Annotated in this window: 44 protein-coding genes, 1 tRNA gene, 1 other RNA gene and 1 pseudogene (1 of these 47 running past the window's edge); 20 read left to right on the top strand and 27 right to left on the bottom strand. The window is 70.6% G+C overall.

What is annotated here, in order from left to right; genetic code table 11:
* The 6 genes from AB0K00_RS41215 to pdxH form a co-directional block, all read right to left on the bottom strand.
* On the bottom strand, positions 1–94 hold the 5' portion of the coding sequence (locus tag AB0K00_RS41215) for an acyl-CoA dehydrogenase family protein (protein ID WP_363532820.1). It extends 1,076 nt beyond the left edge of the window; only the first 94 of its 1,170 coding nucleotides appear in the window; it begins with the start codon at positions 92–94; its stop codon lies off the left edge, out of view.
* 26 nt (positions 95–120) lie between these two features.
* The gene (locus AB0K00_RS41220; protein ID WP_033364898.1) at positions 121–411 is read right to left on the bottom strand and encodes a type II toxin-antitoxin system VapB family antitoxin; all 291 of its coding nucleotides are present in this window, start codon (positions 409–411) and stop codon (positions 121–123) included.
* A 65-nt stretch (positions 412–476) separates the two neighbouring features.
* Entirely contained in the window at positions 477–1,094 is a 618-nt protein-coding gene (locus AB0K00_RS41225) for a nitroreductase family protein (RefSeq protein WP_363532822.1), read from the bottom strand.
* Positions 1,081–2,019, bottom strand: coding sequence for an aldose 1-epimerase family protein (locus AB0K00_RS41230; protein ID WP_363532825.1), 939 nt, complete (start codon positions 2,017–2,019; stop codon positions 1,081–1,083). Before AB0K00_RS41230 ends, AB0K00_RS41225 begins: the two co-directional genes overlap by 14 nt.
* A 16-nt stretch (positions 2,020–2,035) precedes the next feature.
* On the bottom strand, positions 2,036–3,280 hold the full coding sequence (locus tag AB0K00_RS41235) for an MFS transporter (protein ID WP_363532937.1): 1,245 nt from the start codon (positions 3,278–3,280) through the stop codon (positions 2,036–2,038).
* Complete coding sequence (pdxH, locus tag AB0K00_RS41240) at positions 3,268–3,867, bottom strand: pyridoxamine 5'-phosphate oxidase (protein WP_363532828.1); 600 nt, start codon at positions 3,865–3,867, stop codon at positions 3,268–3,270. The genes AB0K00_RS41235 and pdxH overlap by 13 nt, the downstream gene beginning before the upstream one ends.
* Before the next feature lie 204 nt (positions 3,868–4,071).
* Here pdxH and AB0K00_RS41245 point away from each other — a divergent pair, with 204 nt between their 5' ends.
* From AB0K00_RS41245 to AB0K00_RS41260, 4 genes are all read left to right on the top strand, one after another.
* Positions 4,072–5,169 (top strand): citrate synthase 2, encoded by a 1,098-nt coding sequence (locus AB0K00_RS41245; RefSeq protein ID WP_363532831.1) that lies wholly within the window; start codon positions 4,072–4,074, stop codon positions 5,167–5,169.
* 131 nt (positions 5,170–5,300) lie between these two features.
* Positions 5,301–6,419 carry a phosphoserine transaminase gene (gene serC / locus AB0K00_RS41250; protein ID WP_363532834.1) on the top strand — a complete coding sequence of 373 codons (1,119 nt, stop codon included), beginning with the start codon at positions 5,301–5,303 and terminating at the stop codon, positions 6,417–6,419.
* Between the two features lie 160 nt (positions 6,420–6,579).
* Entirely contained in the window at positions 6,580–7,722 is a 1,143-nt protein-coding gene (sepH, locus tag AB0K00_RS41255) for a septation protein SepH (protein ID WP_363532837.1), read from the top strand.
* A 27-nt stretch (positions 7,723–7,749) separates the two neighbouring features.
* Entirely contained in the window at positions 7,750–8,736 is a 987-nt protein-coding gene (locus tag AB0K00_RS41260) for an aldo/keto reductase (protein ID WP_363532840.1), read from the top strand.
* 4 nt (positions 8,737–8,740) lie between these two features.
* Here AB0K00_RS41260 and thpR read toward each other — a convergent pair whose 3' ends face one another.
* The 5 genes from thpR to AB0K00_RS41285 all read right to left on the bottom strand — a co-directional run bounded on the left by thpR (position 8,741) and on the right by AB0K00_RS41285 (position 13,830).
* Positions 8,741–9,295 (bottom strand): RNA 2',3'-cyclic phosphodiesterase, encoded by a 555-nt coding sequence (gene thpR, locus AB0K00_RS41265; protein WP_363532843.1) that lies wholly within the window; start codon positions 9,293–9,295, stop codon positions 8,741–8,743.
* Entirely contained in the window at positions 9,292–9,819 is a 528-nt protein-coding gene (locus tag AB0K00_RS41270) for a hypothetical protein (protein WP_363532846.1), read from the bottom strand. Before AB0K00_RS41270 ends, thpR begins: the two co-directional genes overlap by 4 nt.
* Positions 9,820–11,256: 1,437 nt before the next feature.
* Positions 11,257–12,033, bottom strand: coding sequence for a maleylpyruvate isomerase family mycothiol-dependent enzyme (locus AB0K00_RS41275; RefSeq protein WP_363532849.1), 777 nt, complete (start codon positions 12,031–12,033; stop codon positions 11,257–11,259).
* Positions 12,034–12,067: 34 nt separating this feature from the next.
* Entirely contained in the window at positions 12,068–13,393 is a 1,326-nt protein-coding gene (locus tag AB0K00_RS41280; RefSeq protein ID WP_363532852.1) for an MFS transporter, read from the bottom strand.
* The gene (locus tag AB0K00_RS41285) at positions 13,390–13,830 is read right to left on the bottom strand and encodes a MarR family transcriptional regulator (protein WP_363532855.1); all 441 of its coding nucleotides are present in this window, start codon (positions 13,828–13,830) and stop codon (positions 13,390–13,392) included. The genes AB0K00_RS41280 and AB0K00_RS41285 overlap by 4 nt, the downstream gene beginning before the upstream one ends.
* 109 nt (positions 13,831–13,939) lie before the next feature.
* Between AB0K00_RS41285 and AB0K00_RS41290 the strand changes: the two genes are divergently transcribed.
* Positions 13,940–14,173, top strand: a complete 234-nt coding sequence (locus tag AB0K00_RS41290) for a DUF2530 domain-containing protein (protein ID WP_363532940.1) — start codon at positions 13,940–13,942, stop codon at positions 14,171–14,173.
* Positions 14,174–14,183: 10 nt separating this feature from the next.
* Positions 14,184–14,576 carry a VOC family protein gene (locus AB0K00_RS41295; protein ID WP_363532858.1) on the top strand — a complete coding sequence of 131 codons (393 nt, stop codon included), beginning with the start codon at positions 14,184–14,186 and terminating at the stop codon, positions 14,574–14,576.
* Here the strand turns inward: AB0K00_RS41295 and AB0K00_RS41300 are convergent.
* Both AB0K00_RS41300 and AB0K00_RS41305 read right to left on the bottom strand, forming a co-directional pair.
* Positions 14,566–15,258: a helix-turn-helix domain-containing protein gene (locus AB0K00_RS41300; RefSeq protein ID WP_363532861.1), complete on the bottom strand. Its 693-nt coding sequence runs from the start codon at positions 15,256–15,258 to the stop codon at positions 14,566–14,568. The genes AB0K00_RS41295 and AB0K00_RS41300 overlap by 11 nt on opposite strands.
* Positions 15,245–16,096, bottom strand: coding sequence for a DUF3027 domain-containing protein (locus AB0K00_RS41305; protein ID WP_363532864.1), 852 nt, complete (start codon positions 16,094–16,096; stop codon positions 15,245–15,247). The genes AB0K00_RS41300 and AB0K00_RS41305 overlap by 14 nt, the downstream gene beginning before the upstream one ends.
* A gap of 63 nt (positions 16,097–16,159) precedes the next feature.
* Between AB0K00_RS41305 and AB0K00_RS41310 the strand changes: the two are divergent.
* The 3 genes and pseudogenes from AB0K00_RS41310 to AB0K00_RS41320 form a co-directional block, all read left to right on the top strand.
* Positions 16,160–17,620: pseudogene (locus AB0K00_RS41310) on the top strand (MFS transporter); the annotation flags it as partial.
* A 422-nt stretch (positions 17,621–18,042) separates the two neighbouring features.
* Complete coding sequence (locus tag AB0K00_RS41315) at positions 18,043–18,735, top strand: futalosine hydrolase (protein WP_363532867.1); 693 nt, start codon at positions 18,043–18,045, stop codon at positions 18,733–18,735.
* 815 nt (positions 18,736–19,550) lie between these two features.
* Positions 19,551–20,369 carry a 1,4-dihydroxy-6-naphthoate synthase gene (locus tag AB0K00_RS41320; protein ID WP_363532870.1) on the top strand — a complete coding sequence of 273 codons (819 nt, stop codon included), beginning with the start codon at positions 19,551–19,553 and terminating at the stop codon, positions 20,367–20,369.
* Positions 20,370–20,425: 56 nt separating this feature from the next.
* On the opposite strand, the gene AB0K00_RS41325 is transcribed toward AB0K00_RS41320, so the two are convergent.
* Together AB0K00_RS41325 and AB0K00_RS41330 are read right to left on the bottom strand one after the other, a co-directional pair.
* Entirely contained in the window at positions 20,426–20,824 is a 399-nt protein-coding gene (locus tag AB0K00_RS41325) for a cold-shock protein (RefSeq protein ID WP_033364916.1), read from the bottom strand.
* Between the two features lie 52 nt (positions 20,825–20,876).
* On the bottom strand, positions 20,877–21,569 hold the full coding sequence (locus AB0K00_RS41330) for a haloacid dehalogenase-like hydrolase (RefSeq protein WP_363532873.1): 693 nt from the start codon (positions 21,567–21,569) through the stop codon (positions 20,877–20,879).
* An 81-nt stretch (positions 21,570–21,650) separates the two neighbouring features.
* Here AB0K00_RS41330 and AB0K00_RS41335 point away from each other — a divergent pair, with 81 nt between their 5' ends.
* Both AB0K00_RS41335 and AB0K00_RS41340 read left to right on the top strand, forming a co-directional pair.
* Complete coding sequence (locus AB0K00_RS41335) at positions 21,651–23,291, top strand: glycosyl hydrolase family 18 protein (RefSeq protein WP_363532875.1); 1,641 nt, start codon at positions 21,651–21,653, stop codon at positions 23,289–23,291.
* Between the two features lie 77 nt (positions 23,292–23,368).
* Complete coding sequence (locus AB0K00_RS41340) at positions 23,369–25,738, top strand: helicase-associated domain-containing protein (protein ID WP_363532878.1); 2,370 nt, start codon at positions 23,369–23,371, stop codon at positions 25,736–25,738.
* 307 nt (positions 25,739–26,045) lie between these two features.
* Here the strand turns inward: AB0K00_RS41340 and AB0K00_RS41345 are convergent, their stop codons facing one another.
* Together AB0K00_RS41345 and AB0K00_RS41350 are read right to left on the bottom strand one after the other, a co-directional pair.
* Positions 26,046–26,279, bottom strand: a complete 234-nt coding sequence (locus AB0K00_RS41345) for a hypothetical protein (RefSeq protein WP_363532881.1) — start codon at positions 26,277–26,279, stop codon at positions 26,046–26,048.
* A gap of 44 nt (positions 26,280–26,323) precedes the next feature.
* Positions 26,324–26,518, bottom strand: a complete 195-nt coding sequence (locus tag AB0K00_RS41350; protein WP_363532883.1) for a hypothetical protein — start codon at positions 26,516–26,518, stop codon at positions 26,324–26,326.
* A gap of 299 nt (positions 26,519–26,817) precedes the next feature.
* On the opposite strand from AB0K00_RS41350, the gene AB0K00_RS41355 reads away from it, so the two are divergent.
* Positions 26,818–28,461 (top strand): DNA repair helicase XPB, encoded by a 1,644-nt coding sequence (locus tag AB0K00_RS41355; RefSeq protein ID WP_363532886.1) that lies wholly within the window; start codon positions 26,818–26,820, stop codon positions 28,459–28,461.
* A 1,000-nt stretch (positions 28,462–29,461) separates the two neighbouring features.
* Here AB0K00_RS41355 and AB0K00_RS41360 read toward each other — a convergent pair.
* The 4 genes from AB0K00_RS41360 to AB0K00_RS41375 form a co-directional block, all read right to left on the bottom strand.
* Entirely contained in the window at positions 29,462–30,043 is a 582-nt protein-coding gene (locus AB0K00_RS41360; protein WP_363532888.1) for a TetR family transcriptional regulator, read from the bottom strand.
* A complete protein-coding gene (locus AB0K00_RS41365; protein ID WP_363532891.1) occupies positions 30,021–31,544 on the bottom strand; it encodes a DHA2 family efflux MFS transporter permease subunit in 1,524 nt (507 codons plus the stop codon). Before AB0K00_RS41365 ends, AB0K00_RS41360 begins: the two co-directional genes overlap by 23 nt.
* An 81-nt stretch (positions 31,545–31,625) precedes the next feature.
* The gene (locus AB0K00_RS41370) at positions 31,626–32,687 is read right to left on the bottom strand and encodes an aspartate-semialdehyde dehydrogenase (protein WP_363532894.1); all 1,062 of its coding nucleotides are present in this window, start codon (positions 32,685–32,687) and stop codon (positions 31,626–31,628) included.
* An 11-nt stretch (positions 32,688–32,698) separates the two neighbouring features.
* On the bottom strand, positions 32,699–33,964 hold the full coding sequence (locus tag AB0K00_RS41375) for an aspartate kinase (RefSeq protein ID WP_363532897.1): 1,266 nt from the start codon (positions 33,962–33,964) through the stop codon (positions 32,699–32,701).
* A 156-nt stretch (positions 33,965–34,120) separates the two neighbouring features.
* On the opposite strand from AB0K00_RS41375, the gene AB0K00_RS41380 reads away from it, so the two are divergent.
* The 4 genes from AB0K00_RS41380 (at position 34,121) to AB0K00_RS41395 (ending at position 38,279) form a co-directional block, all read left to right on the top strand.
* Positions 34,121–34,897: a hypothetical protein gene (locus tag AB0K00_RS41380; protein WP_363532900.1), complete on the top strand. Its 777-nt coding sequence runs from the start codon at positions 34,121–34,123 to the stop codon at positions 34,895–34,897.
* A gap of 158 nt (positions 34,898–35,055) precedes the next feature.
* A complete protein-coding gene (gene leuA / locus AB0K00_RS41385; protein ID WP_363532903.1) occupies positions 35,056–36,762 on the top strand; it encodes a 2-isopropylmalate synthase in 1,707 nt (568 codons plus the stop codon).
* Positions 36,763–36,980: 218 nt separating this feature from the next.
* On the top strand, positions 36,981–37,685 hold the full coding sequence (locus AB0K00_RS41390; RefSeq protein WP_363532906.1) for an HNH endonuclease family protein: 705 nt from the start codon (positions 36,981–36,983) through the stop codon (positions 37,683–37,685).
* 168 nt (positions 37,686–37,853) lie between these two features.
* Positions 37,854–38,279: a hypothetical protein gene (locus AB0K00_RS41395; RefSeq protein WP_363532908.1), complete on the top strand. Its 426-nt coding sequence runs from the start codon at positions 37,854–37,856 to the stop codon at positions 38,277–38,279.
* On the opposite strand, the gene recR is transcribed toward AB0K00_RS41395, so the two are convergent.
* The 4 genes from recR to ffs form a co-directional block, all read right to left on the bottom strand.
* Complete coding sequence (gene recR, locus AB0K00_RS41400; RefSeq protein ID WP_363532911.1) at positions 38,276–38,869, bottom strand: recombination mediator RecR; 594 nt, start codon at positions 38,867–38,869, stop codon at positions 38,276–38,278. The two genes, AB0K00_RS41395 and recR, sit on opposite strands and share 4 nt — an antisense overlap.
* Positions 38,870–38,878: 9 nt before the next feature.
* Positions 38,879–39,199: a YbaB/EbfC family nucleoid-associated protein gene (locus AB0K00_RS41405; RefSeq protein ID WP_363532943.1), complete on the bottom strand. Its 321-nt coding sequence runs from the start codon at positions 39,197–39,199 to the stop codon at positions 38,879–38,881.
* Between the two features lie 245 nt (positions 39,200–39,444).
* Positions 39,445–42,561 carry a DNA polymerase III subunit gamma and tau gene (locus AB0K00_RS41410; protein ID WP_363532914.1) on the bottom strand — a complete coding sequence of 1,039 codons (3,117 nt, stop codon included), beginning with the start codon at positions 42,559–42,561 and terminating at the stop codon, positions 39,445–39,447.
* 95 nt (positions 42,562–42,656) lie between these two features.
* An RNA gene (gene ffs / locus AB0K00_RS41415) (signal recognition particle sRNA small type) lies at positions 42,657–42,750 on the bottom strand.
* Between the two features lie 55 nt (positions 42,751–42,805).
* Here ffs and AB0K00_RS41420 point away from each other — a divergent pair.
* Positions 42,806–42,893 (top strand) — tRNA-Ser (locus tag AB0K00_RS41420).
* 56 nt (positions 42,894–42,949) lie between these two features.
* Here AB0K00_RS41420 and AB0K00_RS41425 read toward each other — a convergent pair.
* A complete protein-coding gene (locus AB0K00_RS41425; protein ID WP_363532916.1) occupies positions 42,950–43,459 on the bottom strand; it encodes a hypothetical protein in 510 nt (169 codons plus the stop codon).
* Positions 43,460–43,828: 369 nt separating this feature from the next.
* Between AB0K00_RS41425 and AB0K00_RS41430 the strand changes: the two genes are divergently transcribed.
* From AB0K00_RS41430 to AB0K00_RS41440, 3 genes are all read left to right on the top strand, one after another.
* A complete protein-coding gene (locus AB0K00_RS41430) occupies positions 43,829–44,017 on the top strand; it encodes a DUF6232 family protein (protein WP_363532919.1) in 189 nt (62 codons plus the stop codon).
* Between the two features lie 266 nt (positions 44,018–44,283).
* Entirely contained in the window at positions 44,284–45,216 is a 933-nt protein-coding gene (locus AB0K00_RS41435) for a Scr1 family TA system antitoxin-like transcriptional regulator (RefSeq protein ID WP_363532922.1), read from the top strand.
* A gap of 74 nt (positions 45,217–45,290) precedes the next feature.
* Positions 45,291–45,491 (top strand): DUF397 domain-containing protein, encoded by a 201-nt coding sequence (locus AB0K00_RS41440; protein WP_363532925.1) that lies wholly within the window; start codon positions 45,291–45,293, stop codon positions 45,489–45,491.
* Positions 45,492–45,534: 43 nt separating this feature from the next.
* On the opposite strand, the gene AB0K00_RS41445 is transcribed toward AB0K00_RS41440, so the two are convergent.
* Positions 45,535–45,747 carry a DUF397 domain-containing protein gene (locus AB0K00_RS41445; RefSeq protein ID WP_363532928.1) on the bottom strand — a complete coding sequence of 71 codons (213 nt, stop codon included), beginning with the start codon at positions 45,745–45,747 and terminating at the stop codon, positions 45,535–45,537.
* Positions 45,748–46,011: the final 264 nt, after the last annotated feature.

Below are 46,011 nucleotides of genomic sequence, written 5' to 3' on the forward strand. Positions count from 1 at the left end.
CGACGATGCGCCGGACTACAGCGCGGATCGCCAGCTCCTCCTCGGAGTGCAGCGCGTCGACATCGAGCAGGTCCAGGGGCCGGGTCGTCGTCACAACTAACACTGTAAGTCAAACGGTGCTTAAGCCTGAAGGACTCTCGCGTGGATCGAGGTGCGTTGCTGCAGGGCCGCGCGCAGGGCGCGGTGCAGCCCGTCCTCCAGATACAGCCCGTTCTCCCACTGGACCACGTGCGGGAACAGGTCGCCGTAGAACGTGGAGTCCTCGGCGAGCAGCTTGTCCAGCGCCAGCTCCCGCTTGGTGGTGATGAGCTGGTCGAGCCGCACCGGGCGTGGCGGGATCTCGGACCACTGTTTCAACGTCAGCCCATGCTCCGGATAAGGCCGACCGTCGCGGACCGCCTTGAAGATCATGAACGTTTCACCCCCTGACGCGCCAGGGTACCGACCCGGTGCGACAGAACCGACGCCGAGCGTTGTCACAAATCGGCGCTGGCGCCCCAGTGTCCGCGGTGGGTGACGGTGTGCGACTCGCGGCGTCCCCGTTTGAGTGACGGTGACTTGACGTCGGTCGCTCGATAACCGATCGTCATCGCGCCGATCGGCGTGTACTCCGCCGGCACCCCGAACGCCTCCCGGTATGCGGCGTCGGACGCCGGCGGGATGCCGAAGAAGCACGCGCCCAGACCCTCGTCGACCGCGCCCAGCAGCACCAGCAGGCTCGCCATCCCGGTGTCGATGTGCCAGTAGGGCACCGGCCAGCGGGCCTCGTCCCGGTCGGACCAGCCCTTGTCGGGCTCGGCATACCGGTCCAGGTACGCGTCGCGGTGGCTGTGCGGCACGACGATCACCGGCGCCCGGCTCATGCCCTCCAGCCACGCCGTCAGGCCGGAGTCCGGCGGCGTGGTCGCCGCCCAGAACTTCGCCCGGTCCTCCTCGGAGGTCAGGACCAGGAACTCCCAGCCCTGCGAGAACCCCGCCGAGGGGGCGTGCACCGCATACCCCAGGAGCTTGTCGACGAGTTCGGCGTCCACCGGACGCGACGCGTCGTAGTTGCGCACCATCCGCCGCCGGCGGATCGCCTCAGACAGTTCCACGAATCCCCCACACCCCGTGCCAGGACGTTCCCGGCTCCAGGGTCACCACATCACGCCCGGACCGGAACGCGTCGGGCGGGCAGGTCATCGGCTCGATCGCCAGAGCCTTGCGCAGCCGATCGGCAGGAAGCGTGTCGGAGGAGTACACCTGCCACCAGCCGAACGACGAGTCGGCCCAGACCGTGACGCCCCGGCCGTCGGGGGCCGTGACGGTCACCTTCGAGCCGCCGTCCGCGTCGGTCTCCACCTCGCCGAACGCCGTGTCGAGGACGGTGGTGCCGAGCCGCCGGCCCTCCACGAAGTCATATTCGCTGCCGGCGACCCGGGCCGCGCCGATCGGCAGCAGGCGCGCGTCGACGAGCAGCCGGCTGCGGGCCGGGACCTTCAGCGTCAGGTCGTCCACCGCGACGCCGGGCACCACCACATACGGGTGGGTGGCCAGGCCGAACGGTGCGGCCTGCGAGCCGATGTTGGTCACCTCGTGCTCGGCGCGCAGCCCGCCCTCGCCGACGGACCAGGTCGTGCGCAGGCGCAGCGGCCACGGGTAGCCCGGCACCGGCACCAGGTCGTGCTCGACGGTCACGCTGTCCGGCGCGGCGTCGACGAGCCGCCAGCGGGTCCAGTTGACCAGGCCGTGGATGGCGTTGTGCCGCTCGGGTTCGGTCAGGGGCAGTTGCAGGTGCTCGCCGCCGAACGCGTACTGCCCGTCGCGGATGCGGTTGGGCCACGGGGCGAGGACCTGCCCGGCGCTGCCGACCGCGCGCTCCTCCTCGGTGAAGCCGGCGAGGACGTCGGCGCCGTTGACGGTGTAACTGCGCACGCCACCGCCGACCTCGACGATGACGGCCTCGTGGCCGCCCGACGTGATCGTCCACTGTGTACCCGAAGGGGCGTGCGAGAGCTGCGCGGCGGCGGCGGTGTCCATGGCCGCGACAATATCCTCAGTCCGACCGGTCGGTGTACCGAAGCAGGACGGGAAATGTCAGGCCGATCAGGACGGCCACCACGGCGGCGGCGATCCCGCCGCTGACCCAGGAGAAGGTGGCGCTCGTCGCGTCGGCCACCGAACCGGCCCGAAGGTCACCTAGACGTGGACCTCCGGCAACCACGGCGAAGAACACGCCCTGCAGCCTTCCGCGCATCTCGTCTGGCGCGCTGAGGAGCACGGTCTGCCGGTACACCCCACTGATCATGTCGGCGGCGCCGGCCACGGCCATGAAAGCTACACACGCCCACAGCCACGGCACCGCACCGGCGACCGCGACGGCGAGCCCCCAGCCGACGACGGCGAGCACGAGCGCCACGCCCTGCCGGTGGACGCGGCCGATCCAGCCCGACGTGAGCCCCGCCACGGTCGAGCCGATGGCGATCGAGGCGTACAGCCAGCCCAGCGACGCCGCGCCGTACCGCTGGTCGGCGACGACCGGGAACAGCGCCTTCGGCATCGCGAGGACCATCGCGGCGATGTCGATCGCGAACGTCAGCAGGATCAGCTTCGACCCGGCGAGGAACCGCAGGCCGTCGCGGATGTCACGGAGCCCGCCGGTCGTCTGCGCCACCGCCGCCGGCGGCAGCGACGGCAGCCGCAGCGCCGCCCACAGGACGATCGTGAAGAGAACGGCGTCGATGGCGTACGCGACGGAGAAGTCGGCGGACGCGATCACCAGACCCGCGCCGACCGGCCCGAAGATCGAGGAGACGCTGGAGGCGGTGAAGCTCAGCGTGTTCGCCGCCGCGACCTCCCCCTCCGCGATCAGCGCCGGGATGATCGCCTGCCGGACCGGGCTGTTGACGCCGAACGCCGCCGACTGCGCCGCGATCAGCGCGAGCATCAGGTGGGGGTTGTTCACGTGCAGGACCGCCTGCGCGAGCAGGCCGAGCGTCGTCAGCCACATCAGCGTCGAGCTGGTGAGCAGCACCTTGCGCCGGTCGAACGCGTCGGCGATCGCGCCGCCCCAGATCGAGAACACGATCAGCGGCACCAGGCCGACGAAACTGGCGATGCCGACCCACAGCGCCGACCTGGTGATGTCGTAGACCTGCACCGGCACGGCGACCGCGGTGAACTGCACCCCGAAGAAGGACACCGCATTGCCGACGAAGAGCCGCCGGTACGCCACGTGCCGCAGCGGCCGGACGTCGATCACGTGCTTGCGCAGCGACTCCTGCAGCGTCACGGAGCCAATCTTTCGACACCGTTCGCCGTGTACCTGAGGCGGTCGTGCAGCCTGCTCGGCCGTCCCTGCCAGAACTCGACCTCGTCGGGGCCGACCCGGAACCCGCCCCAGTGCGGGGGCGCGGTCAGCGGCCCCGGCCGCGACTCGACCGCCTCCACGAGCGCCTGCAGCTCGTCGCGGGAGCCGATGACCCGCGACTGCGGGCTCGCCCACGCGCCGACCTGCGCGCCGTGCGGGCGGACCGCGAAGTACGCCTCGGTCTCCTCGCGGGACACCTTCACGACCGGGCCGTTGACGATCACCTGGCGGTGCAGCGCGTACCACGGGAACACGAGACTCGCCCGCGGGTTCGCCGCGAGATCCTGGCCCTTGCGCGACTCGTAGTTGGTGAAGAACGTGAAGCCGCGCTGGTCATACCCCTTGAGCAGCACCGTGCGGGCACTGGGCCGGCCGGTGCCGTCGGCGGTCGCGAGGAGCATGGCGTTGGGCTCGGGCAGGTCCGCCTCGACGGCGTCGGCGAACCAGGTGGCGAACTGCTCCAGCCACGTCCCGGCGAGCCCTTGCTCGGTCAGCTCTCCCGTGTACTCATTGCGCATCCGCGATAAATCTTGCGGTGATGTGCTAGGTCTCACGCTCACATCCTTCCTCCGGCGATCACAGATGCGTGAAGATGTGTCACGTAGGACACATTTGAGCCCCCGTTCAGTCGGCACCGGCACCCCACCGGGGCGAAGATGTCAAAGGGAACACCGACGGGTAACAAACCTAGTCAGACACCCCCGAAACAGCAGGAGTGCGAGATGTCCGATTTCAAGCCGGGACTCGAGGGTGTCATCGCCTTCGAATCCGAGATTGCGGAGCCCGACAAGGAAGGCGGCGCCCTGCGCTATCGCGGCGTCGACATCGAGGATCTCATCGGCCAGGTGTCGTTCGGCAACGTTTGGGCGCTCCTGGTCGACGGCAAGTTCGGCCCTGGCCTGCCGCCGGCCGAGCCGTTCCCGGTGCCCGTGCACTCCGGCGACATCCGGGTCGACGTGCAGTCGGCGGTAGCCATGCTGGCCCCCTACTGGGGCCTCGGCCAGCTGCTGGACATCGAGACCACCCAGGCCCGCGAGGACCTTGCCCGGGTCAGCGTCACCGCCCTGTCGTTCGTCGCGCAGGCCGCCCGCGGCCTGGGCCTGCCGGCTGTGCCGCAGAAGGAGATCGACAAGGCCGACACGATCGTCGAGCGGTTCATGCGCCGCTGGCGGGGCGACCCGGACCCGCGGCACGTCAAGGCCGTCGACGCCTACTTCATCTCCGCCGCCGAGCACGGCATGAACGCCTCCACGTTCACCACCCGGGTGGTCGCCTCCACCGGCGCCGACGCCGCGGCCTGCATCTCCTCGGGCATCGGCGCGCTGTCCGGCCCGCTGCACGGCGGCGCGCCGTCACGCGTCCTGGGCATGATCGAGGCCGTCGAGCGCAGCGGCGACGCCGAGGGCTACGTCAAGAGCGTCCTGGACCGCGGCGAGCGCCTCATGGGCTTCGGCCACCGCGTCTACCGGGCCGAGGACCCGCGCGCCCGCGTGCTGCGCCGCACCGCCAAGGAGCTCGGCGCGCCGCGCTTCGAGATCGCCGAGGCCCTCGAGAAGGCGGCCCTCGCCGAGCTGCACGCCCGCCGCCCCGACCGGGTCCTCGCCACCAACGTCGAGTTCTGGTCCGCGGTCGTGCTCGACTTCGCCGAGGTCCCGGCGCACATGTTCACGTCGATGTTCACCTGCGCCCGGGTTGCCGGGTGGAGCGCGCACATCCTCGAGCAGAAGGAGCTGGGCCGCCTGGTCCGGCCATCCGCCACCTACGTCGGGCCGGCGCCGCGCAAGCCGCAGGACGTCGAGGGCTGGACCGCATTGATGTGATGCCTGGTTTTTTGGTGTGATGCGCGTCGCCCTCGGGACGTAATCGCCCGGAAACGCGGTGGTGGGAGTGGCAGGATTCGCGGGGTACCCGTACCTGCCCGCCCGCCGCCGCATCCCGGAGTACCCACACCATGGTCGACATCCGCATTCCCGATGAGCTGAAGCCCGCCGACGGCCGCTTCGGCTCAGGCCCGAGCAAGGTCCGGCCCGAGGCCGTGCAGGCCCTCGCCGGTGTCGCGACCTCCTACCTCGGCACCAGCCACCGGCAGAAAACCGTCCGCGACGAGGTCGCCCGACTGCGCCGCGGCTTCGCCGAGCTGTTCAGCATCCCCGACGGCTACGAGGTCGTCCTGGGCAACGGCGGCAGCACCGCGTTCTGGGAGATCGCGGTCTTCGGCCTGATCCGCGACCGCGCGCAGTTCGCCAGCTTCGGCGAGTTCGGCGCGAAGTTCGGCAGCGCCGCCAAGAAGGCACCGTTCATCGGCGACCCGACGATCATCAAGGCCGACCCGGGCACCGCCGCGTTCCTGCGGGCCGAGGCCGGCGTCGACACGTACTGCTCCCCGCAGAACGAGACCTCGACCGGCGTCTCGGTGCCGGTCCAGCGGGTCGACGGCGCCGACGAGGGCGCACTGGTGCTCACCGACGCCACCTCGGGCGCCGGCGGCCTCGACGTCGACGTGTCGCAGACCGACGTCTACTACTTCGCCCCGCAGAAGTGCTTCGGCTCCGACGGCGGCCTGTGGATCGCGATCATGTCGCCCGCCGCGATCGCCCGCGCCGCGGAGATCAAGGAGTCCGGCCGCTACATTCCCGACTTCTTCGACCTGCAGACCGCGATCGACAACTCGCGCCTCGAACAGACCTACAACACCCCGGCGCTGTCGACGATCTTCCTGACCGCCGAGCAGGTCGACTGGATGCTCGCCGGCGGCGGCCTGTCGTTCGCGACCAAGCGCAGCGCGGAGTCGGCGTCCATCCTGTACGGCTGGGCCGAGCGCTCGCCCGTCGCGACCCCGTTCGTCACCGACGCCACGGTGCGCTCCAACGTGGTCGGCACGATCGACTTCGCCGACTCCGTGGACGCGACGAGGCTGGCCAAGGTCCTGCGCGCCAACGGGATCGTGGACACCGACCCGTATCGCAAGCTCGGCCGCAACCAGCTGCGGATCGCGATGTTCCCGACCGTCGACCCGGCCGACGTCGAGGCGCTGACGGCCTCCATCGATTACGTCATCGAGCGTCTTTAGTTTGTATGTACGAATGCCCGCCGCCTGTTTCCTGAGGTGGCGGGCATTCCTGTTTGCTTTCTGTCGGCGCGGCACGCTTCGCTCCAGCTAGGGTTACGCGTACTGTGACCGAGTGGTACCGGGAAAGTCGGTGCCGATGCGGGTGGGACGGAGGCACGCTATGCGGCCTGTGCGATTCGTCGCCCTCTCCGAGGACGGCCAAGCGTTCGTCCTCGCCGATGAGGTCGGCCGACTGCTCGCGCTCCCGATCGATGACCGGGTGCACAGCGCCCTGCGTCCCGACCAGAGCCACCCCACCACGACGATGGAAACCGCCGCGTCGCAGCTCGCGCCGCGGGACATCCAGGCGCGCATCCGCTCCGGCGAGTCCGCCGAAGAGGTCGCCCGGGTCGCCGGCGTCCCCGTCGACCGGGTCCTGCGCTACGCCGGTCCGGTCCTGCAGGAGCGGGCCATGCTCGCCCAGCACGCCCGCCGCACCAAGCTGAAGACCTCCGACAAGGGCTCGTCCCTCGCGGAGGTCGTCGACGCGCGCCTCGGCCAGCACGGCATCGACACCGAGAAGATCTCGTGGGATGCGTACCGGCGCGAGGACGGCACCTGGCGCATCACCGCGACCTGGCCGAGCGGCAAGGCGACCGCGCAGGCCGTGTGGGAGCTCGACAAGGCCCGCCAGAACGTCGCCCCGCACGACGACATGGCGCAATACCTGTGCACCGAGCGCGCCCCGCACGTGCTGGGCCAGGAGCCGCCGGCGCCGGACCGGGCACTGCCCAGCCGCGGCGAGACGAGCCGCGGCGACCTCGGCATGCGCCCCGACCCGCTGCGGCACGGCGGCGGCGGCCACGAGCTGATCCGCCCTTCGAACGTCCAGCCGGAGCGCCGTTCCGGCGGTCGTGGCCTGGGCGGCGGCCTCGGCGACCGCGGCACCGACCGTGGTCTGCTCGGCAACGACCCGATCCGGGCCGGCCGGGACGCGCTGCTCGCCTCGCTCGACCGCCCCCTGGGCTCCGCGCCCTCGGATGAGGTCGCGCCGGCGCCCGCCCCGGTCGCCCAGGGTGAGAACCGGGCCCGTGGCGCCGCCGCGCTGATCGGCCGCTCGCCGTTCGACGACGACAGCGACCAGAGCAAGGAGATCCCGGCGGTGCCGTCGCTCGCCGTGCTCCGCCCGCGGCGCAACACGCCGTCGGCCGCCGGTGGCGCCGCCGACCAGCCGACCACGTCGGACAAGCCGCGCAAGCGCCTGCCCAGCTGGGACGACGTGCTCTTCGGCGGCGCGCCCTCCGCGGCCCGGGAAACCAGCTAACTCCTCCGGCCCGATAGGTTGGGGTGCATGGAGTACACCAACCTCGGGCGGACCGGCCTCTCGGTCAGCCGCCTGTGCCTCGGCACCATGAACTTCGGGCCCAAGACCACCGAGCCCGACAGCTTCGCGATCATGGACCGGGCACTGGACCACGGCATCAACTTCTTCGACACCGCCAACGTCTACGGCTGGAAACTCGGCGAAGGCGTCACCGAGCAGATCATCGGCCGCTGGATCGCCCAGGGCGGCGGCCGGCGCGAGAAGGTCGTCCTCGCCACCAAGGTCTACGGCAAGATGCAGGAGTGGCCCAATGGCCAGGGCCTCTCGGCGCGGCACATCATCGCCGAGGCCGACGCCTCCCTCAAGCGCCTGCAGACCGACTACATCGACCTGTACCAGATGCACCACATCTCCCGCAGCACGCCGTGGGAGGAGATCTGGCAGGCGATGGAGCTGCTCGTCGCGCAGGGCAAGGTCCTCTACGTCGGCTCGTCGAACTTCGCCGGCTGGCACATCGCGCAGGCCCAGGAGTCGGCTCAGCGGCGGCACTTCCTCGGCCTGGTCGCCGAGCAGTGCATCTACAACCTCATGGCCCGCACGGTCGAGCTGGAGGTGCTGCCCGCCGCCCGCCAGTACGGGCTGGGTGTCATCCCCTGGTCGCCGCTGCACGGCGGCCTGCTCAGCGGCGCCATCGCCAAGGCCGCCGCGGGCACCGCCGGCCGCTCCAGTGAGGGCCGCTCCGCCGAAGGCCTGGAGAAGCACCGCGCCGCCATCGAGGCATACGAGAAGCTGGCCGCCGAGCTCGGCACCGACCCGTCCAACCTGGCCCTGGCGTGGCTGCTCGCCCAGGACGGCGTCACCGCACCGATCATCGGCCCCCGCACCATCGAGCAGCTCGACTCGACCCTCGGCACCCTGGACGTGTCGCTGGACGAGGCGACCCTACAGCGGCTCGACGAGCTCTTCCCGCCGGTCGGCAACGGCGGCGCCGGCCCGGAAGCCTGGGCCTGGTAGGGGCTTACTCCCCGCTTCGGGCCGTGGCCAGCGCCTCATAGGTCGGCCGCGGCCCGAGCTCGCTCTTCATCAGCCGCACGTCATCGACGCGCCACTGCGGTCCCTGATAGCCGCGGAGCACCTCGAGGTCGGCACTGAGGTCTTCGGCCGGCAGCCGGTCTCCCGGCCGGGCGATCGTCACGTGCGCCTGCAGCGGCCTGTGGTCGAACGGCAACCGCCGCTTCCTGAGCAGCTTCCGCACCGCGTCGCCGAGCGGCGCCACGTCCCCGTCGACCTTCGCGACCAGCGTGGTGAACTTCCCCCGCCCGAACCTGCCGCCGCCCTCGATCCGCACCTGCGGCTCCAGCGCCGGCAACGCCCGCAGCACCTCGACCGCGTCGTCGGCACGCGCGTCGTCGACCTCACCGATGAACGCCAGCGTCATGTGCCACTGCTCGGCCGGCACGAGCCGCAACGAGTGCCCCTCCGGCATCGGCCTGGCGACGGCGAGCGTCCCGACCATCTCCGCGAAGTGCCGCTCAACCTCCGCCGGCAGGTACGCCGCGATGAACAACCTCACCGCTGCTGTGCCCCCGCGTCCCGCAACGCCAACCCGGCCCGCTGCAGCTCACCCTCGACCCTCAACCGCTCAACCTCCAGGTCGACCCCGCTCACCTCGTCAAGGTACTGCTCGATCCCCAACTGCACGCACGCAACCCGCAACGCCTCGTCATATGCCCGCTGCACCGCGTTGAACCACACCTGGGACCGGGTCGCCACCCCCATCCGCAACCGGTTCAACCGGCGCAGGTCCCCGGCCAGCTGCTCGATCGGCGGCACGGCAGGCACCGGCGCCGGCGTGGCGGCAACCGTGTGCAACGCCCGCCCCGCCCAGCTCATGTGCCACCACCGCCGGACCGGCCCGTCCCGCCATCCCGGCTCACGCTCCCGGCGCCGGCCGAGCTTCCTGACCGCCCGCCGCAGCCCGCGCATCCCCCGCTCGAGCATCTCGTCGGCGTGGATGAGCAGCAGGCAGACAAGACACGGCGCCACGGCGATCAGCCCTATGGCGCCGGCGACCAGCAGGCCGTGCAGCACGCCCACACTCTGAGGCTAAGCCCGCACGAACAACGACCGCCACCGATCCGCCCAACTTCGGCACCGACTCGCAACCAATCACCACTCCTACCGCCCGCCCCGCTCCCATTACGTCTTCGATCACGACCGGATTGACCGAAGTCGTCGCGATGACCGGACGATCCCGCGAGCCTCGACGTCTGAACGGCCGGTGGGAGGTTCTCGGCTTTCGCACCTTTTGCGTTCCGCTGGTCCGGCCGCGACCCGCTCGTCACCATGAGCTCCGACCTTTGCGCGCACGACCTGGTCAACCCGGTGGATCACTGGTCGCGGAGGAACAGGGAGATCCACCGGGTTGTGGGGGATCCGTCGGGTGTCGGCGTCCGAAGGAGCGGGATGGCTTCGCCGTTGACCGCAACCGGACCCGGCGTTCGGACCGGGGCGCATGCCGGAGCCCGCGCGAGACGAGCGCGTGGCGGCGGTCGAGAAGGTGCGCAACCGCAAGGGCCGCTGGGCGCCCCCTTGTGCTACGGGCTCGTCACCATGATCACGGAACTTCGGTGGTTGCCCAGGCCCAGCGAGTGAAGCTCGCGAAGTGCGCTCTTCGAACATCGGTGCCGTCGGTCGTCTCGGCGGTCGGGCGCGGGGCCTTGGCGGATGCCGTCCCGGGGTCTGTCCGGATCGGGGGCGGCGGCGGAACACGGCATCGGCGGCGCACAACCGATCCTTCCGGTTGTTCGGTGGGCTGCGGGTTGCAGGCTCGACACGGCACGACGATCGCGCCACTCATACGCGCGGACGAAGGCCGTGCGGAACCACGAAGGCCACGGCACTCGATCGCCGCGTTCATCGGGCACGCCAACCACGCACGCGAACCGCAACGAATGCCCAACGAGCGGATCGGCGGCAGCCAGGCGCGGGGGCCGCTGGGCGCCCCTTGTTCGGTGGGCTGCGGGTTGCGGGCCCGGCGGGAGGAGCGGTGTTCCAGGTCGGGCGTCAGGTGGTCCCACGCGCCCGGGACCCGCCTCAGACCGCTCGGCGGGGTCAACACCGGCGACGGGCTCGACACGGGCACGGACCGCGCCATTCCATACGCGCGGACGAAGGCAATGCAGAACCACGAAGTCCACGGCACTCGATCGCCGCGTTCATCGGGCACGTCAACCACGCACGCGCACCGCAACGAAGGCCCAGCAAGCGAATCGGCGGCAATCAGGCCGAGCCGGTGGCACCCCTCGTCGCCACCGGATCGCCCCAGTCACCGTTGCCATCTCCGCCACTTACCGCTTCGCCCGCCACCGCCACCGCCACCGCTACCGCGCCCGAGCCTCCGAACGATCGCCGTTCGATCGGCCACCCCCGTCGGTCAGCCGACCCAACCTCGTCGATCATCCGCTCGCGCCGGTCCACCGTGCGCGCCGCCGACCTGTGCGCCCGCTGGCCGACAGCCAGGTCGCGGAACGCCTACTGCGTCGAGGCCACCAACAGCTTGCGCAGCTCCGCCAGAGTGGCGTCGTCGCCCTCAACCTGGACGTCGGACACGCCCGGTGACTCCCGCGCCCACAGCCAGCGCAACACCCCCGCCGCGCTGCCGCTGACGGTCGCGCCCACGGGCATCGAGGCCGCGGCCGCCGGGTCGGCGTCGCTGACCACGGCGCCGGTCGTCTCGGTGCGGACCAGCCAGCCCGGCCCGCCGTCGACCCCGACGATCACCGTGCGGCCCTCCGCACCGGCGAGGACGGGCTCGAAGTCCTCCACCCACGCGTGCGACCCGTAGTCCACGAACAGCTTCAGCACCTCGTCGATCCCGTCGACCGCCAGGTCCTCGGGGATCGTGGCGACCGGCACCCCCAGCGCCAGCTCGGCGTCGAGGCGGTGGATCACGGTCTCCTGCGCCATCCGCCGGATCCAGAAGCCGACCGTCTGGTCGGGCTCGTGCCAGGTGCGTGACGGGCTGGCGGCGTCACGGGCGGCGAACTCGCCGGTGAGCTCGGCGTAGGCGCGGTTGAGCTGCTCGATCGGCGGCTCGGATTCCAGGTCTGCTGGTGGCCAAGGGTCGGGGAAGGTGTTGAGCCGCATGCACTCGACCTTGTGCAGATAGACCTCGGCGACGTGCCTGACCAGGTCGGCGACGGTCCAGCCGGGGCAGCTCGGCACCGCGGCGGTCAGGTCCGACGCGGCGACCTCCCGCAGCCGCGCAACGTCGGCGGCAAGACATTCCAGCAATCGCGATCGCTCCATGCCCGCGACCTAACCACATGGGTACGACAAAAAATCAGCGAACAGCCGGCCGCACCCGCGGCACCCGCAGCTCGAACGCCGGCGTGTCCTTCCGGGCCGGTTCGAACACGTGGAGGTGGGGCCGGGGGCGCAGGTGCACGCTCACCTTGCCGCCGACCTTGCGCAGCTGCATGGCGGCCATCACGAGCGTGGCAAGGAGCGACACGAGCCCGCCGATCCAGATGCCGGACCGCGGCCCGTACCGCTCCGCGCACCACCCGATGATCAGCGAGCCCAGCGGCGTACTGCCGAGGAAGACCAGGACATACAGCGCCATGACGCGACCGCGGAACTCCGGGTCGGTGCCGAGCTGGACGCGCTGGTTCGCCGCCTGCGCGAAGTAGATCATGAAGAAGCCGGTGGGCAGGAGCAGCACCACGGCGGTGACGAACGTGGGCGCGAACCCCACGAGCGTCTCGAACCCTCCGAACAGCACGGCGGCGGCGAGCACCGCGTATGCCGAGGGTCGCGCGCGGCGGCGCGAGCTGGCCAGGGCGCCGCCGAGCGCACCGACGGCGAGCGCGGTGGTGAGCAGGCCGAAATACTGGGCCGAGGCGTTGAACTCGACCTTCGCCAGGACGGCGAGGGTGAGCTGGAAGTTGAAGCCGAACAGTCCGACCACCAGCACCAGCAGGATCGCGAGACTGAGGTCGGGCCGGCGCTTCACGTAGCGCAGTCCGTCGATGGTACGGGCATCGCTCGCCGCGACCGGCGGCCCCTCGACGCGGAACAGCTCCTCGGTGCGCATCCGGGTCAGCCCTACCAGCGGCGCGAGACACAGTCCCGCCGTGATCAGGAAGATCGGGCCGGTACGGTCATGCAGCAGCGCGATGACCAGCCCAGCGATCGCGGGCCCGACGACCCGCGCGGTGTTGAACGTGGCGGAGGACAGCGACAGCGCGTTGGGCAAAAGGTCCTTGCCCACCAGCTCGGAGACGAACGCCTGGCGCACCGGCGTCTCGATCGCGCTGATCACGCCGAAGAGCGCCGCCGTCACGAAGACCCACCACAGGTTCACCACGCCGGTGACGACCAGCGCGCCGAGCAACGCCGCGACCACAGCGGACGCGGCGTTGGCGATCAGGAGCAGACGGCGTTTGTCGAACCGGTCGGCGAGCTGACCCCCGTACAACGTCAGCAGGAGCACCGGCGTGAACTGCAGGGCCGTCACGATGCCCAGTGCCGTCGGGGAATTGTCGGACAGCTGCAGGACCAACCAGTCCTGCGCGACGACCATCATCCATGTGCCGAGAAGCTTGACCAGTTGTCCGGTCGTGAACAACCGGTAATTGCGAACCTTCAGCGAACCGAAGACGGTCATGCGCTACGGCCTATCCGACCGAGGATCTCGGCCGCCTTCCCGAGCGTCTCGCGCTCCTCCGGGGTGAGCGCGGCGAGCTGCTTGGCCAGCCACTCGTCGCGGGCGCGGCGGTGCTCAAGGATGACGGCGCGGCCGGACTCGGTGGCGGCGAGGATGACCTGCCGGCCGTCGGTCGGGTGCGGGGTGCGCTGGACCAGGCCGCGATCTTCCAGTTTCGCGACGATCTTGGTGAGCGTCGGCGGCTGCACCCGCTCGGCGTCGGCCAGCTCACGCGGGGTCAGCGCGCCGTTGAGCTCGAGGCTTGTCAATGCCGACAGCTGCGTGATCGTCAGGTCGCCGATCGGTCTGGCCTGGCGCAGGCGGCGGTTGAGTCTGGTGATGCTGTCCCGCAGCGCCGCCGCGAGCTGCGCACCAGTGATCTTCGGGGCACGGGTCATCATCACAATCGTTAGCTTATCTAATGAGCTTGGCTAACGACCTGTGTCGGTGATCACGGGGAGTACCGTGTGCGGCGTGACCAGCCAGCCGAAGCCGCTCGACCCGCCGATGGTGCCCTTCGCCCTCGCCGGGATCGGCCTGTGGATCGTCGCGGTGCTCGTGATGCTGCCGTTCCGCGACGAGCTGGCCGACGCCGGGCACGGCAACTGGTTCGGCATCGCCGTCGCGGGCGTGCTGTGGGGCATCCCGGGTGGGCTGACCATGGTCGTGCACGACCGCAACCGGAAGCGGCGGCGGGCCGCGTCCGATTCCTTCAAGACCGGGGCGACCGGCGGCGCCTAGCCTTTGGGGCATGGCACCCACACTCAATTACATCGGCCTCGTGGTGGCCGACATGCCCAGGTCCCTGGCGTTCTACCGGCAGCTCGGCCTGGACGTCCCGGCCGATCAGGACGCCGCGCCGCACGTCGACCTGACGCTGCCCGGCGGCATGCGGATCGCCTGGGACACGGAGGAGACGATCCGTTCGTTCGACCCGGACTGGACCGCGGGCGCCGGCAACGGCCGCTCGGCGCTCGGCTTCGAGTGCGACACGCCCGCCGAGGTCGACAAGGTCTATGCCGAGATGATTTCCGCGGGGTACCACGGCCACAAGGCACCCTGGGACGCATTCTGGGGCCAGCGCTACGCGGTCCTGCACGACCCTGACGGCAACGGCGTCGACCTCTACAGCGCTATCGGATGACCTCTCGCAGCGGCGCGCCGGCCAGCGCCTTCACCTCACGGGAGAGGTGCGCCTGGTCGGCGTAGCCGGTGCTGGCCGCCACCACGCCGAACGGCATGCCGCCACGCGCCAGGTCCAGCGCCGCGTTCACGCGGAGGATGCGGGAGAGGGTCTTCAGCCCGTACCCGAAAAGGAACAGGCCGCGACGGTGCAACTGCCGCTCACTGAGGCCCACCTCGGTGGCGATCTCCGCGACCGGCCGGCGGGATCTGAGCCGCTGGACCACCGCACGCACCCAGGGATCGTCCGGTTTGTCGTTCCTGGCAAATGCCGCCTCAAGCTCGGCGGCGGGATCGGCGGCCTCGTCGAGCAGTTCGGTGAGCCGCCTGACCCGCGCCGACGGCCACAGCGCCGACAGCGGCACCCGCCGGTCGCGCAGTTCCTCGGCGGGGACACCCAGGATGCCGGGCGCCATGCCCGGGTCGAAGCGGATCGCCGTATACGTGCAGCTCCCGGCACCGATCCCCAGCTTCGCGGTGGTGTCCGGGCCGGCGACGAGCAGCCGGCCCTCGTAGTGGATCACGTCCATGCAGCCGTCAGGCAGGACGCGGACCGGCTCGCCCCCGCTCGCGCGACGCTGCCAGACCGTCGCGTCGAGCATCCGCGACGGCCGCTCCCGGTAGCCGAACTCAGCCGTGACCATAGGGCTCGGCGGGCTCGGCCTCGTCGACCGATCCGTGCGCCCGGCTGACCGACACCGACTCGACCTCGCTGTCGTCGAACACCGTCGGCAGCTCATCGACCGCCTGGATCTGCTCGACCAGCACCTCGGAGTGCGCACCGCAGCCGTGGTCGACGCTCACGACCTGGGCGTCGTCGGGCGCGTACTCATTGCCGCACACCCCGAACGACTGCCGCATCGACCCGGCGAGCTGCAGATAGAACCCGCACGAACCGCACCTGGCCGCCGACGGCGCGGCGACGGAGATCGGCGCGTTGGGCCCGCGGTCGCCGTCATACCACCGCTGGGCGGCGTCGAGCCGGCCCTCGCGCGACAGCACTCGGACCCGGCCGAGACCGAGTTCCCAGTTGACCTCTTCGATCGCGGGGTCATCGGACTGTACGTAACCCGGCGCGAGCCGCACGTCGTCGGCCGGCGTCGGCAGCAGGTCGCCGACGCCCAGGTCACCGGGCTGCAGGCGCTCCTGCCACGGCACCCATTCGGGTGCCCGCAGCGCCTCGGGGCCGGGCAGCAGCGTCGACTCGCAGATCGTCACCTGCTTGCTGCGCGGGATCCGGGTGACGCTCACCGCCCAGCGCCAGCCCAGGTATCCGGGCAGACCACAGGCAAAGAAATGTGTGACGAGCCGCTCACCTTCGGCGACGACGCCGAGATGCTCGCCGACATGATCGGGGTCGACGACGTCCAGCCCGCGGCGGGCGATCTCCACGGCGTCCGCGCAGACCTGGTCGGGCTTCCCCGCGCGGCCGCTGGAACGGGTCGGGGTGGTCGAGGCTGTCACCCCTCCATTGTTCCTCATCGCCACGCCCGATGAGCACGGCGGCCCCGGCGTGGTCGGAAACTGTCGCACCCATGGTTCAGGATGGGGGGCATGTCGGTGATTCGGGGCGTTGCGCAGACCGTGGTGACCACCGTGCGGGCAGCACGGGTCGCCACCGTCGGCGGCGCCCGGGCCGGCCGCTTCCTGGGCCGCAACCTGCTGCGCGTCCGCGAGCGCGGCGCCGGCGGCGAGACCGGCATGCTCCGCCTCCTCGACCTGCACGCGGCCTCCTGCGCCGGCGACACCCTCGTCGCGCTCGGGCTCGCCGGCACGATCTTCTTCTCGGTGGAGGCGGGTGAGGCCCGCGACCGGGTCGCCCTGTATCTGGTCGTGACGATGCTGCCGTTCGCGCTGCTGGCCCCGATCGTCGGGCCGGTGCTGGACCGGTTCCGGCACGGCCGCCGCTATGCGCTCGCCCTCACGATGCTCGGCCGGGCGTTCCTGGCGATCCTGATCTCCGAGCACCTCACCGGTTGGGCGCTCTATCCGGCCGCGTTCGGCATGCTCGTGCTCTCCCGTGCCTATGGCGTGGCCCGCAGCGCCGCCGTGCCCCGCGTGCTGCCCAAGGGGCTCGGCCTGTCCGAGGCAGGGGCCCGCGCCTCCGTCTTCGGCGCGTTCGCCGGCGCGATCGTGCTGCCGATCGGCCTGGCCGCCGCCCATTTCGGCCCGCAGTGGCCGCTGCGGCTGTCGACCCTCGTCTTCTTCTGGGGCATGGTCACCTCGCTGCGGCTGCCGCCCCGCGCCGACTCGGACCCGCCCGAGCAGGTCCCCCGTGTCCTGCAGCGCCCCAGCCACCGCGGCGCCAAGATCCTCTCCGGCCGGCTGGTCGTCGGGGCCCTGATCGGCAGCGCGACCCTGCGCGCGCTCTATGGCTTCCTGACCCTGTTCCTGGCGTTCGCGATCAAGGAGAAGGTGCTCCCGGTCGGCCTCGGCCCGTGGCGGCTGTCGGAGCAGGTGGCGGTCGTGGTCGTGGCCGCCGCGCTCGGCGTCGGCTCGTTCCTGGCCACCGCCATCGGCACCCGCCTGCGCATCCACCGGCCGGCCCTGCTGCAGGCGGTCGGCATCACCCTGGCGGCGCTCGTCGCCGTCATCGCCGCCGACCGGAACTCGCTCGGCGCGGTGGCCCTGCTGTGCCTCGTCACCGCGATCGCCAGCGGGCTGGCCAAGCTCGCCGTCGACGCCTCGATCCAGGAGCGGGTCGACGAGCAGGTCAGGGCCAGCGCGTTCGCCCACTCCGAGACCCTGCTCATGGTCGCCTGGGTCCTCGGCGGCGCCATCGGCCTCATCCCGTTCGGCGCCGACTGGGGCCTGATCGTCGCCGCCACGTTCATGGTGTTCGGTGCGGTCCGGGCGCTGTGGTCGGCGGTCTCCCTGCGCAAGGAGCGCCTGCGCGGCGCCCCGCTCGACCACGACGAGCAGCCCACTGACCCGGTCGCCGCCACCCAGCCCAGCGGGCCGGCCGCCGCCGCATCCGGCGCCCCGTCCGGCTCAGCGTCCGGCGGCCCTGCGTCCGCTTCGGGTGGTCGGGGCGGATCTGACGCGACGACCGTGCCGCGACCGGCCGGCGGGACCTCGGGCGCGGCACCCGGCACAGCTTCGGGCGCGGGCTCGGGAGCGGCCGCCGGCGCGACCCGGCGGATGCCCTTCCAGTCCCGGACCGGCGACGAGACCCGGACCGTCGAGCAGGGCGCCGAGGGTGACGGCTCGCGGCGCCGCTTCGGATGGCGCCGTCGCACCCCAGCGACCGCCCCGGCCGGTGCCGGCGGGCCGGCGAGCGGCCACGACGGCGCCCGGCAGCCCGCTGACGCGACCCGCCAGATGCCGGCCGTCGACGTGGACGAGACGACACCACTGGCACCGCCTGGATACACCCTGTATCGCCCCTCAGGCATCGACTCGACCAGACGCCTGGAGGATGACGAACGATGAGGCCGTTCCTGGGATATGACCGCGCGCTGATCGTCACCGCGGTCGAGATCGAGCGGGCCACCGTGCTCGCCGGTCTCGGCATCGCCGACCCGCACCCCGACGATCTCGAGACGGGCGCACCCGTCGTGGTCGTCGCCGCGGGCGTCGGCCCGGCCGCCGCGGCCGCCGTGACCGCGCAGTTCACCACGACCGCGGTCAACGACGGCCGACCGTTCGGGGTGGTGCTGTCTGCCGGCATCGCGGGCGGCTTCGCCGGCCGGGTCGAGATCGGCGGCCTCGTCGTCGCGACCGAGAGCATCGCCGCCGACCTCGGCGCCGCCGGCCCCGACGGCTTCGAGAGCGTCGACGACCTCGGCTTCGGCACCGCCCGCCACGACGCGGACCCGGCGCTGCTGCGCACGTTGCGCCAGGCGCTCCCCGAGGCCGTCGGCGGTCCCGTCCTCACCGTCTCCACAGTCACCGGCACCGCCGAGTCCAAGGAGGCCGTCCAGAAGCGCCACCCGGATGCCGTCGCCGAGGGCATGGAGGGCTTCGGCGTCGCCACCGCCGCGCGGCTGTGGCCGGGCACCGCATTCGGCGAGATCCGCGCCGTCTCCAATGCCGTCGGCCCTCGTGACCGGGCCGCCTGGCGCATCCCGCAGGCCCTCGAAACCCTCCGCGATGCCTTCGCCACCCTCGCCGGCCGCTGACACTCTCTGCCTGCACTCGCGGAGCGTGTCTCGGCAACGCCCCGCTGGGCTGTCGAGCCTTGCCTGCCCACCCGGCGCATCCCACAGACCTCGAAACCTCCGCGAGGCCATCACCACCCTCACCGGTCCCGTCGGCGGCGGCTCCCCACCTCCACTCGCGGGACGCGTCTCCGCAACGACCCGCTGCGACCCGCTGCGCCATCGCGCCCCGCCTGCCCACCCGGCGCATCCCACAGACCTCGAAGCCTCCGCGAGGCCATCGCCACCCTCGCCGACCGCCGACGACTCCCCACCTCCCCCGCAGAGCGCACCTCCGCAACGCCACGCAGGGCCACCTCCGCAACGCCACACTGGGCCACCGCGCCGCGCCTGCCCACCCGGCGCCGCATCCCACAGACCTCGAAACCTCTGAGGTACCCCCGCCGACCGCCGACGACTCCCCACCTCCCCGCAGAGCGCACCTCCGCAACGCCACGCTGGGCGACCGCGCCTGCCTTGCCCCTGGCCCTTGCCTGCCGCCCTCGTCTGCCGCCCCTGCCCGCCGCCCTGCCCACCGCCCTGCCCGCCTGCCTTGCCCGGCCCCCTTGCCTGGCCGGCCCGCCTGCCCGCCCAGCCCGCCTGTCCTCCCGTCGCCCTGCCAGCCGCCCGTCGCCCGGCCGGGCGTCTGCCCGTGCGGCAATTTGTCAGATTGATCCGCCAACTCAGGCTGCACGGCCGAAAGGGCCATCCACCGGCGTCGAATGCGTTGCAAGGGTCACAGTGGGCGTTTCGCGACTCATCGTGCGGAGTGCTCGGACGGCATTAGATTCGAGGTTGTGACGCTTTCGCTCGCCTTCTCGCCGTGCCCGAACGACACCTTCGTCTTCCACGCGCTGACGCACGGCCTGGTGCCTGGCGCGCCGGCGTTCGACGTGACGTATGCCGATGTCGATGTCACCAACACCGCCGCCGAGCGGGGCGAGTTCGATCTGGTCAAGGTCAGCTATGCGGCACTGCCGTGGCTGCTCGACAAGTACACGCTGCTGCCCTGCGGCGGTGCGCTCGGCCGGGGGTGCGGGCCGCTGGTGCTGGTGAAGGATCAGGCGATCACCAGCCTGGAAGGCAGGACGGTGGCGGTGCCCGGCGACCGCACCACGGCCTATCTGCTGATGCGCCTGTGGTCGGCCGGAGCGCCGCCGAAGCGGGTGGAGATCGTGCCGTTCGCGGAGATCATGCCGGCGGTGGCCAAAGGCCAGTTCGATGCCGGGCTGGTGATCCACGAGGCGCGGTTCACGTTCCAGCGGCACGGGTTGCACGCGCTCGCCGACCTCGGCGAGTGGTGGGAGGGCGACACGGGCCTGCCGATCCCGCTCGGTGCGATCATCGCGCACCGCGACCGGGTCGACCCCGAGCAGGCGACCGCGTGGATCAAGGAGTCGGTGCGGCAGGCATGGGCCGATCCGGCCCGCAGCCGCGACTACGTGCTGGCACATGCCCAGGAGATGGAGCAGGCGGTCGTCGACCAGCACATCGGGCTCTACGTCAACGAGTTCACCTCGTCGCTCGGCCCGGACGGTCACGCCGCGGTCGACGCCCTGCTGACCAGGGCGGCCGCCGAGGGGCTGGTCCCAGCCACACCCCTCGTCGGCGCCTGAAACGCAAGAAAAGGCCTGAACGCAAGAAAGCCTGAAACGCAAGAAAAGGCCAGAAACTACACTTCCAGCTCGCGGGCCACCAGATGGACCGCCTCGGCGACGGTCTTGGCGGTCTTGCGGTCGGGGAAGCGGCCCCGCTGCAGATCGGGCTGGATCTTTGCCTCGAGGACCCTGATCATGTCCTCGATCAGCCCGTGCAGCTCGTCAGGCTGGCGCCGGCTGGCGACCGCGCGGGCTTCGGTCACCGAGGGCGGCGCGTCGAGGAGCTTGACGTGCATCGCCTGGCTGCCCTTGCGGCTCTCGACCACTCCGAACTCAACCCGCTGGCCGGTCTTCAACTCACCCGCGCCCGCCGGCAACGCCGCCTTGTGCACGAAGACGTCGCCGCCGTCGTCGCTGGTGAGGAACCCGAAACCCTTCTCCTGGTCGTACCACTTCACTCGACCCGTCGGCACGCTGTCCTGCTCCCCAGTGTCTGTGTCCCGTCCCACCCACAACACCTCAAGGCTAGTCATCGCTTCCCGCCCGGCCAACCGAGATCACGCCCCGGAGAAACGCGGGGAAGGCGTGCAGATCGGTGCCCACGACGGAAGCGCCGGCGGCGTGCAGGTCAGCGGCTGAGCACGGTCCGGTGGTCACGCCAAGGACCGGTACGCCGGCCAGAACACCGGCCTGCATGTCGGCGACGTGGTCGCCGACGTACGCGGTCGCGCCGACGGAGCGCAGTACCGACGCCTTCTCCGCGGCGAAGACATCGCCATGCACCTCATCGACCGGAATGTCCAGATGCGCGAGATGGAGCGAGGCGAGTCTGCCGAGCTTCGATGTGATCACCACGATCCGGCCACCGGCCTCGCGGACCGCCGCCAGCGCGGCCAGGGCCCCGGGCAGCGCTACCGCCGGCGCGATGGCGTGCTGCGCGTACAAGAGGCGATAGATCCGCACGGCCTCCTCGACCGACTCGGCGGGGAACCATTCCGACATCTCTGTGCGCAGCGGCGGCCCGAGGCGGGACACGGCGAGTTCGGCGTCGACATGCACGCCCGTATGCGCCGTAAGCGCCCGATACGTCGCTGCGATTCCTGGCCTGGTGTCGAGGAGCGTCATGTCAAGGTCAAAGCCAATGACAACCGGTTGTTGAGACACCTTTAAGGATGCCCAGGTCACGATAGGTATGCCATCGAAATACCCGCCGATCATGTATTGACGAGGTGAGACTCTGGCCACTACCGTCACCAATACTTTTAGGAAAGTTTCCTAAAGGATCATCCAGGAGACGCGATGAAACGATCCGTCCGCAACGGCCTCATCGTCGCCGCCGCGCTGGCAGTGGCCGGGGCCGTCGTCCCAATCGTCACCACTACCGCCAACGCCGCCGGCAACCTCAGCGCAACGTTCACGGTCGACCAGGACTGGGGCAGCGGCTGGGGTGCGAACTACAAGATCACCAACGGGACCGCCAGCACCATCAACGGCTGGACTCTTGAGTTCGACCTGCCCGCGGGCGGTCAGATCACGAGCTTCTGGGACGCCGACGTCGTGCGCACCGGTCAGCACTACGTGGCGAAGAACAAGTCATGGTCACCGACGCTCGCCGCCGGTGCCAGCTTCACCTGGGGCATGAACGGCAGCGGCGCCAAGCCGCCGATCAACTGCAAGATCAACGGCGTGACGTGCAGCGGTGGTACCCCCACCACCAACCCGCCGACGTCGAACCCCCCGACCTCCAAGCCGCCCACGTCGCAGCCGCCGACCTCGCAGCCGCCGACGAGCCCGAGCCCGACCCAGAGCACCCCGCCGGCCACCGGCTCGAAGAAGGTCGTCGGATACTTCGCCGAGTGGGGCGTCTACGGCCGCAACTACCACGTGAAGAACATCGAGACGAGTGGCTCGGCCGCCAAGCTGACGCACATTCTCTACGCGTTCGGCAACCCGGCCAACGGCCAGTGTGCCGTCGGTGACAGCTACGCCGACTACGAGAGGGCGTACACGGCGGCCGAATCGGTCGACGGCGTCGCCGACACCTGGGACCAGCCGCTGCGGGGCAGCTTCAACCAGCTGAAGAAGCTCAAGGCGATGCACCCGGGCCTCAAGGTCATCTGGTCGTTCGGTGGTTGGACCTGGTCGGCCGGCTTCACGCAGGCCGCCGCGAACCCGACCGCGTTCGCGAACTCCTGCTACAACCTGGTCAACGACCCGCGTTGGGCCGGCGTCTTCGACGGCATCGACGTCGACTGGGAGTACCCGAACGCCTGTGGCCTGCAGTGCGACACCAGCGGCCCGAACGCCTTCAAGAACGTGATCGGCGCGCTGCGCGCCAAGTTCGGCTCGAGCAAGCTGGTCACCGCGGCCATCACGGCCGACGGCACCAACGGTGGCAAGATCGACGCGACCGACTACGCCGGCGCCGTGGGCAACCTCGACTGGCTCATGCCGATGACGTACGACTACTTCGGTGCGTTCGCCGCGCAGGGCCCGACCGCCCCGCACTCGCCGCTGAGCTGCTACGCCGGCATCCCGACCGCGGGCTTCTGCTCCGACGTCGCGATCGCCAAGCTCAAGTCCAAGGGCGTGCCGTCCAGCAAGCTGCTGCTCGGCATCGGCTTCTACGGCCGCGGCTGGACCGGCGTCACCCAGGCCGCCCCGGGCGGCAGCGCCACCGGTGCGGCCCCCGGCACGTACGAGGCGGGCAACGAGGACTACAAGGTCCTCAAGAACACCTGCCCGGCCACCGGCACCATCGGCGGCACCGCGTACGCCAAGTGTGGCAGCAACTGGTGGAGCTACGACACGCCGTCCACCATCACCGGCAAGATGAGCTACGCGAAGACGCAGAGCCTCGGCGGCGCGTTCTTCTGGGAGCTCTCCGGCGACACCACCAACGGTGAACTGATCACCGCGGTGAGCAACGGCCTGAAGTAACAACCCCCTTCGAAAGAGGGCGGGGCCGTCGGCCCCGCCCTCTTTTGTCATACGGGGCGGTTAGCGTATGAGGTGAGATGACTACCTCGCTCGCAGACCATTTCCGCGCCCTGCCCGACGACGGGCTGATGGCGCTCATCCGGCTGCGCCCGGATCTGGTCATCCCGCCGCCGTCGGACTTCTCGGCGCTCGCCCACCGTGCGCAGTCCCGCGTCGCCGTGGCCCGCGCGCTGGACGGGCTCGACACGTTCACGCTCGAGATCCTCGACGCGCTGCGATACACCCGCGTCGGCCACACCACGTCCACCGAGGCAGTGCTGGCGCTCACCGCAGCGGCCGGGGTCGAGGCGGCCAGGGTGCGCAGCGCGATCGACCTGCTCGTGCAGCACGGCATCGCCTATGGGCACGACGGCGCGCTGCGGGTCGTCGGCGCCGTCGACGAGGTCTGCTCCCCCTATCCCGCGGGGCTCGGCCGGCCCGCCGCGGAGCTCGACCCGCTCGCCGGTGCCCTGGTCGCCGACGCCGCCAGGCTCCGCCGCACGCTGCTCGCCGCGCCCCCGGCCGCCCGTGCCGTGCTCGACCGGCTCGCCGCCGGCCCGCCGGTCGGCACCGTCACCCCCGCCAGCCTGCGCTCCGACCCCGACTCGCCGGTCCGCTGGCTGGTCGAGCAGCACCTGCTGGTCGCCGTCAGCCGCGACGCCGTCGAGCTGCCTGTGGAGGTGTCCCTGGTCCTGCGCCGCGACGGCGGCCCGCTCGGCCAGCTGCATCCCGACCCACCCCAGGTGCAGACCCCGACCCGCGACGCCGCGCAGCTCGACCGCGCCGGCGCCGGTCAGGTGCTGGAGTTCGTGCGCAATCTGGAGACCCTGATCGAGGCGATCAACGCCGACCCCCCGTCGGTGCTGCGCTCCGGCGGCATGGGCGTGCGGGAGCTGCGCCGCTTCGCCAAGCTCACCGGTGTCGACGAGCCCGCCGCCGCCCTCCTGGTCGAGATCGCCGCCGCCGCGGGCCTGCTCGGCGAGGAGATCGTCGACAACAAGCGGGTCGAGAGCGTCTTCCTGCCGACCGTCGCCTACGACGTGTGGCGGGCATTCGGGATCGCGGCCCGCTGGCACCGCATCGCCGTGACCTGGCTCACAATGACCCGCGCGCCGTCGCTCATCGGCCAGCGCGACGACCGCGACCGCCCGATCAACGCACTCGCCCCCGAGCTGTCCCGCCCCGGCGCGCCCGCGCAACGCCGCGCCGCGTTGCAGGTCCTGTCCGAGCTGCCGCCCGGCGCCACCATCGCCCCGTCCGACGTCGTCGACCTGCTGTCGTGGCGCACCCCGCGCAGGGTCTCCCGCGGCGCCGCCGCGGTCGTCGAGGCCAACCTCGCCGAGGCCGGGCTCATCGGCCTGACCGGCTTCGACGGGCTCACGGGCTATGGCCGGCTGCTGCTGGACGAGGTCGTCTCCGGCAGCGTCGACACCGACGACCCGCTCGGCCTCAACGCACCCGACGGCGCCGCCCTCACCGGCTCCGCGTCCCTGCTCGACACCCTGCTGCCGACCCCGGTCGATCACGTGCTGCTGCAGGCGGACCTGTCCGTCATCGTCCCCGGCCCGCCCGAGCCGACCCTCGCCGGCGAGCTCGAGCTCCTCGGCGTGCAGGAGTCCGCCAGCGTCCACCGCATCACCGCCGAGTCGGTCCGCCGCAGCCTCGACGCCGGCTACACCGCCGCCGACCTGCACGCCCTGCTGGCCCGCCGGTCCCGCACCCCGGTGCCACAGACCCTCACGTATCTCATCGACGACATGGCCCGCCGCCACGGCGGCATGCGCATCGGCTCGGCCAACTCCTATGTCCGCAGCGACGACGAGACCCTGATCGCCGAGGTCCTCGCCGACCGCCGCCTCCAGTCGCTGACCCTGCGCCGCCTCGCCCCGACGGTCCTCGCCAGCCGCCACACCCCCGCGCGGCTGCTGGAGGCCCTCCGCGAGGCCGGCTACCCGCCCGTCCAGGAGGACGCGACCGGCGCCGCCGTCCTGACCCGCCCGAAGGCCCGCCGCGGCCCACCCCGCCCCAGCTGGGCACATCGCGGCATCGAGGACCCGGCCGCGGCCGCCCGCCTGTCCAGCCCACGCCTCGCCGGCGTCATCGAGCAGATCCGTCGGGGCGACGCCGCCGCCCGCGTCGCCCGCCGCGCTCCGGTGACCGTCCGCGCGAACGGCACGTCCACCTCCTCGCACACCGAAGCCCTCGAAGTCCTCCAGCAGGCGCTGCGCGACAAGACCCGCGTCTGGGTCGGCTATGTCGACTCCCACGGCGCGACCGCTTCCCGCCTGGTCAGGCCCGTGTCGATGGGCGGCGGCTACCTGCGCGCCGAGGACGAGCGGACCGAAATGCTGCACACGTTCGCGCTGCACCGCATCACCGCGGCTGCCCCGGAAGACGCATCCGGGTAGCTGGTCCTTCCTGGCTCCGGTCCGTCGTGGGCGCGGTCCGCCGCTCCCGTCAGCCACCGGTCGGGCCTTGGCGGCCCTCCCTGCCAGGTCCGTGTGCGGTCACCCTGGCCGCGACCTACGGCCGCGAAGAGCCGCAGCCGTAGCCGGCCGCGACGCGGCCTGACGGCCGCGACAAACCCCGTCCGGGCCTTGTGCCCGTCGAACGTCAAGGCGGGAAGCGCCGCAACAGTCACGGATCCGGTCGGCCGGTAGCCATGCCTGTCCCTTTGATCAGGACAGGGGCGGCCGCGGTGACGCTTGGGTGGGGTCAGTCGGACGCGCGGGCGGCACCGATGATCGAAACGATCAGCAGGATTGCGGCCAGGCTTCCGACCGTCTCGCCGATCGCGTCGGTGAGCGGGCTGCCGAGCACGAGCCACGACACCAGGAACCAGGTCAGGCCCAGGACACCGACCGCGCCGACGCCGATCATCGCCAGCGGCGAGAAGCCGACCGTGACGTCATCGTCCACAGTCGATGGGGCGCCTTCCAGGTCGGTCACCTTCCACAGCGTACCGACTCATCGCCCACTGTCACGGCCGTTCATCAGCCTCGGCGGATGGATCCGATCACGGAGACGATCAGCATGAGCACGAGGATCGCGCCGAGGGACTCGCTGACGGCGGTCTGAACATCGGTGTGCGCCACCTGCGAGGACAGCAGGAACCAGCCGACGGCCACCGCTACCGCGGCAAGCCCGCCGAACGTCAAGGCCGCTCTGTCGCCCAACCGCCGACCCACGCGGACCAGTCTACGGAGGTGGGACGGACGACGCGCTCGCCCCCGATACGTCGATCGGTCGAGCAGTAGCCGGCCCCCGCGACCGACTACCCCGCTCTCTCCGATCCGAACGCGAACGTCCGGCTCCCACCACCGCTGTTCTGGCACTACAGCGACATGACAAACGATGGAGGCAAGTGATCGCATCCATCGCAAGGCAGTCACTACGTCAGACGCAATGCCACCCCCCAAAGGTTGCAGCGGACGCCGAACCTCCCACATTCCGGGAACTGTCACAGGTGCGTGCGACACTGGTTGCCGTGCCCGAAGGTCCATTGATCGTCCAGTCCGACAAGACCCTGCTGCTTGAGGTCGACCACCCCGACGCGCTTGCGTGCCGGATGGCGATCGCGCCGTTCGCCGAGCTCGAGCGCTCGCCGGAGCACGTGCACACCTATCGCCTGACGCCGCTCGGCCTGTGGAACGCGCGCGCCGCCGGGCATGACGCCGAGGGAGTCGTCGACGCGCTGCTGCGGTTCTCCCGCTATCCCGTGCCGCACGCGCTGCTCGTCGACATCGCCGAGACGATGGATCGCTATGGGCGGCTCCAACTGCTCAACGACCCCGTGCACGGGCTGGTCCTGCGCGGACTGGACCGTGCGGTGCTGGTCGAGGTCGCGAAGAGCAAGAAGCTCGCCGGCATGCTCGGCGCCAACATCGACCCCGACACGCTCATCGTGCACGCGTCTGAGCGCGGCCGGCTCAAGCAGGCGCTGCTCAAGCTCGGCTGGCCGGCGGAAGACCTCGCGGGCTATGTCGACGGCGAGGCGCACCAGATCGAGCTCGCCGAGGACGGCTGGGTCCTGCGCTCCTATCAGCGCGAGGCGGTCGACTCGTTCTGGGCCGGCGGCTCCGGGGTCGTCGTCCTGCCCTGCGGCGCCGGCAAGACGCTCGTCGGCGCGGCCGCGATGGCGGAAGCCAAGGCGACCACACTGATCCTGGTCACCAACACGGTCGCCGGCCGGCAGTGGAAGCGCGAGCTGATCGCCCGGACCAGCCTGACCGAGGAGGAGATCGGCGAATACTCCGGCGAGCGCAAGGAGATCCGCCCGGTCACGATCGCCACGTATCAGGTGCTGACGACCCGCCGCGGCGGCGTGTTCCCGCACCTGGACCTGTTCGGCGCCCGCGACTGGGGCCTCATCGTCTATGACGAGGTCCACCTGCTGCCCGCCCCCATCTTCCGGTTCACCGCCGACCTGCAGGCCAGGCGCCGGCTCGGTCTGACGGCGACCCTGGTCCGCGAAGACGGTCGCGAGGGCGACGTGTTCTCGCTGATCGGCCCGAAGCGCTACGACGCTCCGTGGAAGGACATCGAGGCACAGGGCTGGATCGCGCCCGCCGAGTGCGTCGAGGTCCGGGTCACGCTGACCGACGCGGAGCGGATGGCGTATGCGGTCGCCGAGCCCGAGGAGCGCTATCGGGTCGCCGCGACCGCCCGCACGAAGCTGCCCGTGGTCCAGGCCCTGGTCGAGCGGCACAAGGACGACCAGATCCTGGTCATCGGCGGCTACATCGACCAGCTGCACCAGCTGGGCGAGTTCCTGGACGCGCCGATCGTGCAAGGGGCGACCACCAACAAGGAGCGCGAGCGCCTGTTCGACGCGTTCCGCACCGGCGAGCTCAAGACCCTCGTGATCTCCCGCGTCGGCAACTTCTCAATCGACCTGCCCGAGGCCGCCGTGGCGATCCAGGTGTCGGGCAGCTTCGGCTCCCGCCAGGAGGAGGCCCAGCGCCTCGGCCGGGTCCTGCGCCCCAAGGCCGACAAGCGCCAGGCCCACTTCTACACGGTCGTCGCCCGCGACACGATCGACACCGAGTATGCCGCCCATCGACAGCGGTTCCTGGCTGAGCAGGGTTACGCGTACACCATCACGGACGCCGACGACGTGCTCGCCCCGTAACCACGGAGCCCGCCCGCCCACTGGTGCGGCCTTCCGACGCCTCGCCGCTTCCACTCAGCCTCCCGCCCCGCGGAAGCGGCGCGAGGCGTGGAGGCGGCGGGCGGCGTGGAAGCGGCGGGCGGCGTGGAAGGCGCGGGCAAGGCGGACGCGGGCTGGGCAGACGCGGGCTGGCTGCGCGGAAGCCGCCTGCTGAGCGGCCGCGGCCTGCCGAACGGAAACAGCAGGCTGCGTGGAAGCGGCGCGCCGAGCGGACGCGGCAGGCGGCGTGAAAGACGCGGGCTGGGCAGACGCAGGCCGGGCAGCCGCGGCAGGCTGAGCGGACGCGGCCTGCCGAGCGGAAACAGCAGGCCGCGAGCGGACGCGGCGGGCAGCGTGAAAGGCGCGGGCTGGGCGGACGCGGGCTGGGCGGACACGACAGGCTGCGCGGGAGCCGCCTGCTGAGCGGACACGGCCTGCCGAACGGAAACAGCGGGCTTAGCGGAAACAGCAGGCTGCGTGGAAGCGGCGCGCCGAGCGGACGCGGCAGGCGGCGTGGAAAACGCGGGCCGGGCAGACGCAGGCCAGGCAGCCGCGGCAGGCTGAGCGGACGCGGCCTGCCGAACCGACGCGGCCTGCCGAGCGGAAACAGCAGGCTTAGCGGAAACAGCAGGCAGCGTGGAAGTGTGCTGAGCGGACGCGGCAGGCTGAGCGGACGCCGCAGGCGCAGGCTCTCCTCAGAACGAAGGAACGGCGCGGGCCCTCCGGCATGCGAGACAACAATGCAAGCAGGTCCGCCGCGCGGAGCCGGGGCGCGTTGCCTCGGCCGCGCCGGATCGGGGCACGCTGCCTCCACCGCGGAATCCGCGGCGGATTGCCTCCACGGCACAACGTTGCCGGGCAGTTCGTGCCCACGCGGTAGGAGTGCGACACGTCGGCCCTTCCGCTCGGGAGGACGATGCGGAACCACGACGCGGCAGCCGCTCATGCCGAAGACGGAGGGCAGGCGGGCAGCCCGGGGCGGTCAGGGGCCGTCGGCTACCACCGACAGGGCCTCGTCGAGCAGCGTGAGGATGTCGACCTCGCCGCTGGAGGTCACCCAAGTCGTGACGGCGTTGACGATGGCGCCCACGCAGGCGCCGACGAAGGCCTGGACGCGGAAGTCGTCGGCGGGGCGGCCGAGGCGTTCGGCGAGCGGGGCGGCGAGGACGTCGATCGCGGAGAGCATGCTGTCCAGGGAGCGCATGCGCAGGGCGGGGACGGAGAACGACAGGCGGGCCCGCTGCAGCACGGCCTCCGCCTCGTCGGGGACGATCTGCGCGAACGAGCCGACGAGGGCGAGCCGCATCGTCTCGATCGGGGTCAGTTCCGGCGGGGCAGCACGGATCGCGGCGACCATCACGTCGTCGTACCGGTCCTGGATGACGACGTCTTCCTTGGTCTTGAAGTACCGGAAGAACGTGCTCGGTGAGATCTCGGCCGCCTCGGCGATCTGCTCGACCGTGGTGGCGTCGTACCCCTGCGAAGCGAAGAGCCGCAGGGCGTGTGCCTGGATCGCCCAGCGGGTCTTCTGCTTCTTGCGTTCACGCAACCCCGGTGAGCTCATCCACTGATTCTTCCGCACCCCCGGCCGGACCCGCACCCGCAGCCGCACCCGCAGCCAGGCCCACAGCCGGACCCGCAGCCGGCAGGAAGACCGCCGTGAGCGCGGCGCCTGCGAGCGCGAAGCCGGCGCAGACGAGCAGCACGGCGCTCATGGCGTCGACGAACGCGCCCCTGGCGGCCAGGGCCAGTGCCGGCGAGGCCACGTCCGCGCCGACGGAGTGCAGGCCGGGGGCGGCGGCGGTGTACACGGCCGAGGCGAGGCTGCCCAGCAGCGCGACGCCGAGCGCGCCGGCGACCTGGCGGAGCGTCATCGTGACGGCGGTGCCGGCGCCGGCCTCGTCGCGGGGCAGTTCGCCCAGGACGGCGTCCATGGCGGGGGCGATCGCGAGCCCGATGCCCAGGCCGGTGACGGCGAGCCAGGTGGCCACGAAACCGTAGCCGGAGCCGAGGTCGGTGCTCGCGCCGAGCAGCAGGCCGCAGGCACCGACGAGCAGGCCGGCGGCGACGGGTACCCGGGTGGTCAGCAGACGCCCGAGCCGTTCGCCGAGCGGGGCGCCGACGAACAGCCCGCCGATCAGGGGCAGCAGGCGCAGGCCGACCCCGAGGGCGGTGTGGCCGAGGACCGACTGCAGGAACTGCGGCAGGATGAACAGCAGGCCGAAGAGGGCGAACGAGGCGATGGTGCCGGCCGCGGTACCCCAGGCGAACCGGGCGCGGCGGAACAGTCGAAGATCGATCATGGGTGCTGCCCTGCGCCGCTCCACCAGCACGAAGGTTGCCAGGAGGGCGGCGCCGAGGGTGAGGGTGCCGAGCACCAGGGCGTCGGTCCAGCCGCGGGTCGGGGCTTCGATCGTGCCGTACACGAGCAGCACCAGACCGGCGGTGGACAGGACGCCGCCCGGGATGTCGGCGGGGCGGGGGGATGCCGCGCGCGATTCGGGGATCAGGAACGTGACGGCGACGATCGCGATCAGGGCCACCGGGACGTTGATCAGGAAGATCGAACCCCACCAGAAGTGTTCGAGCAGGTAGCCGCCGATGATCGGGCCGAGCGGCAGGCCGAGGCCCATGCCCATCGTGGTGACGGCGATGGCCTTGCCGCGTTCGTGCGGCTCGAAGAGCACCGGCAGGACGGCGAGGGTGATCGGGGTGAGGATCGCCGCGCCGATGCCCATGACGGCGCGGGCGGCGATGACCTGACCGGCGGTGGACGCGAACACGGCGACGGCCGAGGCGCCCGCGAACAGCGCAAGGCCGATGAGCAGCAGCTTGCGGCGGCCGTACCGGTCACCGAGCGCCCCCATTGGCAGCAGCAGTCCGGCGAACACGAGGACGTAGGCGTCGACGAGCCACTGCAGTTCACCGGTACCGGCGCGCAGGTCGGTCGCGAGCGTGGGCAGGGCGACGTTGAGGATCGTGGTGTCGAACCCGATCGTGAGGATGCTCAGGACGATCGCCACGAGCGCCCACCAGCGCCGCGGGCTTGAAGTGACAGCAACCATGATTTGAGAGTAACTCTCACTTAGTAGTGCGTGTCAAACAAAAAGGCCCCCGCCGAAGCGGGGGCCTTGCAAGCGGCAACGTCAGGACGCCTGGAGCTCCTTGGAGAGCAGCTCGGCGATCTGCGCGGTGTTGAGCGCCGCGCCCTTGCGCAGGTTGTCGCCCGTGACGAACAGGTCCAGGGCGCGCGGGTCGTCGATCGAGCGGCGGATGCGGCCGACCCACGACGGGTCGGTGCCCACCGCGTCGATCGGCATCGGGAACTCGCCAGCGGCGGGGTCGTCGACCAGGATCACGCCCGGCGCGTGGCGCAGCACCTCGCGGGCGCCCTCGGCGTCGACCTCGACGCCGAAGACGGCGTGCACGGCGACCGAGTGGCCGGTGACGACCGGGACCCGCACGCAGGTCGCGGACACCTTCAGGTCGGGCAGGCCGAGGATCTTGCGCGACTCGTTGCGCACCTTGAGCTCCTCCGACGACCAGCCGGCCTCGCGCAGGGAGCCCGCCCACGGGACCACGTTGAGGGCGAGGGGCGCGGGGAACGGGCCGAGGTCGTCGCCGACGGCCTGGCGCACGTTGCCGGAGCGGGAGCCGAGGCTCCGGTCGCCGCTGACCCGCTCCAGCTGGCTGAGCAGCGTGTCGACGCCGTCCTTGCCGGCGCCGGAGACGGCCTGGTAGGACGCGAGGACCAGCTCCTTGAGCCCGTATTCGCGGTGCAGGGGCGCGAGCGCCACGATCATCGTCAGGGTGGTGCAGTTGGCGTTGGCGATGATGCCCTTGGGACGGTTGCGCGACTGCTCGGGGTTGATCTCCGGCACCACGAGGGGGACGTCGGGGTCCATCCGGAAGGCTCCGGAGTTGTCGACGGCGATGGCGCCGCGCGCCACGGCGATCGGGGCCCAGTCGGCGGACACCTCGTCGGGGACATCGAACATCGCCACGTCGACGCCGTCGAAGACGTCGGCGGCGAGTTCCTGCACGACGAGCTCCTCGCCCCGCACGACCAGGGTGCGGCCGGCGGAGCGTTTGGAGGCGACGAGGCGGATCTCCCCCCACATGTTCTTGCGGGAGGAGAGCAGCTCACACATGACTGTGCCGACGGCGCCGGTAGCACCGACGACGGCCAACGTTGGTAACGCGCCCATAACGAGCGAACCTACCGTCCGGTCCCCGCATAAACCACGGCTTCCTCGGTCCCGCCGAGCTCGAAGGCGTCGTGAATGGCACGGACGGCCACGTCAAGGTCGGTGTCGCGGCACACGACGGACACCCGGATCTCCGAGGTGGAGATCATCTCGATGTTGACGCCGGCCTCCGCGAGGGCGGCGAAGAGCTTGGCCGCGACGCCTGGGTTGGAGCGCATGCCGGCGCCGATGAGCGAGACCTTGCCGATGTGGTCGTCGAACAGGATGTCGCGGAAGTCGACGGTCGCCTTGGCCCGCTCGAGCGCCGCCTTCGCGGTGGCGCCGTCGGTCTTCGGCAGCGTGAACGAGATGTCCGTGCGGCCGGTGCCCTCGGTCGACACGTTCTGCACGATCATGTCGATGTTGGTCTCCGCGGCGGCGACCGTCTGGAAGATCCGCGCGGCGACACCGGGCTGGTCGGGCACGCCGACAATGGTGATCTTCGCTTCGCTGCGGTCGTGCGCGACGCCGGTGATGAGTGCTTGCTCCACAGAAAGGTCCTCTATCGATCCGGTGACCATGGTGCCGTTGGCGGTTGAATACGACGAGCGCACGTGGATCGGCAGCGAGAACCGCCGCGCATACTCGACGCTGCGCAGGTGCAGCACCTTCGCGCCGCAGGCGGCCAGCTCGAGCATCTCCTCGTAGGTGATCTGCTTGATGTGCCGCGCGTTCTTCGCCACCCGCGGGTCGGCGGTGAAGATCCCGTCGACGTCGGTGTAGATCTCGCACACGTCGGAGTGCAGCGCCGCGGCGAGCGCGACGGCCGTGGTGTCCGAGCCGCCCCTGCCGAGCGTGGTGATGTCCTTGGTGTCCTGCGCCACACCCTGGAAGCCGGCGACGATCGCGATCGCGCCCTCGTCCAGTGCCCCGCGCAGGCGCCCTGGGGTCACGTCGATGATCCGGGCCCGGCCGTGCGTCGACGTGGTGATCACGCCTGCCTGGCTGCCGGTGTACGACCTTGCCTCATACCCGAGGTTGTTGATGGCCATCGCCAGCAGCGCCATCGAGATGCGCTCGCCGGCGGTCAGCAACATGTCCAGCTCGCGGCCGGCCGGGACCGGGCTGACCTGCGATGCGAGGTCGAGGAGCTCATCGGTCGTGTCGCCCATGGCCGAGACGACCACAACGACCTCGTTGCCGGCTTTCCGCGTGTCGACGATCCGCTCGGCGACGCGCTTGATGCGCTCGGCGTTGGCGACGGACGACCCGCCGTACTTCTGCACGATCAGCGCCACGCCGTCGAGCTCCTTTCCACCCGTACGGGCGATGTTGACGCAGCCGAGCGTACCGGCGCCGGGTACCCGTCGGGAGTGGCGTTCCCACGATCCGGCCGTCCGACGGGCGAGAATACGCATGTGCGCTCACGTCGGGTCGGTGGAACCGCGATCACTGTGACCACCGGCACGGCGCTCGCCGTGGTCACCGGGCTGCTGCTGGCCGCCTGCGGCGGGGACCCACCGACGGACATCGCATCGGCTCCGGCGACCGGCGCCCCCGCCCAGCCCGACCCCCGCGGGATGCTCGCCGCCCGGGTCGCGGTCGCCAAGGACCAGCGGTACGTCGCCGCGTACACCCTGGTCGTGCAGGGCAAGGCGCCCCGTTCGGTGCTGGTCACCGTCGCCACCGACCGCACCTGGCGGGTCGACATCCAGGGCGGCGCGCTCGGCGGCAGCGCCGACATCGCGATCGCCAACCGGCCCGAGGGCGTCTACCAGTGCCCGATCAACCCGGCGAGCGGCTGCGTCAGGGTCGCCGCCACCAACAAGAAGCTGCCGGCCGCGATCGACCCGCGGCTGCAGTACGTCTTCATCGCTTGGCTCGACGTGCTCCTGGACCGGCAGGTCCCCCTGGCCGTGGCCCCGGCGCAGCCCCTGGCGGGCACGTCGGCGCCGTGCTTCGCGGTCGAGCCGGGCGTCACCGCGGTCCAGCCGCCGATCGACCCCGGGGTGTTCTGCTACAACGACCGCGGCATCCTCGTCGCCGCGAAGATCCCGCTGGGCCAGCTCATGCTCACCGGGGAGCCCGCGCCGGCGCCGGAGACGATCTCGCTGCCCGGCCCGGTGGTCGCCGGCGCCCCGCTGGGGACGTCCTCGCCGCCGCCCCCGCCGTCGCCCAAGCCGTCGTCTTCGTCACCCTCGGTCGCACCGTCGATCTCTCGCTCCCGGTGAGTGGTAAGCTGGCGCCCGACATGTGGCAGACGGTTCTCCTTCTTCGTCGCCGCGACGAGGCCCGACAGGCCGGCACCTCGTCGCGGGGTTGAGTCGCGTCTGCGCTCCTGCCGGTCGACCCTTCTTGGTCCCGACCACCTTTCCAGGAGCATTGAGCCATGTCCGAGATCGCCAATCAGACTGCCAGCCGGATGCCCGTCGAGCGCTACCGGCCTTTCAGTGAACAGTTCCCGGTCCCGCTGACCGACCGCCAGTGGCCCTCCCGCGAGGTCACCAAGGCGCCCCGGTGGTGTGCGGTCGACCTGCGCGACGGCAACCAGGCACTGATCGACCCGATGTCCGTGGAGCGCAAGCGCCGCATGTTCGGCCTGCTGGTGCGCATGGGCTACAAGGAGATCGAGGTAGGTTTCCCGTCCGCGTCGCAGACCGACTTCGACTTCGTGCGGACCCTGATCGAGCAGGACCTGATCCCGGAAGACGTCACCATCCAGGTCCTGACCCAGTGCCGCGACAACCTGATCGAGCGCACGTTCGAGTCGCTGCGCGGCGCGAAGCGGGCCATCGTGCACTTCTACAACTCGACCTCCACGCTGCAGCGGCGGGTCGTGTTCGGCCTGGACAAGGCCGGGATCACCGACATCGCGACGAGCGCGGCGCGGCTGTGCCAGAAGTACGCCGAGGCGATCACCCCCGACACGGAGATCTACTACGAGTACTCGCCGGAGTCGTACACGGGGACCGAGCTGGACTACGCGCTGGAGGTCTGCAGCGCGGTCATCGAGGTGCTGCAGCCGACCCCCGACCGGCCGCTGATCGTCAACCTGCCGGCGACGGTGGAGATGGCGACCCCCAACGTCTACGCCGACTCCATCGAGTGGATGTCGCGCAACCTGCCGCGGCGCGAGTCGGTCGTGCTGTCCCTGCACCCGCACAACGACCGCGGCACCGCCGTCGCCGCCGCCGAGCTGGGCCTGATGGCCGGCGCCGACCGGGTCGAGGGCTGCCTGTTCGGCAACGGTGAGCGCACCGGCAACGTCGACCTGGTGACGCTGGGGCTGAACCTGTTCTCCCAGGGCGTCGACCCGCAGATCGACTTCTCCAACATCGACGAGGTCAAGCGCACCGTCGAGTACTGCAACCAGCTGCCCGTGCACGAGCGCCACCCGTACGCCGGCGACCTGGTCTACACGGCGTTCTCCGGCTCGCACCAGGACGCGATCAAGAAGGGCTTCGACGCGTTGCAGCGAGACGCCGCGGCCGCCGGGGTCGACGTCGACCGCTACACGTGGGGCGTGCCCTACCTGCCCATCGACCCCAAGGACGTGGGCCGCTCCTACGAGGCGGTCATCCGGGTCAACTCGCAGTCGGGCAAGGGCGGCGTCGCGTACGTGATGAAGTCCGAGCACCACCTCGACCTGCCGCGTCGCCTGCAGATCGAGTTCTCCGGCGTCGTGCAGCGGCACACCGACGACGAGGGCGGCGAGGTCAGCCCGCAGGCGATGTGGGACTTCTTCTCCGCCGAGTACTTCTCCGACCGCCGGTTCACGCTGGAGGGGTATGAGGCCTCGACGGTCGACGGCAAGGTCACGCTGACCGCGGACGTCGCGGTCGACGGCACCGTCCGCTCGGTCTCCGCGACCGGGAACGGCCCGATCGACGCGTTCGTCCACGCGCTGGGCGACTTCGGCGTCGACGTGCGGGTCCTGGACTACGCCGAGCACGCTCTCACCGCCGGTGAGAGCGCGCAGGCCGCGGCGTATGTCGAGTGCTCCGTCGACGGGCAGACCTTCTGGGGCGTCGGCATCGACGCCAACATCGTGACCGCATCGTTGCGTGCCGTGCTGAGCGCCGCGAACCGCAGCTGATCGTCGTTGCGAGGGGCCGGTCCTGCGGGGCCGGCCCCTTCGCTGTTATGTGGGTCCTGCCCAGGTTTTCGTTCGCATGCAACAGATCCTGCCGGGCGCGGTGTCCCGCCCGACAGGGACTGCGGTCCCTCCTTCCTGGGGTTTGTCTCCCGGTTGGTGTCGGGAATCGCACCGTGGCGCTGCGCGCGCCGCGTGCGTCGATGCCGCACAGTGGTGGCGTGCGCCCCTCCAACGGCAAAGCCGTCATCCTCGCCCTCGCGCTCGCCACGGTGCTCACCGGCGCCGGCAGCTGCGAGGTCTCATCAACACCGGGCTCGGCCACGCCCAGCTCGGCGACCACGGCCGGCAGCGGCGGTGGTACCGCCAGCGCGAGCAAACCGGCCGCGGGCAACCCGGCCGGTGCCGCCGCCGCCCTTGAGCAGCTCGCCGTCGCTCCGAGCGGCTCGATGGCCGGCTACAGCCGCGAGAAGTTCACGCACTGGATCGGCCAGGGCGACGGCTGCGACACCCGCGACGTCGTGCTCAAGCGTGACGGCAAGGACGTCAAGGCCGACGCGGACTGCAAGATCCTGTCCGGTGCCTGGTACAGCCCGTACGACGACAAGAACCTCACCGACCCCAAGGCCCTCGACATCGACCACATGGTGCCGCTCGCGGCCGGCTGGCGCTCGGGTGCCAGCAAGTGGACCGATGAACAGCGCAAACAGTTCGCCAACGACCTGACCCGGCCGCAGCTGTTCGCGGTCAGCCTCCAGTCGAACCGGTCCAAGGGTGACCAGGACCCGTCGACGTGGAAGCCGCCGAACAAGGCCTACTGGTGCACATATGCGCAAAACTGGGTAACGGTGAAGAGCTTTTACAAGCTGACCGTCACCACCGCCGAGAAGTCGGCACTGACGGACATGCTGGCGACCTGCAAGTAGGCAGTTTTCTCTCGTTTGTGATGAAGGGCGGCCGAGATGGCAGACGCAGCACCGGGGCCGGCAGCGGCACCGGCTACTACGGAGGCACCGGCCGTCCCCGCAGCTGTTCCTTCGCCTCCTCCCGCGCCGGCTGCGCCAGCCGCGCCGGCTGCGGCTCCGGCGGCTTCTGTGCCGGTCGCGCCGGAGGTGGCCTCGCCGTTCGGGGCGCCTGACGCCTCGGCCGCGGCGCCGCCTGCCGGTGGTGCCGCGGCCGGTGATGCACCTGCCGGTGGTGCGTCTGCCGGTGGTGGCGCGCCTGCCGGTGGCGCGCCTGCCGGTGGCGCGCCTGCCGGTGGTGTCGCGGTCGCCTCGCTGACGGTCGACATCGTGGCGGGGCCGGGTGGCGTGATGACCGACGAGGTCGGCGTGGTCACCGGTGACCTGACGCTGCGCTCCGAGGTCGACGCGTCGGGCGCCGCGCTGGTGCGGGTCCAGTACAAGGACGCCGAGGAGTGGTACGTGGTGACCGGCACCAAGACCCACCTCAACGACCCCACCGACATCGCCGCAATCCATGCCGTGGCGGCCGGCATCCTGAACCGCCCGGAAGGCTAGACCGCCCGGCGGCCCTCGAACGCGCGGCCGAGCGTGATCTCGTCCGCGTATTCGAGGTCGCCGCCGACCGGCAGCCCGCTGGCGAGGCGGGTCACGTTGAGCCCCATCGGCTTGACCAGCAACGCGAGATACGTCGCGGTGGCCTCGCCCTCGGTGTTGGGGTCGGTCGCGAGGATCAGTTCCTTGCAGGTGCCGTCCGCGAGCCGCATCATCAGCTCCCGGACCTTCAGGTTGTCCGGCCCCACGCCCTCCAGCGGGTTGATCGCCCCGCCGAGCACGTGATACCTCCCGCGGAACTCACCGGTCCGCTCAATCGCGACGACGTCCTTGGGCTCCTCGACGACGCAGTACACCTCGTCGCTGCGCCGCGGGTCGCGACAGATCCGGCACAGCTCTTCCTCGGCGACGTTGAAGCAGCGCGTGCAGAACCGCACGAGCTCCTTCACCCGTGTCAGCGCGTGGGCGAGCCGCTTCACGTCCGACGGGTCGGACGCGAGCACGTGGAACGCGATCCGCTGCGCGCTCTTCGGACCGACCCCGGGCAGTCTGCCCAGCTCGTCGATCAGATCCTGGATGGCACCTTCATACATCTGCGGTGGTTAGAATCCGGGCAGCCCGAGGCCGCCGCCCAACCCGCCGAGCCCCGCCGTCAGCGGTCCCATCTTCTCCTCCGTCAGGTTCTTCGCGGCCTGCGCGGCGTTGTGCAGCGCGGCGACCACGAGATCCTCAAGCGTCTCGACATCATCCGGGTCGACCGCCTTCGGGTCGATCTTGATGCTGACGACCTCGCCGGACCCGCGCACGACCGCCGTGACGAGACCCCCGCCGGCGGTACCGGTCAGCTCCGCCTCGGCCAGCTCGGCCTGCGCGGCGACCATCTGCTGCTGCATCTTCTGCGCCTGCTTCATCATCTGCTGCAGGTTGGGCTGTCCACCGGGGCGCACGGTCTGCTCCTCTTCGATCCTCGGTCAATGCTCAGCTGGTCTTACCTGGCTCGCCTAGCTGTATACCCCAGCCGGCGGACTTGTCCTGGGTCGGTGCTCGCTCGAGACCCGCCTGCGTCGTGCGCGGCTCACGGCTTGGTCTTGCTCTGCTACTCGCGTTCGTCCTGCTCGGCTGCTCGCGGTTTGTCCTGCTCGGCTGATCGCGGGCCGACCTGGCGGTCTCAGCTCGTGGTCTCGCCGATCTTCTCCGCGCCGAGCGCTTCACTGAGCAACCGCAACGCCGCTTCTTCGCTCGACTCCCGCACCGAGTTGGCATCGTCGAGCAGCTCATCCCCCGGGTCCAACCCCGGAAACCGCGGATCGGCGACGGCTCCGTCGTATTCCGGGTCGAACGGCGGCTCCTCAGCCCCCGCACCCTCCCACACCGACTCGATCGCCGGCGCGGACGCGCCCGCCCCCCGCCGCGGCGCGTTGGCCGCCCGACTGGCCGCCTCCCGCGCCTGCTCGATCGCGCTGCGCGGCCGGGCACCGTTCTGCGGCTTGGCGCCGCCTTGAGCCCGCGCGCCGTTGGACTGACCGCCGTGCGCCGAACCGCCACCGTTCGGAGACTGCCCCTGACTACCTTGCGTGCCGTTGAACGACTGCCCCTGCGGCCTGGTCGCGACCTGCGTCGGGCCACCCGGAGCCGACCCGCCGGGAGTGGCAATGGCCGGCCACTCGCTCACCTGCGTGCCACCCGCGTGGGTCTGATCGCCGGCGCCGCCGTTCGTGCCGCCTTGTCCGGCCAGCCCGCGCGGATCCGCCAGCGCCCCACCGGACGGTGTGCGGACCACCCCGCCGGGCACCGCCGTCGCCGGCCAGCCGTCGGCCTGCGTCGCCATACCACCAGGCACCGCGGGCGTCGGCCACCCACCAGCCTGCCCACCGCCTGAAAACCCACCATCCGACTGGCCAACACCCGGCTGACCAACGCTGGACTGGCCAACGCTGGACTGACGACCGCCTGGCTGGCTACCGCCCGCTGGCCCACCGCCCGGATGAGCGCCACCCAGAGACCCGCCGCCCGCGTGGCCGGCCGGCGCGGTGTAGCTCGCCTGCGCGGCGTGGCTGGGCTGCGCGGCGTGGCCGGGCTGCGCGGCATAGCCGGCCGACGCCAGGTCTCCGCCAGGGACCGCGGTCGTCGGCCAACCGCCCGGGGAGCCGGCGACAGCACCAGAAACAGCCGCAACACCAGGACCGCTCGGGACACCAGGACCGCTCCCGGCACCGGGAACGGCGGCCGGAGTCGGCCAGCCATCCCCCGTCGCTGTCGGCCCACCCGCGGCGGGTCTCGCGGACGCCATGCTCGCGTCCGCCGCCCGCGCGTCGACCGTCACGGGATCACCCGCGGGGCGCGCCGGCGTCGGCCATGCGTCGGCGGCCTGCTGCGGCACCGGAGCGCCGCCACGAGGACCGCCGTCATCGGGGACCGGCGCCCCGCCCGGACCGGACTGCGGCGTCGGCCGCGGCGGGCTCGGACGGCTGCCGCCGCCTCCGCCACCCCCGCCACCCGGCTGTCCACCGACCTCGCACCTGACCTGCCACTTGCCCCCGAGCAGCTCGCTCAGTGCGGCAACGAGCACGTCAGGCGAGGCGTTGAGCATGTTGGCGTGCGCCGTGTGCTTGAACCCGAGCACCAGCGTGGTGCCCTCGACGTCCTGCACGGTCGCCTCACGGACGATCGCCGCGGCCTTCTTCGACTTCCCGCTCACCAGGGACAGCACGTCGGCCCACACCCGCCGGACCGCCACGGCGTCGAGCGCGCCGACCCCCTGCCCGCCCTGCGCCGCCTGAGGCGGGGCCGGCTGAGTCTGAACGGCCGCCTCCTGCGGGGCCGCGTGCCGCTCCGGCGCCACCTGCGGCTCGGCGGCATGCACCGCGGCCGGCTCAGCCGCAGAAGGCCGACCAGGCGGGGAAGCCTGCACCGGCGCGGCAGCCTGAGCAGGCGCAGCAAACTGAGCAGTCGCGCCGGTCTGAGCAGACGCGGACGCAGCAGGCGGAGCAGCGTGGGCGGACGGCTCAGGAGCGTGCGCAGGCGGCGGCGAGACCTGCGTCGCGGGCAGGGCCCGCTCGCCGGCGCCGTCACCCCCTGCCACAGCGGTGCCGAGGCCGATGGCCGGCGCCGGAACGGGGCCGCCCGCGAGCACCCGCCGCTCCATCCGCTCCAGGCGCTGCAGCAGCGCGTTGCTGGCGTCGTCGGCCCCGGGCAGCAGCATGCGGGCCGTGATCAACTCCAGCAGCAGCCGCGGCGCCGTCGTCCCGCGCATCTCGGTCAGCCCGTTGTGGACGATGTCGGCGAACCGCGACAGCGTCGCCTGCCCGAGCTGGGTCGCCTGGGCGCCCATCCGCTCGAGCTGGTCGTGCGGCGCGTCGAGCAGGCCCTTGTCGACCGCGTCGGGGACCTGCTGCAGAACGATGAGGTCGCGGAGCCGCTCAAGCAGATCGGAAGCGAACCGCCGCGGGTCGTGTCCCGCCTCGACGACCCGGTCGATGACGCCATAGGCGCCCCGCCCGTCGTCGGCGGCGAGCGAGTCGCACATCTCGTCGATCAGGGCGACGTCGGTGACACCGAGCAACGCCACGGCCCGCCGATAGGTGACGCCGTCAGGACCGGCGCCCGAAATCAGCTGGTCGAGGACCGAGAGCGAGTCCCGGGCGCTGCCCGCGCCGGCCCGCACGACGAGCGGGAACACCGCCGGCTCGACCGTGACGCCCTCGGACGCGGTCAGCTGCTCCAGATACGGCCGGAGCACCCCTGGGGGGATCAGCCGGAACGGGTAGTGATGGGTGCGGGACTTGATCGTCCCGAGCACCTTCTCGGGCTCCGTGGTCGCGAAGACGAACTTCACGTATTCCGGCGGCTCTTCGACGAGTTTGAGCAGCGCGTTGAACCCTGCCGACGAGACCATGTGCGCCTCGTCGATGACGTAGACCTTGAACCGGCTGGAGACCGGCGCGAAGAACGCCCGCTCCCGCAGGTCCCGGGCGTCGTCGACACCGCCGTGGCTGGCGGCGTCGATCTCGATCACGTCGATCGATCCGGAGCCGTCGGGCGCGAGCGCGCGGCACGAGTCGCACTCGCCGCACGGGTCGGGTGTCGGGCCCTTCTCGCAGTTGAGCGAGCGGGCGAGGATGCGCGCGCTGCTGGTCTTGCCGCAGCCACGCGGCCCGGAGAAGAGGTAGGCATGGTTGAGCCGCCCCGAGCGCAACGCCTGCGACAGCGGCTCTGTGACGTGCTCCTGCCCGATCACCTCGGCGAACGTGCGAGGCCGGTACTTGCGGTACAGCGCGAGCGCCACCAGCGGTCCTCCGTTCGCGTCATCGGCTCGGTGTGGCGGGCCGGGACCACGGTACCTCCAGCCACCGACAAAAACGCCGACCGGAGCCCGGACATGAAGGCGCCACCCGTGCACCCGTCAGAGCTCACTTATCCTTGCTGCCTTCCGGCCCTGGGGAGGTTCGTAAGATGACGCCGCACGAGTGGCTTGAGGACAACAATACCCGGTGGCGCGGAGCGGTTGAGGCATGGGTATCCTGGCGCACGGAGGATTCGCCTAGAGGCCTAGGGCGCACGCTTGGAAAGCGTGTTGGGATAAAACCCTCACGAGTTCGAATCTCGTATCCTCCGCCAGCCTGACCAGGCAAAACGCCGGGAAGCCCGCCAGGGCCGCCCGGCGTTTCGGTCTCTCAAGGGGCCAGCAGGCGCAGCTCGGCGAGGGTGAAGCGCAGGCCCGCCTCGTCGACCGGCGTCACCGTGCCAGCGTCATCCAGTCGGTACTGGCCCTGCGTCGGGTTGAGCAGTGAGGCTGGCGCGTCGTCGTAGAGCTCGAGGAACACCAGGTAGTGGCCCTTCGGCTGCAGGCTGACACTACCGACCTCGATGTGCTCCGTACCCTTGTGGCGGCCGCCGCCCTGCTTGATCTCCAGCCGGGACGGCGCCGAGCCTTTGTAGGTCTGTCCAACGGCGGCGGCGGCGAACACGGTGTGAACGTTCGGCACCGTTTCCGTCGCCGGGCGGACCTCGACCGACGCGGCCAAGTTCACCTCGGCGACAAGGTCGGCCGCGGCGAACAGTTCGGCCAGGGTCTGGTAGTGCGGGTAGTCGGCCTGATAACGGACGGTTTCGGCCAGCATGTCGGGCCTGTGCGTGCAGCCGGCGAGCGTGAGCAGCAGAACGGCGACCAGTGCGACCCTCATGCGCCTTGGACCTCCGACAGGCCGATCCGGTTCCACCACGACCCTCGCCGAGCGCTCAACCTGCCACATGGCTGTCTGTGACCTAGCGCATAGTGACACTGCATGGGACGATGGGGCCATGGCCAAACCGGCTCTGGAGGCGTTGAAACACAACAGCACCCGGCGGCCACCGGGTGCTGTTTGTGATCGCTTCCACCTCTACGACTACGCGGAGGGTCAGCGGTGATACCCACAGCAATCCTTGCGCATCGAGAACCCCTCCGCAAGACCGAGAGGGGAAAGGAGATGCGCACCTTCTATCGGAGTCCGGACATCATGGTCACCAGTGACCATGTGGCCGTCCTCCGGCCAAGTCCCGCCCGATTCCGGATGACCGAACTCCGAGGGGCGTACATCGTCCGGCACGGATCTCCCTCGATCCGCCCGCTGCTGGAGATCAGGGCGCGCTACGGCAGTAGCGACGTCAGTCTCTTCAGCACCACGGACGCCCGCACCTTCGGCCAGGTCCGGCGAGCGTTGATCAGAGCACTGGAGCAGTGCAAACCAGCACGTAGTTAGGCCCCGAAAGACCGCGCGCGAGCTTACGCCTCGCGCGCGGTCATCCCGGGTTCATCGAGATGATACAAAAATGCAACTTGCAATATCGCACCTTGCTGGGTAGCTGGTCGTTACCATCCCGTGGGCGACAACCCGCGCGCCCGTTTTGTATGCGTCCTCCCATGAGGCTGACGCGCGGTGCGGCACGCGCTTGCTACGGTTTTTGGCGTTGACCGCGTGCACCCATGATCACGCGCGTAAGGTCTGGAAGTGGCTAGCTGCCTGCGATGTTGCAGGTGGACATATGTCCCTTGGAGGGGCTGGACGTCATGGCATCGGGTGACACGCCTGCTGTGGCCCGCCGCACGGTTCGCTTGGCGATCCGTGACGCGCGGGTGGCAAAAGGTCTCACTCAATCAAATGTTGCCGAGGCGATGGAATGGTCACTCTCCAAGGTAATGCGAATTGAGAGCGGCGAGGTCACGATTTCGCAAAACGACCTCCGTCCACTTCTGACACATTTGGGGATCCGCGACAAGGCCAAGGTTGACGAACTCATCCAGGCCGCCAAGGCGTCGAAACAGCGACGCCAATGGTGGGACCAGCCGAAGTTCGCGGGAATGCTCACCCCCGCAATGAAGCAATGGTTCAGTTACGAAGTCGAAGCAAGCACCATGCTCATCTACTGCGCCGTGAACTTTCCGGGCTTCCTACAGACGCCCGAGTTCGCGAGCCAGGTGCTCAACTTCTTCAACAATGAGCTGGAAGCGGACACGATTGCCGCGCGCCTGGAGACCCGCACGCTGCGGCGAAAGGCGCTCGAGGCTCGCGGAGTCCGCCCCGACGCACGAGTGATCCTCGACGAGTCGGTATTGCTCCGCACGCAAGGCCGGCCCGAACTGCTGGGGGCGCAACTGTCATCGGTGCTCGACGTGATCGACGAGGGCTGGCTCACCGTGCGTATCGCGCCGTTCTATCTACCCAATGCCGGCATCGGGAACTGGGAAATATTTTACCTCGGCGCCGAGCATCTGGACCATGCCGTGCTGTATCGGGAGAACTCGACCAAGGACGAGATCATCGACGACCGCAGCGGGCTGGAGCGCCACCTCGCGCAGTGGGAAGTCATCTGGCATGCGTCGTTCGACCAGGCCCATTCGAAGGAAATGATCGAGACTCGGGCCAACGAGCTTCTCGGTGTTCATAGATCTCGGAGCTGAAGCTCCGAGCAGTGAGGTAAAAGACGTGTCTCCACACAGGGGCGCGGCCTGATGCTTTTCAGGAAAGGAGTAGAGTGCAGCCAAGTGAGGCGCCATTGGCATGGCGCAAGAGCCAGGCATGTGCGAATGCGACATGCATCGAGGTCGCCGAGCAACCGGACACATTTTTCGTGCGTGACTCGAAGAATGTCGCGGGCTCGGTGCTGACCTTTAATCGGGCAGACTGGGGCAGTTTCATTGCCGGCATCAGGACCGACGCCCTAGTTCCCCGTTGACATAACGGAGCAGTAGAGTTGAGCGCTTCGGTGCGTGAGCACCCTAGCGCTCAACTCCATTCAGGCCACCCTCGTCGCTGCGCAGCGCGGCGATGAACGAGGACCAACCCGCATCATTGAATGCCAGCTGGCCGCCATCAGGGTTCGCCGAGTCCCGGACCAGGAACAACGCGTCGTCGCGGGCAACCTCGACGCACGCGTTGGTTGCGCAGAACCGGCTCTTCCGCCAGGTCAACTTGTCTTGATCGTCAGCCACAGGGTCCTCCTCACCTTGGACCTGGCATCCAGGATACGGACGGGCGCGAGCGACACCACTGGGATTTATCGATTTGCACGACTTTGGCATATGTGAATGCCTCATTCATGTGCAAACCAGGGTGAAATGGCGATGGTTGTGGCCCCCGCGGTTTTCAACTTAGCCGGCGGCACAAACCCCCAGGCCCCGAGAGGGCCAGGGTGAGGTTGCGGCACGCCGCGGGGTTAACGGCCAGAAGGCGGCGGGCCATGCTGCGTGTCCGAG

This window comes from Dactylosporangium sp. NPDC049525, from assembly GCF_040676755.1.
In the GTDB taxonomy this organism is placed as follows: domain Bacteria; phylum Actinomycetota; class Actinomycetes; order Mycobacteriales; family Micromonosporaceae; genus Dactylosporangium.

Coding starts and splice junctions, on each gene's coding strand:
- AB0K00_RS41285 (WP_363532855.1), bottom strand. CDS start 13,830: ATGACCCGTGCCCCGAAGATCACTGGTGCGCAGCTCGCGGCGGCGCTG.
- AB0K00_RS41290 (WP_363532940.1), top strand. CDS start 13,940: ATGGTGCCCTTCGCCCTCGCCGGGATCGGCCTGTGGATCGTCGCGGTG.
- sepH (WP_363532837.1), top strand. CDS start 6,580: ATGCGGCCTGTGCGATTCGTCGCCCTCTCCGAGGACGGCCAAGCGTTC.
- AB0K00_RS41340 (WP_363532878.1), top strand. CDS start 23,369: ATGACTACCTCGCTCGCAGACCATTTCCGCGCCCTGCCCGACGACGGG.
- AB0K00_RS41295 (WP_363532858.1), top strand. CDS start 14,184: ATGGCACCCACACTCAATTACATCGGCCTCGTGGTGGCCGACATGCCC.
- AB0K00_RS41230 (WP_363532825.1), bottom strand. CDS start 2,019: ATGGACACCGCCGCCGCCGCGCAGCTCTCGCACGCCCCTTCGGGTACA.
- AB0K00_RS41435 (WP_363532922.1), top strand. CDS start 44,284: ATGTTGCAGGTGGACATATGTCCCTTGGAGGGGCTGGACGTCATGGCA.
- leuA (WP_363532903.1), top strand. CDS start 35,056: ATGTCCGAGATCGCCAATCAGACTGCCAGCCGGATGCCCGTCGAGCGC.
- AB0K00_RS41245 (WP_363532831.1), top strand. CDS start 4,072: ATGTCCGATTTCAAGCCGGGACTCGAGGGTGTCATCGCCTTCGAATCC.
- AB0K00_RS41275 (WP_363532849.1), bottom strand. CDS start 12,033: ATGGAGCGATCGCGATTGCTGGAATGTCTTGCCGCCGACGTTGCGCGG.
- AB0K00_RS41360 (WP_363532888.1), bottom strand. CDS start 30,043: ATGAGCTCACCGGGGTTGCGTGAACGCAAGAAGCAGAAGACCCGCTGG.
- AB0K00_RS41430 (WP_363532919.1), top strand. CDS start 43,829: ATGACCGAACTCCGAGGGGCGTACATCGTCCGGCACGGATCTCCCTCG.
- AB0K00_RS41315 (WP_363532867.1), top strand. CDS start 18,043: ATGAGGCCGTTCCTGGGATATGACCGCGCGCTGATCGTCACCGCGGTC.
- AB0K00_RS41305 (WP_363532864.1), bottom strand. CDS start 16,096: ATGAGGAACAATGGAGGGGTGACAGCCTCGACCACCCCGACCCGTTCC.
- AB0K00_RS41425 (WP_363532916.1), bottom strand. CDS start 43,459: ATGAGGGTCGCACTGGTCGCCGTTCTGCTGCTCACGCTCGCCGGCTGC.
- AB0K00_RS41335 (WP_363532875.1), top strand. CDS start 21,651: ATGAAACGATCCGTCCGCAACGGCCTCATCGTCGCCGCCGCGCTGGCA.
- AB0K00_RS41300 (WP_363532861.1), bottom strand. CDS start 15,258: ATGGTCACGGCTGAGTTCGGCTACCGGGAGCGGCCGTCGCGGATGCTC.
- AB0K00_RS41280 (WP_363532852.1), bottom strand. CDS start 13,393: ATGACCGTCTTCGGTTCGCTGAAGGTTCGCAATTACCGGTTGTTCACG.
- AB0K00_RS41370 (WP_363532894.1), bottom strand. CDS start 32,687: ATGGGCGCGTTACCAACGTTGGCCGTCGTCGGTGCTACCGGCGCCGTC.
- AB0K00_RS41260 (WP_363532840.1), top strand. CDS start 7,750: ATGGAGTACACCAACCTCGGGCGGACCGGCCTCTCGGTCAGCCGCCTG.
- AB0K00_RS41330 (WP_363532873.1), bottom strand. CDS start 21,569: ATGATCGGCGGGTATTTCGATGGCATACCTATCGTGACCTGGGCATCC.
- AB0K00_RS41220 (WP_033364898.1), bottom strand. CDS start 411: ATGATCTTCAAGGCGGTCCGCGACGGTCGGCCTTATCCGGAGCATGGG.
- pdxH (WP_363532828.1), bottom strand. CDS start 3,867: ATGCGCAATGAGTACACGGGAGAGCTGACCGAGCAAGGGCTCGCCGGG.
- AB0K00_RS41365 (WP_363532891.1), bottom strand. CDS start 31,544: ATGGTTGCTGTCACTTCAAGCCCGCGGCGCTGGTGGGCGCTCGTGGCG.
- serC (WP_363532834.1), top strand. CDS start 5,301: ATGGTCGACATCCGCATTCCCGATGAGCTGAAGCCCGCCGACGGCCGC.
- recR (WP_363532911.1), bottom strand. CDS start 38,869: ATGTATGAAGGTGCCATCCAGGATCTGATCGACGAGCTGGGCAGACTG.